Source organism: Marinimicrobium alkaliphilum, from assembly GCF_003259155.1.
In the GTDB taxonomy this organism is placed as follows: Bacteria; Pseudomonadota; Gammaproteobacteria; order Pseudomonadales; family Cellvibrionaceae; genus Marinimicrobium_A; species Marinimicrobium_A alkaliphilum.
In genome coordinates this window covers 1-57,671 of sequence record NZ_QGMQ01000001.1, presented here as the reverse complement: position 1 = coordinate 57,671, position 57,671 = coordinate 1, and the positions used below count along the sequence as shown (strand labels likewise).

Sequence of the window (57,671 nt, the reverse complement as noted above, 5' to 3'; positions counted from 1 at the left end):
GCAATATCCCATTGCCCGCCGTAATCCGCCGCGATCACCAGTGTGACCTCCCCGTCCTGGGTCAATGTTTCGGCTCGCTCAATCGCTGTACGAATGGCCGAACTGAAACGGCTCCGGTTGCCAATAACTTTGAGGCGAATGTTCTTCTTGTGCAGTTCCTTGACCTCCTGCTTGAGGTACAGCAGGAACAGCGACATCAGCGCCTCGACTTCCGGGCGCGGGCGCTTCCAGTTTTCACTACTGAAGGCAAACAGCGTCAGCACCTCGACACCGAGCTCCTGACACGCCGACAACACGTCGCGAATCCGCTCGACACCGACTTTGTGCCCGGCCACCCCGGACAAGCCCTGCTGCTTCGCCCACCGGTTGTTGCCATCCATGATAATCGCGATATGGCGCAGAGGGTTGTCGGACACAAAAAGCTCCCAGGGCGGTCTTAGATTTCCATCAAATCGGCTTCTTTGGCACTCAGTGCCTTATCGATTTCGGCGATGTACTTGTCGGTAATTTTTTGCACATCGTCCTGGAACCGACGCTCGTCATCTTCACTGACTTCTTTGTCTTTCAGCAGCGCCTTGACATCATTGAGCACGTCACGGCGAACGCTGCGCACAGATACTCGCGCGCCTTCAGCCTCGGCCTTGGCCTGCTTGATATAGTTCTTACGGGTTTCCTCGGTCAAAGCCGGCAGCGGAATACGGATAACACCGCCATTGGTCGACGGGTTGAGCCCCAAATCCGACTTCATGATGGCCTTTTCGACTTCGGGAACCAGGGTCTTCTCCCAGGGCGTCACCGTCAGGGTGCGCGAATCTTCGACACCGACATTACCGACCTGACTCAACGGGGTATCAACCCCGTAGTAAGGCACGGTCAAGCCGTCCAGCAGGCTCGGGTGGGCGCGACCGGTACGAATCTTGTTGAAGTTATTGCCCAGAGCCTCCAGGGACTTTTTCATCCGGGCTTCGGCATCGTTTTTCAAGTCATTCAGCATGGGATTTTCCTTCTTCAATCACGGTGCCTTCATTGCTGCCCACAACAATGTTGAGCAGCGCACCGCTTTTATTCATACGGAACACCCGTACCGGCATATCGTGATCGCGGCACAGGCAGATGGCAGTCAAATCCATGACGCCGAGCTTGTCTTCCAGCACTTTGTCATAGGTCAGTCGATCGTATTTGGTGGCGCTCGGGTCTTTCATCGGGTCGGCGGTGTAAACGCCATCAACCTTGGTGGCCTTGAGCACGATATCCGCCTCGACCTCAATGCCGCGCAGACAGGCCGCCGAGTCGGTGGTAAAGAAAGGGTTGCCGGTGCCCGCCGCAAAAATCACGACTTCGCCCGCAATCAGCGCGCGAATGGCGCTGCGTCGGTCGTAATGTTCGACGATACCGCTCATGGGAATCGCAGACATGACCCGCGAGGAGATGTTAGAGCGCTCAAGCGCATCGCGCATAGCCAGCGCGTTCATGACCGTCGCAAGCATGCCCATATGGTCGCCGGTGACACGATCCAGGCCGGCCGCACTCAGAGCCGCACCGCGAAACAGGTTGCCGCCGCCGATGACCAGGCCGACCTGCACGCCGATGCCGACCAGCTGGCCGATTTCGAGCGCCATTTTATCCAGTACTCTGGGGTCGATACCAAACCCCTCAGACCCCATAAGCTCTTCTCCGCTGAGCTTCAGCAATATGCGCTTGTACTTCTTGTCTCTGGGGTTGGGCATGGGCATCTCCTGGCGCGAAAACAAGGGGTTATCGGGCCGCCCATCGGGCCACCCGATTAAATAGGGTGCAGTTTAACAGCAAAAAGAGGTAGGGGCGCACCCCTGCCTCTTTTTTGCGTCTGCGATCTGGCCCGGGCACACCGGGCCAACCGCCGGTTTTAGCCCTTGGAGGCCTGAACCTGTGCAGCCACTTCCGCCGCAAAGTCCACGGATTCCTTCTCGATCCCCTCACCCACTTCAAAGCGGATAAAGCTCTCGACGCTGGCACCCGCGTCCTTGACCAGCTGACCTACACTGATTTCGGGATTTTTCACGAACGGCTGCTCGATCAGGCTGTTCTCTTTCAGGAACTTCTTGATCCGGCCACCGATCATTTTATCAACGATTTCGGCGGGCTTGCCTTCCATATCCGGCTGGGCCTTGATGATTTCCTTCTCTTTTTCCACGACATCCTGAGGCATATCTTCAGGCTTGACCACCTGCGGGCTGACAGCGGCTACATGCATAGCCACGTCGCGCGCCAGCTCTTCGTTACCGCCTTGAAGCTGGACAACCACGGCGATGCGGTTATTGGAGTGCACATAGCCACCCACAACACCACCTTCAACCAGGTTCACACGGCGGACGCTGATGTTCTCGCCAATTTTCTGAACCAGCGCTTCGCGAGCACTTTCCAGGTCGCCGGCCATCAGGGCGGCAACGTCGGTTTGCTTGTCGGCGAAAGCCTTGTCAGCCACTTGACCAACAAAGTCCAGAAAGCCGGTGTCGCGAGCCACAAAGTCGGTTTCGCTGTTCACCTCAACGACAACCGCATAGCTGTTATCGTCGGCGGTTTTCACGGTCACAACACCGTCAGCCGCAGTACGGTCGGCTTTTTTAGCGGCCTTCAGGCCACTGGCTTTACGCAGATCTTCGATCGCTTTCTCGATGTCGCCACCGGCTTCAGTCAGTGCTTTTTTGCACTCCATCATGCCCAGGCTGGTGCGCTCGCGCAGTTCTTTTACCATAGAAGCAGAAATAGCTGCCATGAATCTGTCCTCTTAACTCGATCAGTTAAAACTCTTTAAAAAAGGGGGCCAAGCCCCCTTTTCGCAGTTCGCTTGCTCCCCGAGGGGATACCGGCGCCTTACTCGGCGGCGGCTTCGCCTTCAGCAGCAACGTACTCATCTTTGTTGGGCACGGCCTGTGCTGATTTACCGCCTTCCAGGCAGGCATCAGCAATGGCACTGACATACAACTTGATGGCGCGGATGGCGTCATCGTTACCCGGGATCACGTGATCAACACCGTCCGGATTGCTGTTGGTGTCGACAATGCCGATAACCGGAATACCCAGCTTGTTGGCTTCCTGAACGGCAATGCGCTCGTGGTCAACATCGATAACAAACAGCGCGTCGGGCAAGCCGCCCATGTCCTTGATACCGCCGATGGAGCGCTCAAGCTTCTCCATCTCACGGGTGCGCATCAGCGCTTCTTTCTTGGTCAGCTTGTCGAACGTACCGTCCTGACTCTGAGCTTCCAGATCGCGGTAACGGCGAATGGAGACGCGGATGGTTTTGTAGTTGGTCAGCATACCGCCCAACCAGCGATGGCTGACAAACGGCTGGCCGGCACGCTCGGCCTGCTCTTTGATGGTTTTCTGAGCGGCGCGCTTGGTGCCAACAAACAGAATCTTTTTCTTCTGGGCGCCCATCTGTGTAACCAGCTCCAACACTTCGTTGAAGGCCGGAACAGTCTGCTCCAGGTTGATAATGTGAATCTTGTTACGGGCACCAAAGATGTATTGATCCATCTTCGGGTTCCAGTAACGGGTTTGGTGACCGAAGTGGACACCGGCTTGCAGCATTTCGCGCATGCTTACATTAGGCATGAGTAGTTTCCTTTAGTACGGGTTAGGCCTCCATACACCCCGACAACCAACCCCGCAGGGCACCCAGGTTGCACGTGACGGTGCATGTGTGACGTTTTTTGGTTCATTAAACCAGGCAAAAAACCTGGGATTTCCCCACTCGGACGCCGCCTGCGGGAGGCTGACACAAAATTGGGAGGCGCGCTTTATACCACAGATTAGGCCTGATTGGAAGAAAATCTAGGATGACGCCGGCCAAACATCGCCGAAATGGGAGGCGGCAGCCTTGATGGCATTTTCAAGGTGTTCACGCATCGCCGCCCGGGCCGCCTCAGGGTCCCGCTGGACCAGCGCCTGAACAATGGCCTTATGTTCCTCCAGGGCGGGACGAACCCCCTCGTCCCGAATTCGACTCATAAAAGCCGTGCTCAGCTCAGAGCGGCTTCTCAGCTCCCACAACCAGTCCACCATTTCATGCACCGCACTGTTTTGGCTTGCCTCGGCAATGATGCCGTGAAATGACCAATCGGCCGCCTCGGTAACACTGCCCTTCTTATCCTCTGCCTCCATCGCCTGATAAGCGGCGCTCAACCGGAGCAGCTGCTCCTCAGTGATCCGCACGGCGGCGAGCGCACAGGCCTCAGGCTCAACCAATAAGCGCGCCTCCAGCACCTGGAAGGGCCCCACCCCCCGATCACGCAGTTGGAGCCGCGCCGGTTTAGCACTGAGCACGTAAATCCCCGACCCGGTCCGAATCTCTATCAAGCCGGACAACTCCAGGGCAATCATTGCCTCGCGAATGGTCGGTCGACTGACTCCCAGGCGCTCGGCCAGCTCCCGCTCGGAAGGAAAGCGCTCACCCGGCTTCAGGTGGCCGTCCGAAATCAAGCGTGACAACTGCCCCGCCACCTTGACATAGAGGCGGTCTGTTTTGATGGCTTTCAACTCCACTGACTCACTCCGCAGGTTAAAGGTTCGAGGGCTTAGGCCCGCCAAAACACCAAATGCTATCAGAAAACCCCCTTTGGTAAGGCCACTTTTTAGCGTCCTCGCTCCCCTCCCCCTGTAGAACCCCGCCAGTATCGTTTAGAATGGTGCTTTTACCTTCAACCGACGGGTCGTCATGTCAGTCATTATCAAAACACCGGAACAAATCGAGAAAATGCGCGTCGCGGGCCGCATGGCGGCCGAAGTGCTGGAAATGATCGGCGAACACGTCCAGCCGGGCGTCACCACCGCTGAGCTGGATCGGCTGTGCCACGAGCATATCGTCAATGTTCAGAACGCCATCCCGGCCTGCCTGGGCTACCGGGGCTTCCCCAAATCGATCTGTACCTCGATCAACCAGGTGGTCTGTCACGGCATTCCGTCGGAAAAGAAGACCCTGAAAAACGGCGATATCATCAATATCGACGTTACCGTCATTTACGACGGCTACCACGGCGACACCAGCAAAATGTACTTTGTCGGCCAGGCCGCGCCCCACGCGGAACGTCTGGTACGCATCACTCAGGAGTGCATGTACAAGGGCATTGAGCTGGTCAAGCCGGGCTGCCGCCTGGGCGATATCGGCCATGTCATCCAGCAGCATGCCGAGGCCAATCACTACTCCGTCGTACGGGAGTACTGCGGCCACGGCATTGGCGCAGGATTCCACGAAGATCCGCAGATTCTGCATTACGGTCGCCCCGGCACCGGTATGGAGCTCAAGGAAGGGATGGTCTTTACCATCGAGCCCATGATCAATGCCGGAAAGCCGCACACCAAGCTCAAGGGTGACGGCTGGACCGTAGAAACCAAAGACGGACGTCTGTCCGCCCAGTGGGAACACACCATGGCGGTGACCGCTGACGGCGTAGAAGTCCTCACAGCCCGCTCCGAGGAAGCTTTTTAAGTGCTCTCACCCCAGATGGCGCCCTATTTTGAAAGACCGCTCTTTTTCTTCGATCAATCGCGTTTCCGACGGGATCTGACAGAAAAGCCCAGCATTACCGTTTTCAAAGATGCCATCGCGGCGGCCAGCGGCCAATTCAATGAACGCTTCAAGGAAGGCGAGGACATCCGCAACCTGGTGTACGAGCGGGCCCTGTTTGTGGACTGCATGCTGCACTATGCCTGGCACCAGTTCGACTGGCCCATGGGCATCAGCCTGGAAGCCGTGGGCGGTTACGGCCGCTGCGAGCTCCTGCCCCACTCGGATATCGACCTGCTGATTCTGGCAGACAGCAACGACACCCTGGACGGCGCCAAGTCCTATATTGAACGGTTGCTGACCCTGTTGTGGGATATCGGCCTGGAGATTGGCCAGGGCGTGCGCACCATCGAGGAGTGCGTCACCATCGCCCGGGAAGACATCACCGTGGCCACCAACCTCATGGAATCGCGCACGCTGGTGGGTGATAAATCCCTGCACCCGCGCCTGATGGCGGCCACCGCCCCGGATCAGCTCTGGCCTGCGGACGAGTTCTTCCGGGCCAAATGGGATGAGCAGATCCACCGCCACCAGAAATACAACGACACCGAATACAACCTCGAACCCAACATCAAGAACGCCCCCGGCGGCCTGCGCGACATTCAGATGATCGGCTGGGTCGCCAAGCGCTACTTTCAGGTGCGCACCCTGCGACAGCTCCAGGGCAAAGGCTTTTTTACCGAAGAAGAATTTTCGCTGCTACTCAACGGCGAGGAGTTTCTCTGGCGGGTACGTTATGGCCTGCATATGCTCGCCGGACGCGCGGAAGAGCGGCTGTTGTTCGACCACCAGCGCGAGCTGGCCAAAATGTTTGGCTACAGCGACAACAGCGAAAACCTGGCGGTCGAACAGTTTATGCACCGCTACTATCGTCTGGTACTGGCCCTGCGCGAACTGAACGATGTGCTTCTGCAGTTCCTGCACGAAGTTGTCTTGCAAAAAGGCCAACGGCAACAGGTGGTGCCGCTCAATGAGCGTTTCCAGTTGCGTGACAACTATATTGAAGCCGCCCACATTTACGTCTTTGAGGAATCGCCGTCAGCCCTGTTGGAAATTTTTGTCCTCATGGCTCAGCACCCGGAAATCGAAGGCGTGCGCGCTTCCACTATCCGCATGCTGCGGGAAAACCGCCATCTGATCGACGATGCCTTCCGCAGCAACCCGGAAAATACCCAGCTGTTCCTCAAACTGTTCAGCCACCCGGCGGCGCTGGTGCCACAACTCAAACGGATGTCCCGCTACGGGATTCTCGGGCTTTATCTGCCCGAGTTCGGCCAGGTCACGGGCCAGATGCAACACGACCTCTTCCATATCTATACGGTAGATGCCCACACGCTCAAGGTCGTGCAGAACATATGCGATTTTTTGTTGCCGGAGGCGAAAGAAGAGTTCCCGGTGGCGGCGCACATCATGACCCGCCTACCCAAAATGGAGCTGCTGTTCATTGCCGGCCTCTATCACGATATCGGCAAAGGCCGTGGCGGCGACCACTCGGTACTGGGTGCCGTCGATGCCGAGCTGTTCTGTCAGCGCCACGGCATCTCGCCACGCGAAACCCGCCTGGTGGTCTGGCTGGTGGAAAAGCACCTGCTGATGTCTTCCGTGTCGCAAAAACAGGATCTGTCGGACCCGGAAGTGATTCACAATTTCGCCCTCAACGTGGGCGATCAGCTGCACCTGGACTACTTGTACAACCTGACCGTAGCCGATATCAACGGCACCAATCTGGAGCTGTGGAACACCTGGCGTGCCAGTCTGATGCGTCAGTTGTACATGGAAACCAAGCGCGCCCTGCGCCGCGGTCTGGAAAACAATGTCGACAAACAGGAACTGATCGAGGAGACCCAGGTGGCCGCCCTGCGCCGCCTGGAGCGCAAAAAAATTGCCCCCGAGCAGGCCTGGCGGCTCTGGAGCGACATGGGTGAAGAATACTTTTTGCGCGAGACACCGTCGGATATTGCCTGGCATACCAGTGCCATGCTGCACCACAGCGATAGCGACAAGCCACTGGTCCTGATCAAAAACACCACCAGTCGCGAACTGGCCGGTGCCACCCAGGTCTTCGTTCGCAGCAAGGGCCGCCGCAACGCCTTCGCCGCCGTGGCGACGGGCCTCGACCAGCTCAACCTGAGCATTCAGGATGCGCGGATTTACAACTCCAAGTCCGGCTACACCGTCGATACTTTTTTTGTCTTGAATCAGGACGGCGAACCACTGGGTGACGATCAAACGCAACTCAAACGCATTCAAAGTGCGCTACTCGACGAACTCAGTCTCGTGGATGACTACTCTGAAGTGATCAGCCGCCGAACGCCCCGTCGACTCAAGTATTTTGCGGTGCCCACCCGCACGTCTATCAGTAACGACATGGTCAGCGGTCACACGGTACTGGAAGTCATCAGTCCGGATCGCCCCGGTCTGCTCGCCTGTATCGGGCGCATCTTCATGCAATCTGATATACAACTACAGAACGCCAAGATTGCGACGCTCGGCGAGCGGGTTGAAGACGTTTTCTTCATTACCGACAGCCAGGGCGAACCCTTGAGCGACCCGGCACTGTGCGCCGCACTGCAAAAAGAAATTCGCGAACAACTGGACAAACGTGCCGGCACTCAGCCCGGCGACAACGGCAATGTTTCCGTAGAAGTGATCTGAGCCCCAATGAACAACGATTTGGCACAACTGCACCCTTACCCGTTTGAAAAATTGGCCCGGCTCAAGGCCGGCGCCACACCGCCGGCAACGCTGGAGCACATTGCACTGTCCATCGGTGAGCCCAAACACCAACCGCCAACCTTTGTGCTCGAGGCCCTGAGCGATAGCCTCGATCGCCTGGCTAACTACCCGACCACCAAAGGTCTGCCCGAGCTGCGCGGCGCCATCAGCCATTGGGCGCAAACGCGCTTTGATCTGGGCGAAGGCGGACTGGATGCCGAGACTCAGGTATTGCCGGTCAACGGCACCCGCGAAGCACTCTTTGCCTTCGCCCAGGCCGTCGTCGACCGGCGAGCGAACAATCCGCTGGTGGTATCGCCCAACCCTTTTTATCAAATATACGAAGGCGCCGCGTTTCTTGCCGGTGCACAGCCACATTTTCTCGCCTGCACTGCCGACAACAACTTTATCCCGGACTTTAGCGCTGTGCCTGCCAGCGTGTGGGGCGACTGCCAACTGCTCTACCTCTGCACCCCGGGCAATCCCACGGGCTCAGTGCTCAGCGTCGAGCAGCTGCAAACACTGATCGCCCTGGCGGACGAGCATGACTTTATCATCGCCTCGGACGAGTGTTACTCCGAACTCTATTTTGATGAACAGACGCCACCACCTGGGCTATTGCAGGCATGCGCCGCCATGGGCCGCACCGACTATGCCCGCTGTGTGGTCTTTCACAGTCTGTCCAAGCGCTCCAACCTGCCCGGCCTGCGTTCCGGCTTTGTCGCGGGCGACGCCGACATCTTGCAACAATTTTTGCTCTACCGGACCTACCACGGCTGTGCCATGCCTGTGACCACCCAACTGGCCAGCATCGCCGCCTGGCAGGACGAAGTGCACGTGGCTAACAACCGCGAGCGCTACCGCGCCAAGTTTGATGCCGTCCTCGACATTCTCGACGGTGTCTTACCGGTCAGTCGCCCGGATGCGGGTTTCTACCTGTGGCCGGAAACACCGGTGGATGACGAAACCTTCGCGCGCGAACTGTTTGCCCAGCAGAACGTCACGGTCCTGCCCGGCAGCTACCTGGCACGCGACGCCGACGGTGCCAACCCGGGTCGCAACCGGGTACGCATGGCCCTGGTCGCCCCCCTGGCCGAGTGCATTGAGGCAGCCGAACGCATCAAAGCCTTCGTACAAAGCCTTCGATAGACAACGGCATGACTGAGATTAAAAACTTACCCAAGGCCGAACGGGTCGCGTTTATTCTGGAGAAGCTGCAAAGCCTCTACCCGGAGCCGCCGATCCCGCTCGATCATCGCGACCCCTATACCCTGCTGGTGGCCGTGCTGCTATCCGCCCAGTGCACCGACGAGCGGGTCAACCAGGTAACACCGAAACTCTGGGCACTGGCGGACAATCCTTACGACATGGCGCAAGTACCCGTGGAAGAGATCCAAGCCGTGATTCGGCCCTGCGGCCTGTCACCGCAAAAAGCCAAGGCGATTTCCGTGCTCTCACGCATGTTGATTGAAGAACACGACGGCAAAGTGCCGCAGAGTTTTGAGGCCTTGGAAAAGCTCCCGGGCGTGGGCCACAAGACGGCGAGTGTGGTCATGAGCCAGGCCTTTGGCGAGCCGGCCTTCGCGGTGGACACCCACATCCACCGCCTGGCCCAACGCTGGGGTCTGAGCAGCGGCAAGAATGTGACCCAGACTGAAAAAGACCTCAAGCGGCTGTTCCCGCGCGAGTCCTGGAACGACCTGCATTTGCAGATCATTTATTACGGGCGTGAATTCTGCAGCGCCCGCGGTTGTGACGGCACCGTGTGCGAGATTTGCACCACCTGCTACCCCAACCGCAAACGGGCTAAAAAAACCCGCAAAGCATGAGTGACGCGTCCCGATCCGGGTACAACGCGTTTTGTCGGATTACGCGCGTTGCGCTAATCCGACCTACTGGAAAGAACGTGCCAGTGTTTACGTAGGTCGGATTAGCCGAAGGCGTAATCCGACAAAACGGCACCGAACCAACAACAGAGCGCACAATTTGAGTAGGTCGGATGAGCGCAGCGCAATCCGACACTGAGGCATCCAACCAAAACCAAGGACACCAACATGATCACCCTCTACGGCATCAAAACCTGCGATACCGTGCGCAAAGCGCGCAAATGGCTCGATGAACAGGGCGTGACCTACACCTACCACGACTTCCGCGAAGACGGCGTCACGGCCGGACAGATCGACCAATGGATCACCGAGCTGGGCGCCAAAGCCATGGTCAACAAACGCAGCACCACCTGGAAGAACCTCGACGACGCCACCAAGGCCGAGATCGAAAACCCGGCGGTGACTGCGCGCACCCTGCTCGCCCACCCAACCCTGATCAAGCGCCCGCTGCTCGACACCGGCAGCCGCCGCGCGGTCGGCTTCAACGCCGACGACTATCGGGCTATGCTCAATCAATAACACCTCATTAACCGTTCAATTCACTTTACAGACAACAGGAAAGACTATGACTCAGCTCTACAGCCTCGGCCTGGGTGTTGGCACCCAGAACACGAACAATGACTGGTTAGACGTCTTCTATCCACAACCGCTGCTCAAGCCTGACGCCAAAACCGCCCAAGCCATCGCTGCCGCCGTGGGCTACCAGGGTGGCAACCAGGCGATTGAACTGAATAGCAAACAGGTAGAAGCACTGACCAATGCACTCGCCGACGCGGGCAACATCGCGCAAGCCGACATCGCCCGCGCCTTCGCCAAGAGCCAGCGCCCGCTGGTCGCCACCCTGCTTGAAAGCGATCAGCCCCCGGCGAGCGTGCCCGAGGCCTACCTGAAGCTGCACCTGATTTCCCATCGTCTGGTTAAACCCCACGGCACTGACCTGAGCGGCGCCTTCGGCGTGCTGCCCAACGTCGCCTGGACCAATCAGGGCGCGATCGACCTGGCGGAGCTACCCGAGCGTCAGTTACAGGCGCGTCTGGCCGGTGAGTTGCTCGAAGTGTCCTGCGTCGACAAGTTCCCCAAGATGACCAACTACGTCGTGCCCAAAGGTGTGCGCATCGCCCACACCGCGCGGGTACGCCTGGGCGCCTACCTGGGTGAAGGCACTACCATCATGCACGAAGGCTTTGTGAACTTTAACGCCGGCACCGAAGGCCCGGGCATGATCGAAGGCCGTATCTCCGCCGGTGTTTTTGTTGGCGCCGGCTCCGATCTGGGCGGCGGCAGCTCGACCATGGGCACCCTGTCCGGCGGTGGCAACATCATCATCGCGCTGGGCGAAAACTGCCTACTGGGTGCCAACGCCGGCACCGGTATTCCACTCGGGGATCGTTGCACCATCGAGTCGGGGCTTTATATTACGGCGGGCACCAAAGTAGTAGCGCTGGATGACAGCGGCAAGGAAGTTCAGACCGTGAAAGCGCGCGAGTTGGCGGGCCAGTCCGATCTGCTGTTCCGCCGCAATTCCGTCAACGGCCGGGTGGAGTGTTTGACCAACAAAACGTCGGTACAGTTGAACGAAGCGTTGCACGCGAACAATTAAGTTCGCGTTGCAATATTGATCAAGTTCGTGATGTGGTATTGATAAAATTGGGTGCCTCAGTGTCGGATTACGCCCTCCGGGCTAATCCGACCTACGGGAGGGGTCGTGCCCTGAACTGTCGGATTACGGCTGCGCCTAATCCGACCTACTGGAAACGACGTGCCATTGTCTGAGTAGGTCGGATTAGGCGCAGCCGTAATCCGACAATGAGGCACCCAAACCATACAGCGTACCGATGTTTGAGTAGGTCGGATTAGCGCAGCGTAATCCGACAAAACGGCACCCGACCCAAAACCTGGTCGCCAACACCGCTATCACGCCGCTTTAATATCAATCCGCTTGACCGATTCCGGCGCGACCTCAGTCCGAGGAATGGTGATCTCGAGGATCCCATCACGCATCTGTGCTTCAATCGCCTCGGCCTTGGCATCTTCCGGCAACGACAACACCCGCTGGAAGCTACCGTAACGACGCTCGACCCGGTAATAATGGCGATCCTTATCCTCGCTTTCCTCCCGCTTGCTGCCACTGACCACCAAGGCGTCGCCGCGCAGCTCCAGGGAAATGTCCTCCCGTTTCAAGCCGGGGGCTTCAATGGCAATACGGTAGGTCTTGTCATCGCTGGACACATCCAGGTTCGGGCGGAAATGCTGCCCACCCCAGCCGGGAAAATCATCCAGCTGGTGACTCAATGACGGAAAGCCGAAGTCGCGAAACGCTGAATCGAATAAACGGTCGATTTCCCGGTGCAACTGCCATATCGGGTGGCCACCACCCGTCGGCGCCGACGTATTAGCGACGTCTGTTTCCCCGCGTTTGACGGGCACGGGGGCTGACGACGCAGCGCCCTCGTCTTCATGCTTGAGCCAGTTCCAGGGTTTCAGTTTCTCAAGTTTCATAGCGTACCTCCTCCGAAAATTCACGTGTATCTGTGACATTCACAGGCCGGCACACCTAAAACAACAGGTGGCGGGTTGGGCGGGCGCAAGTACCCGACCCATTAGAAAATATGGGGGGTGGGGGAGGATTTTTCAAGTTCCTCGTAAGCGGTAGAAGACATTGGCGTTGGATGCATTTTTTGGGTGGAGGTATTTTCGGGGTGGGTGTCTCATTGTCGGATTACGCTTCGCTAATCCGACCTACGCGGACATTGGCACGTCGTATCGTGTAGGTCGGATTAGCCCGAAGGGCGCAATCCGACACCTGAGGCACCGCTCTGAATTGAGGGACGAAATCCCGCCCATAAACTGCTAAAATGCCGGCTTTTGGCCACACTTGGCCCGCAACTGTGGAACCCGGTTATGTCCCTAAGCCCCACCCTGGCCCTGGCCAGCGACCTGATCAGCCGCCGCTCGGTAACCCCCGAAGACGCCGGCTGCCAAACCCTGATGATTGAGCGGTTACAAGCCATCGGCTTCAAGGTCGAGCACTTGCGCTTTGGCGAGGTGGACAACTTCTGGGCGATTCGCGGCGACAGCGGTCCGATCCTCGCATTCGCGGGTCACACTGACGTCGTTCCCACCGGCCCGGAAGCCAACTGGAAAATCCCGCCTTTCCAGCCCACCATCGCTGACGACGGCATGCTTTACGGGCGCGGCGCCGCTGACATGAAAGGTTCACTCGCGTCCATGATCGTGGCGTGCGAAGAATTCGTGGCCCAACACCCCCACCACAAAGGCCGCATCGCCTTTCTGATCACCAGCGATGAGGAAGGTCCGGCAGCCAATGGCACCGTCAAAGTGGTGGAGTGGCTCGAAGCCAACAATACCAAGATCGACTGGTGCATTGTGGGTGAACCCTCCAGCACCCACCAGGTCGGCGATGTCATCAAAAACGGGCGGCGCGGCTCCCTCGGTGCCGTGCTTACCGTCAAGGGCAAACAGGGCCATGTGGCCTACCCGCACCTGGCGGTCAATCCCATCCACACCTTCGCACCGGCGCTGGCCGAACTGGCCGCCGAGCGGTGGGACGAAGGCAATGACTTTTTCCCGGCCACCAGCTTTCAGGTGTCCAACATCAACGGCGGCACCGGTGCGACCAACGTCATTCCCGGCGATGTGGAAGTGGTGTTCAACTTCCGCTTCTCCACCGAGCTGACCGAAACCGACCTGCGCCAACGCACCGAAGCCATCCTCGACAAGCACGGGGTCAACTACGACCTGCAATGGAAGCTGAGCGGCCAGCCCTTTTTGACCGCCGAAGGTGATCTCGTGGAAGCGACTGTCGCCGCCATCAAGGCCGAAACCGGACGGGATACCCAGTTGTCCACCGCGGGCGGCACTTCTGATGGCCGCTTTATCGCGCCCACCGGCGCGCAAGTGGTTGAACTGGGCCCGGTCAACGCGACCATTCATCAGGTCGATGAATGCGTAAAGGCCGAGGACCTGGAGATCCTGACCCGTATCTACACCCGTACCCTCAAGCAGTTACTGGCATAAGGCGAGACGCCCAAAGTCATGACCTGACCTGCGGCGCGATCCGGCCGCGGGTCAGGCTCAAGCTGCTATAATGTCGGCTTACCTCCTTCGACCCATATCAGTATCAGGAATCGTCTTGCGCTCTCTGCTTCACTTTATAACCCGCAGCTGGCCACTCCTGGCCTTTGGCTTCCTGAGCATCTTCTGGGGCAATCTCGGGCAGACCTTTTTTATCAGCTGGTACGGTGCCGGCATCCAGCAATCACTCGGACTCTCCGCAGGCTTTTACGGGGGGCTCTACTCGGCCGCGACGCTCGCGAGCAGTGTGATAATCCTGTCTTTTGGGGGGCTCATTGATCGCTGGCCTTTGCGCCGCTTTGCCACGGTGGTGGCCGTGGGTTTGACCCTGGCGTGCCTGCTGCTGGCGGCGTCCAACCACTACCTGATTCTGCTGGCAGGCTTTTTTATGATTCGCCTGTGCGGCCAGGGGCTGATGCCCCACACCGCCCAGACCACCATGGCCCGCTACCTGGACAGCAACCGGGGCAAGGCCCTGAGCATCTCCGCCAGCGGCGTCCCCGTGGGCGAGATTGTGCTGCCCATCCTTGCGGTCGCCCTGATTACCGGCATCGGCTGGCAAGGGAGCTGGCTGGTGTTTGCGCTCTCGGTGCCACTGCTGTACCTGCCACTGATTTACTGGTTGCTCAAACGCTCGCCAGTCGATGTCAGTACGCCGCCCATTGTCGCCGCCAAAAAGTCCGATCAACCGGTCGCGGGACGGCGTGAAATGCTCACTGACCGGCGTTTCTGGATGGCCCTGCCGACGGCGCTGTCCGCGCCTTTTATCCTGACGGGCCTGTTTATTCACCAGAGCTTTATCCTCGAACAGAAGGACTGGAGTGCGGCCTGGCTCGCGACCTGTTTCATCATGTTGGGCGCCGCCCACTGGGTCAGCTCACTCACCTCGGGCCTGCTGATCGACCGCTTCACTGCCCGCCGGCTTATGCCGTTTTTATTACTGCCGCTGATGGCTGCCATGGCCTGCGTAAGTTTGCTCGACGGCAACTGGGCAGCGGCCCTGTTGATGAGTCTGCTGGGTGTGAGCATTGGCAGCAGCAGTCCGGTGATGAGCGCCCTCTGGGCGGAGGTCTACGGCACCGGCAAGCTTGGTTCGATCCGCTCGCTGATGACCGCCATGATGATGGTCGCCAGCTCGCTCTCCCCGATACTCTTCGGCATCCTCATCGACGCGGGAGTCAGTGCGCAGCAACTGTTCGGCAGTGCCGGATTGGGCATCGCGGTGGGCTGGGTGATGGTGTTCTTTTCCTATAAGGCTGACCACAGCCTTGGCCGCAGCCGCGCATAGTGGCACACTAGCCGGATGAACGGATTTAACCGCTACCTGCTCTGGCCCCTGCTCCTGACCGGGCACCTGCTCGCCGCAAGCCTGCTCGCCTGGCACCTGCTGGCCCAGGTCAACTATGGCTATGCCCTCGCCTACCCGGCACTCGCCATTGACGAGCATATAGCCCGTTTTGGTCCCGCCAACCGTTACAAGGACCATTTTGAACAAACCGGCAAGGAGGAGCACCTGGCGCTCTTTGGCGAGATTACCCGTGCAGTCCAATCCGGCGGCGAAGGGTTGCGGGACATTCACTACCCACTGCCCGACGGCAGCACCGAGCCTCTGCTGCGCGAAGCCGAAGCCATTCACCTCGAAGACGTCGCCCATCTGATCGATGTTTTCTATATTGCGGGCCTGACCGGCGCGCTGGTGATGCTCGCACTCGGCGGTTATGCCTACTGGCAACGTCAGCGCTTCCCCACGGTACGACGGATTCTGCTGGGTTTTATCGCCGCACTGGTCAGCGTGACCGTCATTGTGCTTGCTATTGGCCCGGTGAAAGTTTTTTACTGGCTACACGACGTCATTTTCCCGCCCGAGAATGAGTGGTTTTTTTATTACGAAGACTCCCTCATGACCACGCTGATGAAAGCCCCGGATCTGTTCGGCTTTATCGCTGTATTGCTGGTATTGATGCTGGTGATCATCTGGACCGGCTCAGTGGCACTCGCCGCCAGGGGGTTTGCTCGCCGCCAACCCTCCAGCCCGCCGTCAAAAAGGCGATAGCGGCCCCCGACAAAAAGGTGCCCAAACCAACCCACTGACCAGGAACAACGCCATGACCCAAGCGCGAATCGGCATCCTCGGCGGCAGCGGCCTCTACCAGATGGACGCCCTGACCAACCCGAAAGAACACCGCGTGACCACGCCCTACGGTACGCCCTCCGATGCCATTGTCACCGGGGATATCCACGGCGTGCCGGTGGCTTTTCTGGCCCGTCATGGGCGCGGCCATCGGCTACTGCCGGGAGAAGTGCCCTATGCGGCCAATATTTTTGCGCTCAAGTCTCTGGGTGTGCGCTATCTCCTGTCTTTCTCTGCGGTCGGTTCGCTCAAGGAAGAAATCGCGCCCCTGGATATGCTGCTGCCCGACCAGTACATCGATATGACCCGCCAGCGCCGCAATACCTTTTTCGGTGGCGGCGCAGTGGCCCACGTCTCCATGGCGGAGCCGGTGTGTTCTGCACTCCACGGCCTTCTGGCAGACGCCGTGCTGGCCACCGACAGCACCCTAAAACTGCATCGCAAAGGCACCTATGTGTGTATGGAGGGGCCGCAGTTTTCCACCCTGGCGGAGTCGCACTGGTACCGCAGCATGAACGCCGATGTGATCGGCATGACCAACATGCCCGAGGCCAAACTGGCGCGCGAAGCACAGATGGCTTACGCCTCTCTGGCCATGGTGACCGACTTCGATTGCTGGCACCCCAAGGAGGCTCACGTCAATGCCAACATGGCCTTGCAGAACCTGATGCAAAACGCCGAACGCGCCCAGCGTATCGCGCTCAGCGCCATTGGTCTGATCGCCAACGCCCAGCCCGACTCCATGGCCCACACAGCGTTGCAGCAGTCGTTGGTAACGCCGCTGGATGCCATGAGTGATGCGCTGAAGGAAACCGTGGAGGTGTTGTTGCGCTAATCCCGGTAACGGTAACGGCGCAACAAGACTGCCGGGTCGGCCCCGCGCCAGTAGGCCCAACGCAGGCGCCACATCAACAAGATGGTGCGCCAGACGCCGCGCTGATCCCACTGGCGGCCCGAGGTGCTGATTTTCTTCCTGATACACAGGGGGCGGGACCGACGCTTGAGCCGCCTGGATAACTCCACGTCCTCCATTAAGGGCTGATCAGCAAAGCCGCCTTCTGCCTCGAACACGGACCGCCAGATAAAAATGCCCTGGTCACCCGTGGCAATCCCCGTCAAGCGCGAGCGCAGGTTCATAGCCCTTGCCACCATCGGCAACAGGCGCGAGCGCCCCTCAATGTGTACATCAAAACGCCCCCAGACACACCCGCCGTGCTCCAGTCGCTCGATCAGTTGCGACCAGTCCATGATCGGCAAGCGACAATCGGCGTGCATAAACAGCAACAGATCCCCCTGGGCCCGCTGCGCGCCGGCATTCATCTGACGGGCCCGACCGGATTCACTCTCGAGACACAAAAATCCTGCGGCCCGAACCAGGGCAGCACTGTCATCGGTACTGCCACCATCGACAAAAATCACTTCCGCCCCGGCAGGCAAAGCCCGACCCAAATGGCTCAACAATTCTGGCAGCTGCTCAGACTCGTTATAGACAGGCAGAATGACCGACAGGAAAATACTCACGATGTGTCCTGCGCCTTATCGAGGAATACCAGATCTGCCGGTTCATCGATATCATTGAGCACCGCACCGCGATAACAGGACCAGCCCAACGCCCGGATACGCGCCAGGGTGATGGCACCCACCTCGGCGGTGCTCCAGGGCATGTCGGAAAACAGGGACGGGTGATACTGGCGCAACCCCAGCAGCGCATAGCCCCCATCGGCGGCGGGGTAAAGTACCGCATCGTGATCCCGCAAGTGTCCGGCGGCCTGCTCAAACAGCGACGCTCGACTGTCAACACAGTCGGTACCGCTCAGCAACACCCCGTCCGACCCGCTCAGGCTCTGCTGAGTGACCCGCGCAAGACGTTCGCCCAGGTCACCCTCCCCCTGATCCGACAGGGTAAACCCATCGGGGATCTCCACGGAGCGCCAACCGGGGTCGGCATAAGCGGGCGCTACCCACAAACGGCGCTCACTGATGCGCGCATCTGCCGCAGCCGTCAGGGTCTGGTCCAACAACTGCCGGGCGACCTGAGCCGCCCCCTCGGGCCCCAGAACGGGGATCAACCGGGTTTTGGCATAGCCCGGCACCGGTGCCTTGGCCAGAATGGACAGCGTAATACGCACAAGCGCTCCCGTTGTGAATGGTCAGAGCATGATAGCCCAGTCGGGCAGCCAGGTCAGCGCCCAGGTCTCCAGCATTTTGTCGACGCCGGTCCATACCATCAGACCCAAGAGTAACAACACCGAGGCCGTCCCAACACCAAACTGGCCGCTCCAATGGTTGCCGTCGGGATTGGGCAACGCTGAACCACACCTGTTCGTCACCCTGGTAGAGAATCAAGGTAGACTGACGCCGCGCTCGGGATTCTTACACTGCCAACTTTGAATCCGTGCGCCATCGCACAGACCCGTGAATGATTCGACTTTAACCTCATGGAATGTCAAGCGTCGGATAACGATGTAAGTCAGAGGTAACCTAGCCCGTCATGCCACTAGCCGAAAAATATAAAAATACTCGACAGGTGAGTGAAACCCTCTGCTCCCCCGTGCCTGAGAATTTATGCAACACTCAGGTCATTGACTATGCCAGTCCGCCGAAATGGAACCTGGCGCACACGAGTTGGTTCTTCGAAGAAATGATCCTTAAAAAATACGTTGGCGATTACCGGGAGTTCGACCCGACATTCGGATTCCTGTTCAACAGCTACTATAACCACGTAGGGGATCGTATCGCCAGGGATTCCCGCGGAGACATCAGCGTACCGAGCATGGACACGGTGTCCGCCTACCGAAATTTTATCGATGACCAGATGCGGTCTCTGCTAGAAAGCCGCTCCGACCCGGCCGTAGAGGCACTCACCATCCTCGGCATCAACCACGAGCAGCAGCATCAGGAACTGTTTTTAACCGACCTCAAGTACGTCCTGTCCCGAAACTCGTTATACCCCTCCTACGGCGAAGGCCTGAATCTTGTCAACGACGCCAACACGACGCTCGGCCAGCTTGACATCAATGAAGGCCTCTACGAAGTCGGCCACACCGGTGACGGCTTTCATTTCGACAATGAATGCAACCGGCACAAGGTTTATCTGAATGCCTACAGCATCGACAGGGCGCTGGTCACAAACGCAGAGTACCTGGATTTCATCGAAGACGGCGGTTACGAAAAGTTCCAATACTGGCTGGATGACGGCTGGCACTGGCTGCAGGAAAGCGGCATCAGGGCCCCGCTGTACTGGCTCAGGATCAACGGTCACTGGCATTACTACACCTTCGCCGGACTGCAGCCAGTGAACCCTGAGGCCATGCTCTGCCACGTCTCCTTCTACGAAGCCAATGCATTCGCCAGCTGGAAAGGCAAACGCCTGCCCACGGAATTCGAATGGGAAGTGGCCAGCGCGCATTTGCCCTGGGGCAAGCGCTGGGAATGGACCAATTCCGCCTACCTACCCTACCCGGGATTCTCGATCGGTGAGGACGCTGTCGGGGAGTACAACGGCAAGTTCATGATCAACCAGATGGTCCTGCGCGGCGCCTCGGTCGCGACGCCGAAACACCACAGCCGCCCGACTTACCGCAATTTTTTCCATCCGCACCTGCAATGGCAATTCTCTGGAATCAGGCTGGCCGAGCGTCAACGATGAAGAGAGTACGATGATCGAGCAATTCAGACAGGATATTGAAGCGGGGTTAAGCGCCGCGCAGAAATCGCTGCCATCCCACTATTTTTACGATGTCCGGGGTGACGAACTGTTCCAGCAAATCATGGCCATGCCGGAGTATTACATTACCGAGGCCGAGGACGAGATATTCAGAAACAAGACACAGGAAATCATCGATGCCCTGGATGTAGCAGAAAGTAACTATTTCGAAATAATTGAGCTGGGGTCCGGCGACGGCAAGAAATCAAAAAGGCTACTCAGAAAACTGCTGGACAAGGGCCATGATTTTACTTACCAGCCTGTGGATATCTCGAAGAACATCCTCGATCACCTGGAAAAATCTCTAGTTACCGAAATGCCCGATCTGGATATCAATACGACACAGGCGTTGTACGTCGACGCCCTGGCCGGAATGAAAGACACCCCTCACAAAATCATTGTCATGTTTCTGGGGTCCAGTATCGGCAACCTGTCCGATGATGAAGCGACAGATTTTATTTATCAGCTCGGCGCCAATATCAAACCCGGCGACCTGTTACTGCTGGGTGTCGACTTGAAGAAATCCCGCAATATCGTATTGCCCGCCTACAACGACGCCGCCGGGATCACCGCACGTTTCAACCTCAACCTACTGGAGCGCATCAACCGCGAACTGGGCGCCAACTTCGTCCCGGATAACTTCTCACACCGGCCCGAGTACAATGAAAACGAAGGCATCGCCTACAGTTTTCTGGTTTCTACGGCCGAGCAATCTGTCTACATCAAGAGTTTAAAAAAAAGCTTCAGATTCAGTGAAGGCGAGAAAATCCACACGGAGATTTCGAGGAAGTACGACGAGGCTACCCTGAAGCGGATCATCGCCGGGACCGACTTCACCCTCGACAGACGCATAACCGATTCCAACGGCTACTTCGCCGACTACATTCTAAAGCGCCAGTGAATAAGCTCGCCAGAAAGATCGCGATGCCGACTCTGAGTGAAAAGGCAAGTGACTTCTACCAGAGGGAACTGAACAGGCTCTACGGCCTCCATCAGGGCAGGCATGGAGCTTGTCCGCTGCAACGGGTGGCTACGGATTTTGAGCGCCTCAATGCCAGTTTGCCTGACAATTATATTGTCCTGAAACGCTTACTGGACGCCCTATTTGAAGAGCTTGAGGCTACAGCGGCCGTTGTTTATCTGCTTCCGAATATCACCTTGCACGCCGCCATCGACAGGCTGGACCTGCCCAGCAAAGTGCACGCGAAAATCGTTCACCCGCTCAGGTTCGGAATCTCAGCCCTTGAAGCCAGCGGCACCACGCGTATTACCCTGGTGGGTACACGCCACACCATGCAGTCCGACCAGCTGGCCGAGTACTTCGAGGAAAAGCAGATCGAGGTCGATTTTCCCCGCACCGCTGACATCCTGGCCCTGGACGGCCTGCGGCTGGAAGTCTTTGCCAGGGGGTATTCGCAACGCCTGAAAATCGCCATGGAGAAGCTTCTGGCCAGGTACGAGAATACGGTTCTGGCGTGCACCGAACTGTCCGTGCTCAACACGGACGCGTCCTTCACTGATCTCGCCAGGTTGCAGATGGCCGCCGCCATCTCGGCTCTCGACTGAGCCCTCACCCCCGCCGCCAGCGGTGGTAGCGCTCCAGCCAACGCAACAAGCCCTCAGGCTTGTGGGCTTTTTTCCACTCCCCGGCGGCAAACTTGTTGGCCTCTGCCCAGGTGGGATAAGTGTGGATAGTGCCCAGGATTTTGTTGAGCCCCAGCCCGTGACGCATGGCCAGCACAAACTCCGCCAGCAGATCGCTGGCATGGGCGCCCACAATGGTCGCGCCGAGGATCTTGTCCTTGCCCGGTACGGTCAGCACTTTGACAAAACCGGTGGTGCTGCTTTCGGCAATGGCGCGGTCCAGGTCATCCAGGTCGTAGCGGGCCACCTCGTACTGGATGCCCTGTTCCTGGGCCTCCAGTTCGTTGATGCCCACCCGGGCCACTTCCGGGTCCACAAAGGTGGTCCAGGGAATCACTGAGTAATCCACCTTGAAGCGTTTGAACTGCCCAAAGAGCGCGTTTACCGAGGCGAACCAGGCCATGTGTGCTGCGGTGTGGGTAAACTGGTAGGGCCCGGCCACATCGCCAGCGGCGTAGATATTCGGGTAGAGAGTTTCCAGATACTCGTTGGTTTCCACCGTCTTATCGGTGCGAATACCCAGCGCTTCCAGTCCGTAGCCGGTGAGCCGCGCCTGCCGACCCACCGCCACCAATAGCTCATCAAACATCAGACGCTTTTCTTCGCCGTCCTGTTCGACCACCAGGGACTTTTCCCCCTCGTGCAGCTCACAGCGCAGGGCCTTGTGGCCGGTCAAAACATCCACACCATCGGCGCTGAGTGATTCGGTCACCAGCGTGGACACTTCCGGCTCTTCGCGCGCCATGATGCGTCCGCCCATTTCCACCTGACTGACCTGCGAACCCAGGCGGGCGAAACTCTGGGCAAGCTCGCAACCGATGGGGCCACCGCCGAGCACCACCAACCGCTTGGGCGGTTCGTCCCGCTCGGCAAACTGCTCCCATAGCGTATCGCTGGTGACATAGCCGGTTTCGTTCAGGCCCGGCAGTGGCGGCACAAAGGGACTCGCACCGGCGGCAATCACGATGCTGCGGGTGGTCAGGCGCTGGGTGCCGCCGTCATTCAGTGCCACCTCCACGGTCCAGGGGTCGATGATCCTGGCGTAACCCTGGAGCACATCGACGCCCAGGCTGGTGTAGCGTTCCACGCTGTCGTGGGGCTCCACTTTTTTGATCACCTGTTGAATGCGCGCCATCACCGAACGAAAGCTGAATTGCGGTTGGGCGGAGGCCAGACCGTACTGTTCGGCGTTCTGCATCTGGTGCGCCACCTTGGCGCTTTTGATCAGGGCCTTGCTGGGCATACAGCCGTAGTTGAGGCAGTCGCCACCCATTTTGTGGGCTTCCACCAGTGTGACTTTGGCTTTGACCGCCGCCGCAATATAAGCCGACACCAGACCGCCCGCACCGGCACCGATCACCACCAGGTTGCGGTCAAAGTGGCGGGGCTTTTTCCATTGGCGGTAGACGCGGCCGCGGCGCACCAGCCCCACAATCGCCTTGGCGATCCATGGGAAAATGCCAATAAGCACAAAGGAGCCGAGTAGTTGCAAAGAGAACACATCACCAATTCTCTCAATCTGTGCCAATTGGGTGCCGGCGTTGACGTACACAAAGGTCCCGGCGAGCATGCCCACCTGACTGACCCAGTAAAAGGTCCAGGTCTTGAGCCGGGTCATGCCCATGGCCAGATTGATCACAAAGAAGGGGAACAGCGGCACCAGGCGTAGGGTAAACAGGTAAAAGGCGCCGTCTTTGTCCACGCCGCGGTTGACCGCCTTGAGGCGATCGCCAAAGCGGCCTTGCACAAAGTCACGCAATAAAAAACGGGAGACCAGAAACGCCAGGGTCGCGCCAATGGACGATGCAAAAGAGACCAGCAAGAGCCCCTGCCACAAGCCGAACAGTGCGCCGGCAGCGATGGTCATGACCGTGGCGCCGGGCAAACTCAGGCCGGTCACCACCACATAAAAGACAAAGAACAGCGCCGGCACCAACACCGGGTGCGCCGCCAACAATTCGGCAAACTGGTTCTGCCGTGCCCGGAATTCATCCAGGGTGAGGTACTGCTGCAGATCGAAGCCGAAGTAGGCGGCGATCAGCGCGACAATCACACCGACGACCAATAATCGTTTCATGGTCTTTCCTTTAACTGAGCGCGCCGCCGCAGCTGCTGCCCTGTCCGGCGGTACAGCCGTAGCAATGGTCGGCAATATAAATTTCCCGTCCTTCCAGATTCTGGCTCAGCAGATCTTTCAGGTGTTGGGCGTCAGAGCCGATCAGCGGCAATTGCAGCATCTGATTGAAGTCGCAGTCGTGCAGGTTGCCCTGCCAATCGACGCTGACCATGGTGCGGCACATGACGTTGTCCAGGTTGGTGGGCACGTAGGCGTCTTTGAGTACCTGCATATAGTCGGCAAACTGCCCTTTGGAAATCAGCATGCTGCCGAAGCGCTGGATGGGCATATTGACCAGGGTGAACAGCTGGCCGAATTCAATATTGAAGTGTTTTTTCAGCTCGCGCTTGTAGTCCGCTTCCAGCTGTTGTTGATTGGGCGGCAGGCTGGGGCCGAGCGGGTTGTACACCAGGTTGAGGGATAAGCCGCTGTCGGGCATGCCGTAGCCCAGGGCATTGAGCCGTTGCAGGGCGGCGATGCTTTTGTCGAACACGCCTTTGCCCCGCTGCTTGTCCACGTTCTCCGGGGAGTAGCATGGCATGGAGGCAATCACCTCCACTTGCTGTTCGGCGAGAAACTCGGCCACAGTTTCGTAGCCCGGTTCTTCCAGAATGGTCAGGTTACAGCGGTCAATCACATGCACGCCCTGCTTCCGGGCTTCGCGCACCAGGTCGCGAAACCGCCAGTGCATTTCCGGGGCGCCGCCGGTCAGGTCCAGCGTCTGAATGCCCTGAGCCTTGAGTACCTCCATGACCGTCGCCACATTGTCGTCAGTCATCATTTCCTTGCGCGTGGGCCCGGCGTTCACGTGGCAGTGCACACAGGTCTGGTTGCACAGGTAGCCCAGATTCACCTGCAGGGTTTCCAGCCGGCTGCGATGGATCACCGGAAAGTCGGTCGCTTCCAGAAGCGGGAGTGTCGCGTGCATTGGGAGGCTCCTAAATTGTGGTAAGAAGTTACGGCGCCATACGTAAAGGGATCATCACCCGCGGCCGGCCTTTGTTGCAAAAGTCAAGCTTGCCATATAGCGCTCATCAATGCGCTGCTTCCAGCGCCAGGCCCAGCGTCCGCGGGCTGCCAATGGCCCCCAGGAGGCCAGCGCGCGCTGATCCCCCAAGCCTAACAGGTATAGCGACCGGGGTTTGGGACGATAGGGCCGGTAAGCGCCGCCCTGTGCCGCCGCGCGCAGATTGTGGGCCAGCACTTTGCCGCCCATCACCGCATGGACACCGGAGTGTGCCAGGGGTCGGTCCACGCGCTGGCAGATGTCCCCCACCGCAAACACATTAGCATGGGAGAGGCTGCGTTGCTGGGCGTCAACCTGAACATGGTCCTCTTCATCCAGCGCCAGGCGCGACAGACTGAGCCAACAGGGCGGGCGACGCCCGGTGGCCAAAATAATACCGTCGGCAGGCAGTGACTCACCCGTGGGCAGCAACACCCCCGACTCGGTGCCGGCGGCGGGGCCGCGCACCAGCGCGATCTTGCGCGCACGCAACTCGCGCTCCAGGGCGCGGACCGCCATCCCGCCATGACCGGGCAACAAGCCCTGCGCCGAGGTGATCAGGCTCACCGCAACACCGGAGCCCAACGAGCACAACCGATGCTGGGCCGCCAGGGCCAGTTCCACCCCGGCGGCACCGGCGCCTACCACCCGCAAGCGGAAAGCGCGCTCGCGCTCTGCCTGTGCCAACAGGGTCTGCCAACGCTCGGCAAACTCCGCCAAAGGCCGCACCGGCAGCAACAACGGCTCGGCGGCCTCAAACCAGGAGACGTCGGTCTCGCCGCCGACATTGAGTGAAAGCCAGTCGTATTCAATAGGCGGAATTCCCGGGCAGGCTACACAGTCCCGATCGGCATCCATGCCCGCCACCGGCTGCTCCAACAGCTCGACGCCTGCGGCCCGCACCAGCGGCAGCAGGTCAATCCGGCACTGGGCCAGATCGTAATGTCCGGCCATCCAGCCGGGCACCCGGCCCGAGTAGGTCACATAGCGGGAAGGATTGATCAGCACAATGTGGGCATCCGCCAGAGGCCGCTCGGCCAGTGCCTTGAGCACCTCCAGGTGGGCGTGGCCGGCCCCGGCCAGAACAATGCGTTGCGCCACAATCGCTCCTCAGCTTCGCCAATCAGACACAATGAAAACCGGCTCGGGCGCTCGGCCCGGCCGGTACTACTGAGGATAGTCGCCCGAAGGCACAATTTCTTACAGGAAAAACGTCAGGAAGAGTGGGCACCGTTACCCAGCATCGACTCCAGCCGGTTGAGGTACTGCGCAAAGGCTTCCCTGCCCTTGGCGCTGAGCGCGATTTCGGTCACCGGCTTGCGGCCTTCAAAGCGCTTCTCCACGTCGATGTAGCCGTTGTCCTCAAGCTTGCGCAAATGCGTGCTCAGGTTGCCGTCGGTGGTTTTGACCCGGTCGCGGATAAAAGTGAAATCCGCGCTATCCAGCCCCGCGAGCACCGCCATAACGGCCAGGCGGATGCGCGAGTGGATCAGGTCGTCCAGTTGGTTGTGATCAAACTCGGACACCCTACACCTCGCTCGCGGCCTGTGCTCGCTGTTGTTTGATCAGGACCAGGCCGGGCACCACGTAGAACAACAGCAACAACCCGCCCATTAACAGGCTGACGTAGTCTCCGGGCCACGCAAACATCGCAAACGCCCCCAACCACCAGGCGAGTGCCATATTGCGCAGCCAAGGCATACCCGCGAGCACACCGGTAATAAAGATACCGGTCCCCAACAGACTGGAGAAAATCCCCGGCATGTGCTCGCCGGGCAGCGTATTGAAGCCCAGGTGCGCGACGATAAAGATCATCTGGGTCACGAACAGACCCATCCAGACGGTACCGACCAGCCGGCCTGCGCGACTGTTCACCGGGCGGCGGAAATCCCGCCACATCATCAGGATATTGCCCACGGCACCCAGCCCCAGACAAGTCCCCCAGGTCAACATCGGCTGGTAGGGCAACACACCTATTACCTGTAACCAGGTGGCCACCAACCCGACGCCCACCACCAGGCCCCAGAGCACAAAATAACCCCCACTGATGCCCGCCGCCTGACGGGTATCAGCCATTATTTCCCGAATAAATGCGAGATCTTCACTCGCGTTTGCATGAGTGTCCATTGCCGCCTCCCCTCTGTGGAGTAAAGTGCCTTGAATTAACTTTGTTTTTCAAAGTAGTTTTATATTTATACCACTTTGACAATAAAGTCAAGCCTTCACTCAGCCAGTTGCGCCTCCGAAGGTTGCATCTGAAACACACATCCGCCATTGGTCACCAGGGCGTAGGCGCCCTGAAGCGGCACGAAAGGCTGTTCGGGATCGAGGATGCGCGCGCCCTCACAGGTCAGACGCTGGAGGCGGCCAAAGTGTACCCATTGATCATCACGCCAGCGCCACACCTGGCCGTCAAGCCAGTGCCGCTCGACGGAGGCCACAACCCGATGCGGATCACCGGCGTAGTCCAGATCCCCCACCACACAGGGGTGCTCTCCCGACAGGCAGCCGCGGACCACCGGAAGATCCACATCCAACGCTGCGAGAAAGCTATCACTCACCACCGTTCCGGGCAGAATATGAACCCGCTCGCGACGCTGCTCGACACCGCTAACAGCCTCTGGCTCAATACGCTGCCAGCGGGTTCTGGCCGCCAGACCGGCCTCAATGCGCGCCAGCAGATCCGGCTCTGCTACGACCCAGTCCTCCTCCTGTAACTGCTGCAAGGCCCTGACGCCGTAGCTGCCCAGATTAAAGCGCAGGTAGAGCACATCGAAGTCGTCCACCGCCGTGGCGCCACGTTCCAGGCGCGTCACCTGACTCTGGGCAGACAGTTTATGGAAGTCCAGCGACGGGGTATTGACCAACACCAATACCAGCGCCAAACCGCCCCCAAGCCAGGTGTTCCAACGGTGCAGATGCTGCGCTGGCAAACCCCGTTTCCAGACAATCAGGACCGCATAACCGACGCTGAACAGCGCGGTGAACAGCGCCACCAACAAACCCCACAGGCGACCCAAAGTCAGACCGTACTGGTCGATACGCAACCCCAGGGACCAAAGCGCCAACACCAGAGTGACGGGTAGCACAATCATCGCCACCATCAGTAAACGGCGCAGCCAGGGCGATTCCCCGAAGGGCTGCATGTCATCCGCCATGGCCGCATTGGCAAAGTACAAGAGCACCACGGCCAGCCAGAGCATAAGCGCGGCGGCGTAGCCGGTTTCCCATAAAAGCTGAATGCCGGTAAACGGCAACACGGCCAAGAACAGAATCAGAATTACCCCAATCAACGGCAGCAGCGCCCGGGTCAGCGCTTCGCACAGACGCCGCACAGTGGCGACCATGCCCTCACGAGCGCGAATCAGTCCCAGGCCCCAACCCACCACCAGCCCGCTCACCGGGTAAATAAACACCGGGTCACTGAACAGGGTTTTAAAAAAATCGACCTCAAGCACACTGAACAACATTGCCCAGAGCAATAGCAGCAACCAGAACACCAGCAAAAATAGCCCGAGGAATTTCAGTGTCAGCGCATTGCGCCAGGAATTTTCCAGTAATCCGGCATAGTCCAACCGCCCCTGCTCGCGCCAGGTGCGAAAGAAAAACCCCAGAATAAACAGCGCGATCGGCATGCCGTAGCCCAGGGCACCCAGTCCGCCAAAATAGCGATAGTCGGTATCCGCCAACGACGGCTCGCTCAGCCAGCCGTGATGCCAGCCCACCCAGAAGAGCACCGGCGCCAACACCAGTGCGGCAACGGCATTGGCCCGGTCACGCCACTCCACCGCGCCCACGTACAGAAACAGCGGCAAGCCAATAGCGACGGTATAGCCGGCAAACAACCAGGACGTGTGGGTCGAGGGCCACACTTCATGCTCAATGGCCTTGTGCAGCAACAGCAAAACCAGGGATTGAACGACGGCGAGCACCATAAAGGCCAACCGGTTTTCACGGGAAAGATCATTCATAGTCAGTTCTCAGTCATTATTCTTCATTTTCCGGCCCAGGGACAACTTCATAAAAAACCCAAAAGCGAGTCCAGCAAGAAGGCAGATAAACGCCTGAATAGCGAACAACTCAAACGAAAGCGTACCGGTTAAATACATTCCTGGCAGGGAAAAGAACACGAACATAAGGGCGCCGAACGAAAGTCCCATCTTCAGCCAACTTGTAGACTTCGCTTCGGGAAAACGGCTGTGTGACGCCTTATCGAGACGCGTCAGTTCCTTCTTTACCCACCAGCGCTCGCCAAACAGCTTGAACCAGATCCACAACGGAAAGGTCAAGGCCAAAAAAACGAGACTTGTGAGATTCCACAGGCAAGGAATTTTGCCATGGCAGTCCGGGCAGACAAGACCAAACCAGTGCCCAAACGCATTGTCTCCGGACCACAGCCGAGCATCATGAATCGCATGACAATGCGGGCATGGCACATACTGGCGCTCCATCAAGGGCGCCTTACTGGTCTTGTCGATCAACGTGATTTTGGGAATCCGCTGTCCCAAAATCACCTCGTTGAATGCCAAACCTGGGTTCAGAACCCAATGAATCAGCAAGGGTGAGGGAAACTTAAAGACTTTGTATTTCGCGGTATCGTACTCCATGTCGCCTATTCTCCTTCATGGCAGTTCTCACTAGGGGGGGGTGCGCTGGGACGGATCGCTTCGTTGAAATATCGACGTCCTGTCTCAGTTATTTAGGCATCGACTATAGAGAACTTCTCTGAAAATGCAAGAGGTTCAAAACGCGGAGTTTTATCGCTTATGGGCTTTGCGGATCTGGGCTACACTGAAGATCTATGGGCCCGAAAAGAGGACGCAAAGCGTGACCGCCAAGACCGCCATCAATGCATTTAGAGGTCGGTTGCAAACCGTGGGGGAGGAAGTTGCCAATACCGCCAGCCATGCCGCAGGCCTGATTTCAGCCATTGCCGCTACACCCTTTTTGGTGGTTCGGGCGGTGCGCTTGGGCGACCCGGCTTTTGTGGTGGGCGTCAGTATTTTCTGCGCCACCATGATTGTGTTGTATTTGGCGTCGTCGGTTTACCACATGTTGCCCCAGGGGCGAGCCAAGCGGGTGTGCAAAGATATCGACCACTCCGCCATCTACCTGCTCATTGCGGGCACCTATACCCCCTTTACCCTGGGCGCGCTGAGTGGCCCCTGGGGCTGGACGCTGTTTGGGATTATCTGGGCAGTAGCGGCTTTCGGGGTGGTGATGAAAAGCCTGAGAAGGCTGCACCATCCCGTCCTGTCGGTGGGGCTCTATCTGGTTATGGGCTGGATGATCCTGGTTGCCCTACACCCGCTCACCCGGGAGGTCGAAACGGCAGGTCTGGTTTGGCTGGCAGCCGGTGGCGCCGCCTATACCCTCGGTATCGTGTTTTATGCGCTCGACAGCCGCGTCAAGTTTGCCCATTTTGTGTGGCATTTATTCGTACTGACCGGCACCCTGTGTCACTTCGTCGCGATTTTCAGTTACGCCCACGGCGTGACTGCGCCTTAGGTATGAGCATCCTTGTCTGTAGACCTGAGCATGGCACGAATACGGTCAATGTGGACTTGAGAATCTTTAGCCCTTTGCGAGGTCGATGAAGGCGTTTTCTTACTTTCATTGTGACTCATAGTGACAAGCAGATTTTGACGCTCTTCAAACATTCTCAACGCCACCCAGAGGGTTTCTTCTATCTTTACCGTTTGTTGTGTAAGCAGCGCCGAGGCGCTAAACGCATGGCCGGTGTGACAGCGGTACCTCAGGATTTCCCCTTCCGTCACCTTCCATAGCACACCACCACAATCCGGACAGTTGAACGGCACCTGCTCGCCAAGCGCCTCGACAGATGACAGATCGCTCAGAACCCGCTGCGCGATCCTTGCCTCGATCACGATATCCTCCGGCGCTGGCGCTCTTTCCGGCAACTCTCTCTTCAGCAGGTCGGAAAGCAACATCCCCATTCCCGCCAGCGGCACACAATAGTCAGCGCCCACATTCGCGATGACCGATTGCGGCATGTCCGGGTAGGACGCATCTTCAGGATCCTGGGCAATACAGACACCCCCGCATCGCTTGATCGCCATCATGCCACTGGTACCATCGTCCAGGTAGCCGGTCAGGATAATTCCGATTACCCGGTTGCCGTAGGCCACAGCAGCGGTGCGAAACAAGGGGTCAATCGCGGGCCGGGAGCGGTTTTCCCTGGCGCCCTTGGTCACCAGAATTTTTCCTTCGGCAATCAGCATATGTTGATCTGATGGCGCCAGATAGATATGTCCCGGCTCAAACACCTGTTCGTTGCGAGCATGTACGCAGGTAAGACTGCCGCTCTCATTCAGAACCTTCACAAGCGCCTCACCGGTGGTGTTCGCACCCATGTGGTTGACAATAAAAACGGGTGCGGGAAAGTCCTTCGGAAACTGGGCCACCAACGTTTTTAAAGCCGCCATGCCACCAGCGGAAGCTCCGATAACAACAAGCATTGAATTTCCGCTTTGATTCATTGTCACCTCCATCGGCCTAGTGACCATCAGTATAGCCCCCCGAATTCCTCAGTGACAGGGATTCAGTCGTGGCGATCAATACCGGCTTTAATTTCCTCATTGAGTGCGCCAACGAACAGAACGGATAGCCCCGATAATCTACTCTTAAGTGGGATGAGGCGAAGGATCAGCCTGGACAGGATGTTACATCGCGCGCGCCGCAGGGACGCTGGCGCACATCCAATTTCATACTTGTGGGCAGGAGAAGAGACTGATGAACAGCATCATCTATATCGTCGGCTTAATCGTGATCGTTCTGGCGATCCTTTCTTTTATTGGTCTTCGTTAGACCTCACCCTAAAGATCGCAGCCTTGATCTACAGCGGTGCTTTTTCTCTTCCTGGAATTTACTGTAAGGCAGGATCGGGATGGGGCTTGATGTTGAAGGAGATGGCAACCCGATCGTCGTCCGTCTGATTCGGCCGCACCGAGTGTTCGAACCAACCGGGAAAGATGACCATCAGCCCTTCTTCCGGCGGCAGGCAGCAGATCTCGGATTGCGAAGAGCGGTAGAAAGAACGAGAGTAGGTGCGCGCCAGTATCGGATCCCGGAAGCAGATACTACCGGCCTTCTGATTGTCGTCGGGCACTTTGGCGTAGTAGACCCCGCTGAACCAAGCGTTGGGGTGATTGTGGACACTGTTGGCATGGCCGCGGTTATTGATTACCGACCACATGCCGACGATATAGCTCTCATCGATCGGGCCTCCCGGATACCACTTGCCATCAAGGATCTGTGCATTGACCGTTGAGACAATGTGCGCCCTGAGCTGCTCGAAACCCGGGGTCCTGGCGATATCGTAGGTACGGAAACCGCCAAGATTTGACAGCCCCACCTTGTCGCCCCGACCGCTACTGATTTCTTCGTCACGAATCCGGTAGACCATTTTACACAGGTGGTCATTGTCTACCTGAGTGGTTTTGAAAATGAAAACCGGAATTGGGAACAATTCCATGAGATGCATTTTATCATTCATGGGAAAACCTTTAACCGCGAGCGCCTCTGGACAACCTCAGTATGAACACTCAACAACCGTTTGTGACTGAGTCCCCAGCCCCTCGACAGACAGCTCAACCTTATCACCGGCCTGCAAATACACCGGCGGTGCCTGGCCCAGGCCCACGCCCGGCGGGGTACCGGTAGAGATGATATCCCCCGGCTGCAAACTCATAAACTGACTTAAATAGGAAACCAGATGCGCGGGACCAAAGACCATATTACGGGTACTGGAATTTTGCCAGGTCTTGTCGTTGACCTTCAGCCACAATGACAGCGCAAGCGGGTCTTTTACCTCATCGCGGGTTACCAAATAAGGACCGATAGGGCCAAAGGTATCGCACCCCTTCCCTTTATCCCACTGGCCGCCGCGCTCCAACTGGAAGCTGCGTTCGGAGACATCGTGTACCACACAGTAACCGGCGATATACTTCTCGGCGTCCTGTTCGCTGACGTATCTGGCCTCCTGCCCAATCACAATACCCAGTTCCACTTCCCAGTCGAGCTTTTCTGATCCGCGCGGTTTGATAATGGCATCGTTGGGGCCGCAAATGGCACTGGTGGCTTTCATAAACACAACCGGCTCTTTGGGCACGTCTGCGCCGGTTTCTTCGCAATGGTCCACATAGTTGAGGCCGATGCAGATAAATTTACCCACATGCCCAACACAGGGGCCGATACGCTCACTGGCGTCGATGAGGGGCAGCGTTGACATATCGCAGTCACGAATTCTTTTGAGCCCCATATCCGTCAGGATATCACCGGAAATATCATCCACCAACGATGACAGGTCGCGAATAGCCCCCGCCTCATCGACAATCCCCGGACGCTCGGCGCCAGGTTGACCCACGCGTACTAATTTCATAGTCAATCCTTAAGTTCAATGAACACTAATTACTCCAGCCACCGTCAATCACATTGATGGTGCCGGTGGTAAAGGCACTGTCGTCCGAGGCGAGATACAGGGCCAGGCGTGCAATTTCTTCCGCGCTCCCCATACGCCCCATGGGTTGACGCGCCACAAACGCCTTGTAAGCGGCGTCAAAATCGCCGGTGTCATACAGGCGCTGCTCCAACGAGGGCGTGCGAACCGTGCCCGGGCAAATCGCGTTGACGCGAACACCATCACCGATAAAGTCGGCCGCCACAGCCTTGGTCAAGCCGATGACCGCCGCCTTGGTCATTCCGTAGGCGCAGCGATTGGGCGCACCTTTGATGGAGCTGGCCACTGACGACATATTAACAATAGAACCACCACCATTGGCAACCATTGCCGGTAAAAAAGCACGGATGGTGCGGTACATCGAGTTGATATTGATATCAATGGAGCGCTGCCACTCCTCCTCGCTGCAATCAAGAATAGTGCCCGAGTGTACATAACCGGCGCAATTAAACAGAATGTCTACCGCCCCGACCTCTTCGGCCAACTGATTGACGGCCTGCCTGTCGGTCACATCCAGAACGGCCGTTTCACACGCCAGATCTTTAAGTGCCTTCGCATTGATGTCGGTGGCGATAACCCGGGCACCTTCGGCAATAAAGAGCTCGGCAGTTGCACGGCCAATACCCTGGCCAGCAGCGGTCACAAAAGCGGTTTTATGGTTGAGTCTGGACATAGATCACGCTTGCCTCACAGGTAAACAGCCGGGCCCTATCGGCTCGAACGATTTATAAGTAAGAACGAATTCCTGGTGGCCCAGGTTTTCTGACACGCTGCGCGCACCTGAGGCCACGGCCAGCACCTGAGCATAAATTTCATCGCCCACCTCGTCGAGGGTTGCCTCACCGGTGAGAATTCTCCCCGCGTTGACATCCATATCGTCACTCAAACGCTGATAGGTTTCCGGGTTGGCGCAGACTTTTATCACTGGCGAAACCGCTGAACCTACCACCGAGCCACGCCCGGTGGTAAACAGCACCACATGGCAACCGGAGGCAATCATCTCCACAATCTCGGCATTGTCAGAAATATTGGGAAAGCCAAAACGCGGCTCGCCATCGGGCACCACATCCAGCAGATACAAGCCACCGCGGGGCGGCACATCGCCGGGTTTTATCAGGCCGCTGATCGGCGACGCGCCGGATTTGGAATAAGCCCCCATGGATTTTTCTTCGAGCGTGGTCAGACCGCCATCGGCATTGCCCGGTGCAAAACTGCCAAAACCCATGATCCGGTAGTAATTTTCGGCCTTGGCCACGCACGCCTGAATCAATTCGCCCAGTTCCGGCGTTACCGCACGCTCGGCCATGATATTTTCACAGCCGATCAGCTCGCCGGTTTCTTCAAACATGCAGGCGACATTCGCGGCCACCAACCGATCAAAGCAGCGGCCCACCGCCGGGTTGGCAGTAATGCCACTGGTGCCGTCGCTGCCGCCACAGATGGTGCCCACAACCAACTCCTCCAGCGCCATCGCCACCGGTTGCTGCTTATCCAGCACCGTCTTCATGGCGCCGACTTTCTGGATACCCGCAGCGATGGTGGCCGCGGTGCCGCCGGTCTGCTGGATGACCAACAACTCCGCCGGGCGGCCACTGTCCGCAACCACGGCCAGCAGGCTGTCCCGGTCCATACTCTCGCAGCCGAGCGATACCAGCAACACCGCGCCGACGTTGGGGTGTGTACACACCGCGCGCATCATGTCGCTGGCATAGTCGTTCGGGTAGCAACCGGGGAAGCCAATCAGATGAACATCCAGATCGTCAAAATGATTCACAATGCGGCGGCTGACGTGGTGAGCACATTCCACCAGATAGGCCACTACCACGACATTGCGAATCCCCTTGCGGCCATCGCTACGCGGGTAACCTTTAAGTGCAGAGGCTGGTTCCGACACGGTTATCGCTCCTGTTCGCTGTGATGAGCGCTGCCTTTGTTGCGCACGTGGCTCGGCAGGTAATCGCTTTGCATATTGTGACTGTGCACCCATTCGCCCTTGTGCGCGGCCGCTGTGAGCGATCCGATGGGCGCGCCGTATTTGATGATTTTCTCGCCCGCGCTTATCGGCTGCCGAGCCAGCTTATGGCCCACCGCAATACCCTGCGCGATGACACAAGGTTCACCGTCAATAGTGACCTCCGCGCCGGCTGACAACGAAGCTACCGCGACCAGCACATTGTCCTCGGGGTGCAGCAAAATCAGTGAGCGCGTCGCGGCCGTTTTTTCACCGGTGTTTGACATAAGCGGCTGTTTATCATTATCAGAGTCGCACCGGTAAGGGTGCGATGGTTTCAATTAAGCCCTGCTCTTGCAGCGCCTGCCAAAATGCAGAGGGAATAGGTGTCTGCAACCACCGTCTGGCGTGCGCCAACTCGTCGGCGCTGGCGAAACCAGCAATGACCGACACCACCGCCGGGTGCGCCAACGGAAACTGTAACGCCGCCGCTGGCAGGGGCACACTAAAGCTGTCGCACACGGTTTCAATGGCGCGCACACGATCAATCACAGCCGCAGGGGCAGGTTCGTAGTCATAGTAAAAGGGACCATCGCCCTTGACGCCGCGGGCCAGAATACCTGAGTTGTAAGGGCCGCCCACCACCACAGACACGCCGGCACGCTGGCAGTGTGGCAACAACCGATGACAGGCGCCCTGCTCCAGCAAGGTATAGCGACCCGCCAACAGCAACACATCCAACTGCAGCTCATTGAGGGCGCGTTCGCACACGGCGGTTTCGTTCACACCAAGGCCAATGGCGTCGATGGCGCCCGTGCGCTTGAGTTCCAGCAGCGCGCGATAACCGCCCTCGCAAAACTGCTGCCAGTAGAATTCATGGTCACCGGCGTGGGTCAACTCACCCAGGTCGTGCGTATAGAGAATGTTAATGCGCCGCCCGAGGCGGGCCCGGCTCTCCTCATGGGAGCGCATCACCCCGTCGTAGCTGTAATCAAACACGGGGGTTAAGTCGGGGGCGTCGGCAAAACCAAAACGCAGCGCCGCCCGCTCGTGGGCACCGATGGGCTCAAGACGCCGCCCCACCTTGGAGGAGACAATCACCGGGCCATCACCCAGCGCCGCACCGAGACGCTGCTCACTGAGACCAAAGCCGTAGTGCGGGGCTGTATCAAAATAGGTAATGCCCGCTGCCACGGCGGCTTCAATCGCGGCGGTGGCCTCCCCATCGCTCAGGGCACGGTAAAGATTCCCCACGGGCGCCGCCCCAAACCCGAGTGCGGGCAGGCGCGCAAGCAGCGGATGACTCGGCGGTGTGTCTAAGGGCATAACACTGTCACAATCATTTTATAATTAAAAATATAATTAGTAGTAAAAACCAAATTCAGGAGCGCGTCAAGCCTTCAAAAAAATGCCCGCCAGAGGCGGGCAAGGATCAGCAGGATTCGACACCACTCAATGGGTACTCTGAACGCTCAGTTCGGCGGATATTTTGCGTGTTGCCGCGAGCAGGTGTTCCAATGCCTCCTCCATCGAGCAGCCGTGAAGATGGTGGCTGACAAAGGGCACCGTGAGTGTGGCCAGCGCGCCATTGGCACCGATGATGGGAACCGACAGGTCCGTCACGCCCTGAGTAAAGTCGCTGGGCTTCTGCACATACCCGCGGTGCTCAACCTCTTCTGCGCGTGCGACAAAGTCCTCGATATCAGCTTCACTCACCCCCGAGGCGCGCAGCTTATCCAGCATAAGCTGGCGCTGCCCCGCATCCCGGTGGGCAAACAGATTCAGCCCCGAGGCGGAGGCAATGATGGGTTTTCTATGGCCTATGCGGACTGAAAACCCCACATCGCCGGGGCTCTCCATCCGCGCGATCACAACAATCTGATCGCCCGAGGCCACCACCAGATGGCAGGACTGACCGATACGTTGGGTCAACGCCGACATCACCGGCAGGGCAATCTCCAGCATGGTCTTGGTGGGTCCGCGAGACATACCCAGAGTAAACAGCTTGTTGCTCAGGGTATAACCGTCGCGCTCGTCCTCAACGGGCTCGATATAGCCCCGGTACTCCAGCGCCAGTACCATGCGAAACAACTCGCTTACCGAGCGCCCGAGGCGACTGGCAATCTGGGAGGTGGTCAGTGGCTCGCGCGCCTCGGCCAGCAACTCCAGGATATCCAGTCCCTTTTCCAGAGCGGGCGCCTTGTATTTACGCGTATCCTCTTCGCCCTCGGCCTTCTTGACGGTTTCATTCATACCCAATTACTCATATTCATTCGATGTCTCAGTGGCGCCATTTTACCTGTGAAAACAAACCATGGCGAAGGTCAATGATTGACCACCCGGTACGCCCGCTCGGCTGCATGACAGAATACATCCGCGACCTGCAGTGGGCAGATCTCTTCCACCGCCTGCCAACAGTAAGACAACCAGCGGCTGTAGTCTCCCGCCAGATTCAGCACCGGCCAGTCACTCCCCCACAGCACCCGCTCCGGCCCAAAAGCCCCCAGCAGGTGACGGATATACGGCAGCATTGACTCCCAGGGTTGATCGGGAGACATTTCGGTCGCCAGCCCCGAGAGCTTGCAGTACACATTGGGGCAAGCGGCAAGCTCCGCCAGTGGCCGCTCCCAGCTTTCACCTTCGCGGCGGGCAATATCCGGCTTGGCGGCGTGATCCAGTACAATACGCAGGTCCGGCTGCCGAGCCGCCAGCGTGTGGATAAACGGCAGATGGCGGCTGTACACCAACGCATCCAGCACCAGCCCGTGCTCGGCCATGGTCGCCAATGCCTCGGGCCGAGCGGCGGTCAGTATCCAGTCGTCCGCATCCAGGCCCTGCAACATGGGCCGCAGCCCCACCAGTTTTGGGTCCCGGGCCAATCGCGCAATGTCGGCAACTGCGCTTTCAGCCGATAAATCGACCCAACCCACAACCCCCAGAATATGCCGATGCTGTCGAGCCAGATCCAGCAGAAAATGGGTGTCCTCAAGCGCCGGCTGAGACTGCACCAGGATTGAGCCGGTAACGGCAGAGCCCTCAGCCTCGGCCAAAAAATCGGCCGGCATAAAATCCCGATAGATGGCCTCAAGCTCCGGCGTGGGCCACTGGCAGGCGTGCTTGCCCAACTGCCAACAATGCTGATGGGCGTCGAGAATGGCCACGCTCATACGCTCCCCGTGCGGCGAGAGCGCAGGCTGGCGCGGGCGAAAAAGGCTATCACCACAAAGCACACCATAGGCACCAGCACCGCAATATTGATACGGCTGAGATCCGACACCAGCCCCATCATGGCGGTCACGACCGCACCGCCAATAATGGCCATAATCAAAAACGCCGAGCCGGACTTGGCCAACGGCCCCAGGCCCTTGATCCCCAGCGCAAAAATCGTCGGGAACATCAGCGACATAAAGAAGCTGGTCGACACCAGGGCCAGCATCCCGACCATGTTGGGCAGGGCCACCGCCACCAAACACAAGCCCACGTTAGCGAGGGCGTATACCAGCATCAGGCGCGCCGGCTCGACTTTGCTCATCAACGCCGTGGCAATAAAGCGCCCCACCATAAAGGCCACCAGAGACCAGAACAGGTAGTTGGCCAGATCCCTGTCGGGGGTGCCCGCCGGCAATGCACTCTGGCCATAACGGATCATATAGCTCCAGATACACACCTGGGCACCCACGTAGACAAACTGGGCGATCACGGCAAACATGTAATAGCGCCGCTTCATCAATACCTTGAAGTCCGCCAGACGAAAACTGTGCTCGGTATCCTCATGGCCACTGGCCACGGCGGGAAATTTCACCAGAAACACTGCCAGGGTCCAGAACAGCACAATCACCGCAATGGCCAGATAGGGCCCCATCACCGCCTGCACCTCGGCCGTGTAATACGCAGCCTGCTCCACCTCCGTCATCAGGGCGAACTGCTCGGGCACATGTTCCTCCCCCGAGAGAATGAACTCTCGCCCAATCAGCACACCGGAGATGGCGCCAAAGGAGTTGAAAGACTGGGCAAAATTGAGGCGCCGTTCGGCGGTCTCGGGGCTGCCCATCGCCACAATCAGCGGGTTGGCGGAGGTTTCCAGAAAGGCGAGACCGCTGGCAATCACAAACAGCGCCAGCAAAAAATACACATACTGCTCGGCCATCGCAGCGGGGTAGAACAGAAAGGCGCCCGTACCGTAGAGCAGCAGCCCCACAATCACCGCCGCCTTGTAGCCAAAGCGCTTCATGGCGAGGGCGGCCGGAATTGCCAGCAGGAAATAACCCATGTAAAACGCCGATTGCACCAGCCCCGAGGCAAAGTCGGTCAGGTCAAAGGCTCGCCGGAACTGGGGAATCAGGATATCGTTGAGATTATTGGCGACGCCCCACATAAAAAACAGGCTGACAATCAAAAACAGGGGCAGCCAGAGCGTCAGCGCTTTTGAAGACGTCGTAGTGGTCATAAAGCCTCACAGATTTTCGGGCACAGCAAGTGCCCCATTTATTATTCGTCTCTGTATACCACAGCTTGGGTTTACATGTAAAATCCAGTTTATATGTAAACCAGGTTCCGCCTCCGCCCGGAGACGCTTGTTCGCTTTTCGCTTTCTCCAAGTACAGTAGGCGCCAAGCGTTACGCCCAGGCAATCATACATCCAGATGAGCGGTATATCGCTGCGGTTTTGATCGATGAACGAGAAGGTCTGCCTACCAGGCGAGGGGTGGAAAAGCCGCCTTTATGCCTGGCTGGACTCCGGATGGCAACTACTGGTATATTCATAAAGATCGCACTGAGGCCAGGCCCCCTCTCCTAGCTGGCCAGACTACTTAGCACCATCAACGGGCGGGAAATCGGGAAGTGCGCTTTCCACGGTTTAGGATACTAAGCTTCATCCACAGTTAGAAGCTCGGCTGATAGTAATGACCACCCCGATTTTCAATCTGAATGATATCGTACTGATACTGACCATTGTCTTTAGTCTGGCACTGGCGCTATTCCAGCCCATCATCCCGGGCAACACCAAAGTGACCAAAGCGATGCTGGCGGTGTTCTTCATCAGCCTCTGCCTGAGCAATACCGGGGTCATGCTTATCTGGAATGAGTACATCGACCTGTCGCCGACGGTACTGGCCGCGATCCCCTACTTTTATGCCACGGCCTTGCTGATCAAAGGGCCGGCACTCAACCTTTACGTTCGCAGCATTACCGAGAACGGGTTCAAACTTCGACCCTCGCATGCCACCTGCCTACTACCGATCCCCGTCGTGCTCTCAGTCATTGCCGCATTTCAGATCGATACTGACGATATGCGCATGAGCACTTTCGCAATGGACCGAAACCTGCTCATTGCGGTTGACTTTGTTTGGTACGCGATCAAGATTGTGCCACTGGCTTACTTTATCGCAGCCACGGTCAGAGCCTTTCGTTATCATCAGCGCTTGAAGCAGCAGCAGTCGGACTGGGACCACGTCGCCATGAACTGGCTGTATTTTTTGACCATCGGCTTTGTAGTGACGGGCGTCTGGACCATCGCTGTAAGCATTCTAGGCTACTTGTACCGCCTTCCTCTGGGAATCACGGACAACTATTTCAGCTTCATTCTGCTGATGGCATTGTTCTACTACAGCATTTCCCACGCCCAGAAGCTGGTACCCGCTCACGAAGAAACCGACACCAAGCCAGCGGAAGAGAAGCCGTTGGACACTATTATCGCCAAGATTTATCAGGGCATAGAAAGTGAGAAGCTCTACCTCAATCATGCACTCAATATTGAGCAGTTTGCGGGACACGTCGGCCTGGGCCCGAGAGAGGTGTCTTACGCCATTAACAAATCGTTTGGCACAAACTTCTTTGAGTTCATCAATTATTATCGGGTGGAAGAAGCCAAGCGTCTGCTCGCCAGTAAAGCGCATCAACAGCTGACCATTATGGATATTTTGCTCGAGGCGGGCTTTAACAGTAAATCGTCATTTCAACGCTTCTTCAAGCGCCTGACCGGCATGTCTCCCACCGAATTCAGGACTCTGCCTGACGAGCATCAACAAGTGCTTATTGCGGGGGACAAGAACACACCCCCCTTATAAACCCCTGACTAGAGCAATCCCGCCTCGGCCAGAATCGTTTTTGCGGGGCCAAGATGGGCATCGTAGCGCTGCCACTGCCCTACCGATGACTGAGAAATGGGCCGCCTGACCTGAACAGAACTGGCGGTCGCCACCGGGTTGGTATTGTGCTCTATTCGCACGCATTCCGGCTGCCAGTCCAGTTCCAGAAATTCCATCAATGCCCGGGATTCGACTTCAGGGTTGGCGACCAACTGCTCATAGTCCACGCGGTAAAAGTTCTCGGGTATAACCCCTTCCCACAAACGCACCAGTTCTTTGAATCCAACACAGTAGCGGGCGCAGTCCTCCAAATCGAGAGAATACCCATAGGTCAAATCGTGAAAGCTGAACAGCTGTCGAAAGTTGCTGACCAAAGTATCGAGGGGGTCGCGATCCAGGCAGACGATTTTGGCTTTGGGTAGCGCCTGGGCTATAAAGCCGGCGTTCAGAACGTTCAGGGGCAACTTGTCCACCAACAACTCCCGATCCCCTTGTAGGTGGCGAGTACTATCGACATAGGCCCGGCCCAACGCGTGGACATCAAGCTGAGTGGCCGCCGCGATGAGCGACGGGTCAAGCAAGGATTCCACTCGACTGCCCAGCAGCTGTTTGATCAACAGCCCAACATTAGGCAATTCACCCGCCGTGGCCACCCGAGTATGATTGGAGATGATCCGCTCTACCAGCGTGGTGCCCGAGCGAGGCATCCCGACCACAAACACCGGGCCCCTCGCGCTATAGCCACGCGCGCGGCCCAACCCTTGCGCAAACTGGGTTTGCAGAGCCGAGAACATGGCTTGATCCTGCTCGAAGTGATACCCCAGCTGCGCCCGTTTGGACCGTTTGCCTTCTCTCAGAGCGGAAAAAGATTCATCAAACTGTCCCAGAGCCTCAAGCTCCTTGGACAACGCATGGGACAGGTGCAGCACCTCATCGACGCGGTCAGCCTGAGCGATCAAGGACTGCAAGCGAGCGACATGGTTGTCCGCCTGAGTAACGCCCCCCAAGCTGGTCAGAGCCGCGTGGGCCTTGGCGTAATCGGGCTTGAGCGCGATGGCTTTTTCGTAAGCCTCTCGGGCTTTCTCAAAGTCGCCGCAAAATTTCAGGGTGGAGCCGAGGTTGAAATAGACCGCCGGATTGTTCTGCTCCAGCGTGGTGGCTTTCTCAAAAAAGACCGACGCCTCCCGATACATACCCAACCGGTTGTAAACCACACCCAGAGTATCGTAGGTCGACGCATTGTGGGGGCTCATGGTTTCCAGGCGTTGGGCCAGCGTCAGAGCATTCGAGAAGTCACCCTTAAGCGCATAGGCCCGCGCCAGGAACACGCCGTACTCAACGTTCTCTGGCTCCAGGCGCAAGGCGCTGGTCAGCATTTTGATTTCCTGATCGTAGTTTCGAAAGTCATGGGCGATGCGCGCCAATAGAAAGTAGGCGTAGCTCTGCCCGGCATCAAGACTCAGCAACTGCGTCAAACCGTTGTACGCGGCTTCATGGTTCCCCGCCGCCATGGCCTGGGTTGACTCTTGATACAGCACGGCTATGCGCTCAGACATCGACTTTACCTGTTGTGACTTTCACTGACTCAGAAAAGGCTATCAAAATTCCCGCCGGGCAACCAGCCCAGAACTGGTTGCCACCCAACGCCAAGGGCATTGACGCTACCGAAGCCGAGAAGTCTTCACTGAACGCGAGTGGAGCGGCTCATCTGGTCGCCGACTCGGCTACGCAGCAGCACCTCGGCTCCTTGCTCGGGCGAATTCAGGCGAATGGTGCCCTCATACTCTCGCCAGCTCGAGCCCTCATCCAGGCTGTACTCGATGACCAGACCCGGCATCGAGGTATTGGCCTTCAGTGTGCCATCTTCAATCACGCCACCGGGAGGCGGGAGGTAAAAGTCGACCCCCATACCTGCCAACTTCGGCAGCTCTTTGGTGGCCAGTGTCGAGGCGAACTCAACCCAATCGGCATGGCGCGCCTCGGTGCTCGAGCCCGACTCCCAATCAGCTTTGAACCACGCGCGTTCCGCCAATGCCAGTAACCGCGGGTAGACCATCTGCTCCAGCTGCTCCGGCGTGCGGATCGTCTCGGTCCAAACCTGCCCCTGAATGCCCTGAATGTTCTCACGGGCATTCAGCTCCGGCAGCGGCCGCCCGACCATGGCCTCCAGGTTGTCAATTCTCGTTCCGTTGAACGCCTTGTTCGCATTGGCGTAGAGGTCATCGGGCAGGAAACCAAAGACCTTGGCCACGTCCGTGTAACGGGCAGCCCAGTAATAGCCCCGTTCATGCGGATTGGCTTCGTGCGGATGATCAAAATACAAATGCGTCGCCGGAGAAAGAATGACTTCATAACCGGCGTTCGCGAGCCGATGAGCCCGATCGGCGAGACCGGATTCCCAAATGGTGTCCCAGGCGTTAGCCATAATCCGCTCATTGGCAAATTCGCGCCTGTTGAAGGGGTTTCTCGGGTCATACATCAACCCGTCTTCCCAGGCGACCATCGCCAGACCGCGTGCGCGTGTAATGTCCGCTACCCGACTGACAAAGTAGGGTTTAAGGTCCGCCGTGCCCGCTACGCCATTGTCCGGCGTATCGATCAATGCCTGGCAGGCGGGCGAACCTGCCCAGGAGCCCTTACCCACCTCGTCGCCACCCATATGGAACGTGCTCAGGGTTGATCCGGCGTCGCGGTACATGGCCTGGAGTTCATAGACCACTTTTTCTACGAACGCATAGGTAGACGGCAGACAGACATCGATGGAGTTGTCGCTGTAGCTCTGTACCGTCAGATACTCCGAGGTATCATTGGGGTCGGTGAGCAGGAATTGCTCCGCCGCTGCGGTATCGCCACTGTCCTTCAAACTGCGATAGCGAGCTTCCATGGCTTTGATCGCCGCGCGCGAGTGGCCGGGCATATCAATTTCGGGCACCACTTCTACATGGTGTAGCGCCGCAAACTGCAAAATTTCGATAAAGTCAGACCGGCTGTAATAGCCGTTGCCCGAACCGCTTCTATGAGGACCGCTACCCAGTTGAGTAAGCAAGCACTCATCTTCGGTTCTTGAGAAGCAACGAAAGCCCCCCACGTCGGTTAACTCGGGAAGGCCCGGGATCTCAATGCGCCAGCCTTCGTCGTCTGTGAGGTGGAGGTGCAATTTGTTGAGTTTGTAACGACCCATCTGCTCAATCAGGCGCAGCGTCACCTCTTTGCCGTGAAAGTTGCGCGCCATGTCGTAGTGCATGCCCCGCCATGAGAACCGAGGCGCATCGGCAACCTCCATTCTACGCAGGTCATAGCTCTCGGCTTGCTCTGCCGGCAAAAGACCCAACAAGGTCTGGATGCCATAATACGCACCAGCAGCGTCCGCTCCCACGATACGGATAGACCGGGCCTCAATGCTGAATTGGTAGGATTCCGGCTGCTCCAACGCGGAATCAATCTGGATATGGATGGTTCTTCCGGAGGACTCAATATGATCCGGCTCAGCATCTAGCGCCAAGCCATGGTAGCGTTTCAGCTGAGACTGAAGATAGCCACCCTCGTTGGCAAGACCTCCGGCATGACGAATCGCCCAGTTCCCATCGAGCGTCGTTATGCCACGGCGGTAGCTCATGTTCATCGGTTTGGGCACAACCCGGGACGCTGAGCCGGCGTCCATGTTTGACGCGGCGAGCTTTTGGTTACTACTGAACCGGGTTTGGGCCGTTTGCACCGCAAACTGGTCCGAAGGGAAACGAAGCGTCTGCTCCTCGCTGCTAAAAGCGTCGACAAAAAGTGTCTGGTCTTCGGTATCGGTGTTCTCAAACACTCTGGCGGCTGCGCCCTCTTGGGCAATAAAGGCCCGGGGCATCATCTCACTGTAGCTGACCATATGTCCGCGAGCCGTAAAGGTAAGCGCAAAGGTTTCACCTTTCTCTATACCGGGAAATTCATCGGTAGGCGCCAGTTCATACAGGTCCCCCTGCAAATGCGAAATGGTTATTCCCGGAAGATCCCGGGAGAGTATTCTGCGCACAAAGTGCACATAGATACGCCAGTCAGACTCCCCTTCCGGCAACGCGGTTTGCGATTGGTTAATGATACTTAAACGGGTTTCGAATGCCTCACCCTGAGGAAGAAAGTTGCTCTCCACGCCGAACCGAAGCTCCGCGCCCTGCGCAAAATCATCCAGCTCTGACTGCGAGAGCGAGGGGCTTGAAGCCAGGCCGGAAAAGCTGGCAAGCATCAAGCCAATCGCTACCATAATCTGACAACGGATTGTGTTCATTGTAATTTCCTGTATCTGCACCCACGTCAGATCTCTACAAACGAAGGGGCGAAGTAATGTAAGCCGCAAAAAAGCGCCCGAAAAAAGCCCAACATACGTTGGGCAAGGGGATTTCTGCTCTTAACCGATGGCGGCTTATAGGCTGGCGCGAATACCAAACGTGTATAGCGCCCCAGTATCTTCATAGCCGATAAACTGGTTCTTCTGTCGACCGTAGCGATTGACGGTTTCCCCAGTAATGTTGCTGCCGTCCAGGAAAATGGTGAACCGATCACCGATATCATAACTGGTGCTGATATCCACGGCTCCGTAGGAGTTGTAGTTCACCGGCTCGTTGCTTGGGCCATTAAAGATCCGCCCCATGAAGGGAGTTCGGTGATTGTAGGAAACGCGGAACTGGAAGCCGTCATTGCCATAAAAGACACTTAAGTTCCCGGTATCGCTGATTCCCGGAAGCGCAAAGGTACTGGTAACATCACCGGACTGGAGCACAGCGTTGCTGTCGACAAAGGTGTAGTTACCCGACACACCAAAACCATTATCGAACATGTGGATAAGGTTCAGTTCAGCACCTTCAATAACAGCGGACTCACTGTTCTGAGGACGAGTCACAAAGAATTCCTGCCACTCAGGATCATCCACCTCAATATTCGGGAATATTTCGGTTTCACCTCTGGAGACAATGAAATTGCTGATGTCTTTTTTGAACAGTGACAAAGCCATAAGATTGGACTGGCCGTAGTAGTACTCGAACGACAGGTCTAAATTATTCGAGGTAAAAGGCAGCAAGTTCGGGTTGCTACCGTAAGCGGTTCGGGTGGTCCGCGTGGTAGTAACATAATGCATCGACGGCGCCAAACCAGAAAGCGTGGGACGTGTCAGGGTTTTGCTTGCCGAGGCTCGAATAATAAAGTCATTGGTAACATCCAGCTTGGCGCTGATGGAAGGCAACCAATTGTCGTAACGATTATCCAGTGCAACCAGCGAGCCCGCCTCTTCGGCGAAATGCTGTATCAAGTTAGGCATCGGAGGCTCGCCCGGTTCCTGAGCTTCGGGCGTCAGCGCAACCAGAACCTGCGAGGTACCGGAAGAAGTCACTTCGGTTTCGGTATAGCGCACACCGGCCGAAACGTTTAACGGTCTATCAAACAGGTAGGTGTCTTTACTTCCGTTGACGTAGAACGACAACACGTCTTCCTGAATGTTGTAAGAGTCGTTCGATCTGACCGCATCAAAGCTGTTATTGTTGGCTTCGAATGCCTCTCTGGAGGCAATGCCACCGGCAGTTTCTGCCTGATCCCGGTTGTCAACATTGTCGGTCATCCACTGTCGGTAAGCGACCGGATCAATCAGATAAACATCGCCATTCAAGCCGCCAAACACATCACCGGGCCGTGATACGCCGGTTATGATGCTGTCGTGATCAATGGGTGTATTTCGACCAAAGCTGTGGTACATACGGCGAATTTCGGCGGGCGTCTGCCAATACTCCGTGGTCTTTTCGGCTGAGGTAAAATTAGCACCGAAATCCAGCTGGGTGATCCAATCATTCATCGGCACCCAGGAGAAGTCCAGCTTTGCTTCCCGGTTTTCGGCCTTGTTGTAAATGCCGTCATTGGACGTTTGACGCCCGCGGAGATCATCCAGATTGGCGCTACCCATCTCGGGTATAATGCCACTCTCATCCTCGTAGTCCACCGAGGGAATTCCGCCCTTGGAGGTCACGATGTAACCCGGTTTGTTGAGCATTTCCAGAATATACATGCGATCGCGGCCACGGTTATCCAACAGCGCCGAGGATTGGGACAGATCTGCCGTCATGGTCAGCTCATGGGAAATATCCCAAACAGCGTTCAACCCGCCAACGGTCGTTTCGGTCGGTCTCTCAGTCGTGGTCAGCGCGTGACCATAGCCAGTGATATCGTAGCCTTCTTCATAGCCGTGGCTGATCACTTCATAGAAGTTATTCTCATCAATCTCGTTCACGTCAGACAGCGTCGGAGCCCAGAGGTAGGAACCGGTCCAGTGCCGCTCGGTGGAAGTATCATATCTGGAGTGAATCACATCGGCGGTAAACACCAGGTTGTCAGTAGCCTGGAACTGGCCCACAAGGTTGCCGCCGACACGCTTTCTGGTTTCGGTGGTAATACCTCGCCACAGCGCCTGAATCCGCCAGGTGTCTTCCTCCAGGCCGTCACCCGAGTAGGCGTAGCCGCCCGCCCAACCCTGGGAGGGGTCGGTAAACGTCAGGAAAGGTTCGACATTGGTATTCAGGATGTGCTCATTGTCGACCGTGCGCTTCTCGGTGGAGCGTTCCTGGTAGGTCAATGAGGCCAGTAGCCCGAACCGGCCATCATCAAAGGTATTGCTCATCAGGATTGACCCCTGAGGACTGACATCACCGCTGTTCTCTTCGTACATGCCACGGACGTTACCCACCAGGTGCAGCCCTTCATAGTCGAACGGGCGCGCGGTAATGATGTTAACGGTACCACCCAGACCACCTTCTTTCAGCCCGGCATTGCTGGTTTTGAACACATCCACCGCACTCACCAGCTCTGAGGCCAGGGTGTCGAAGCTGAATGCCCGCTCTTCATTCTCGGTAGCCGCGGAGCGGCCGTTGATCAGAACCGAGGAGAAGTCCGGCCCCAAGCCCCGAATGCTCACGAAACGGCCTTCACCCCCCGCTCGGTCGATGGCCACGCCGGGAACCCGTTGTAGGGAGTCGGCAATGTTATTGTCGGGAAACTTACCGAAGTCTTCGGCCGTGATGCTGTCAGAAATCAAGTCGGACTGCCTTTTCCGGTCCAGACTGCGGTCGAGACTGGCTCTATAACCGGTGACAACCACTTCTTCCAGCGCGACCGGGTCATCACCGTTCTGCGCCATTGCAGCTCCCGCAATCAGCGGTGAGGTGACGGCGGTACATATCGCGAGGGATAACTTTGTTTTGGTAAACATCTATTTAGTCCTGTGTGGGCTTCTTGGTAAGCAGCTTACTGTTGACCTGGCGCTTTCGATACAAAAAAGTTCTCGACCTGTGTCGGCCGCCCGACTCGGACGGACCAGCGCCCCAAAACCGCTGAACTGGTCGAACCCCAGGCAAACAGCTGCTCGTTTTCAGTTAGGGCCACGGCTTTCAGCTACTAGAGTTACACCCTCACCCGAGCGGCATCGACTCACTTTCCCGAATACCCGAAAATGAGTCGATTCAGTTTGAACCACAAAAGTGAACCTCAGCTAACCTATTGATTAAAATGGCTTTTTCTGCCCCGTATATTATCTCCAAAGCAGGCGACTTTCCTTTGTATCTCTGTTGCTACGGGCGGGAATTCGGAGATTGGGGCCTTATCAATCAGCTAAAGCGAAGACGAAAAGCGCGGCAGGAAAGCCACCATTGACAGTGAATGGCAGAGCGACTCGTCACAGGCCGATGCCAACTTCAGTCGCATCGGCGCATCCCCAGCCAGACTGGCCACGAGTGTGCGGATATGTTCCCTACGATAGGCCGGAGCTCGGACTGACGTCAGTGCGGTGTCAAACATACTGCACTTGTCGGTGATCAACGCTCCTTAGCTTAGCTTCTCTCGTGGAAAGAGCGTAGTCCTCCGCGACATCCCTACAATATATCTAATAAATCAAAGAGTTATAGGTTGTGATCAGTTTAGTGCGAAAAATGACCCGAGCCACTTTGAGCATTCGGCTAAAGTGAGTCGACCCGTTTCCGATCCGGTGCCAGCATGAATTCACGCTGACCGGGTAACCCAATGCGGGAGAGCCCGGACGGTACTGTTAATAGTGGTATGGCACATACCTTCACAACGTCCGGTAGGGCTCTGGAGACATCTAAAAATGAATCATTCTGGCAAGTTTCTACTAAGTCTAATTCTCGCCCCGAGCATGGTGCTCATGGGGTGTGGCAGTGACTCGGCAAGCGATGACAACAACATCGGTTCTTCGAGCTCGAGTGAAAGCTCCAATGAGAGTTCGAGTTCGAGCGAAAGCTCGGATGAGAGTTCAAGCTTCAGTTCGAGCGAGAGTTCGGATGAGAGTTCGAGCAGCTCCTCCTCAGAGAGTGGCGAGAGCGTGTTCATGTTGTATGACAATAGCGCCGCTACGCTCCTACTCGCGGACGGTGTCGAGAATATCCTTGTCGCTGAAGCCTCGGCTGAGATTGGCGGCAGCTTCGTGCACGAGCCACTAGATATCAATGATGGTGAAGACACAGTATGGGATATTCAGCTTCACGCCCCCAGCAATGCCTACCTAACGACCGGTGATATGAGTGAATACGACGGCGTGGAAAACGGCATCAAGTTCACCAATATGGCCGAATCTGGTGCACTCGAGTTCGAGTTGAGAGTTCTAGTGGTTGAAGAGGCCACCGAACTGCTGATCAGGATGGACAGTGGCTGGCCAAACGCGAGCATGCTCCCACTTGAGCTGCCGGAAACCGGTCAGTGGACCTCCATTTCCATTCCACTTGCTGACTTGCAGCCAAATGGCGCCAATGAAGTGAATTTCGATGAGGTTATCAACCCCTTTGTGATACAGGCCTCTGCTGGCATGGCGCATGTGCAATTGAACGATATCCGTATTACCTGCCCAGAAGAGGCGGAATGCAGTGTCGATCCGGTACCGTCTAACGAAGCGCTCACTGACAACCTCTATATATTTGAGGACGCAGTCGATCCCACGTGGGATGACGGCGTGCTGTTCTACAACTCCCCTGAAAGCGGCGAGCATAGTTTCAGCGTCGTGGCAGATTCCGACGATGCCGACAACGATGTCCTTCAAATTGAGTTTGGTCCGGACGGCAACTGGAACTCCACCATGTATATCCGCTCAAGCACCCCAAAAGATCTGAGTGCATTTGCTGACGGACATGTTGTCTTCGATATCAAAGTTGTCAATGCCGGCTCCAATACCGGCGCGTTTGTGATGAAAGCGGAAGGCGGTGGCGAGAACCCTGGCGCAGACCATGACCTGACGGTGGCGACAGACGGTGCGTGGGAAACCAAAACCATTGCGATCTCAGAATTAGGAATACTGGATATGACCGCAGTGGACGTTCCCTTTAGCCTTTGGCCGGCTGCTGGAACACAAGGTGGTGTGGTCTTCCAGCTCGACAACATCCGTTGGGAACTGGCCGAATAAACCTACATCCTGCGATTTGAAGAAATCCGAAACCGCCCTGATCGGGCGGTTTTTTTTGAGATTCTTTCACTAAACAGCCATTCCGCTACAGATATCACAGCCGCAACAGGCAACATTCAGCCCTTCGAGCGTGATTCTTCGCGGGGCCGTTGACGTGATAGCGAGGTTCACTATGAAAACGATTTTATTGTATCTAATCGTGACGACTTCACTTATTTCCTGCGGTGGATCATCCGGTGACAATGAGCAGACAGATGCAAGCTCTTCAAGCTCCTCATTCACTTCATCCAGCTCATCTTCGAGTTCATCCAGCTCCTCCGACGCGAATAGCATTATCCCCGCCGTGTCTGGACTTTACGTGTTCCCGGGGCTCCGCCGGGTTGATGGGTTGCTGGGAAACGCTGATAAAGAGCAAATCTTTCTGGATTTCATCCGGGACAATGGATTCAACTATCTGATCATGTACGATCTGAACAGACTTTCCGCAACCTCTGTCGAAGCCGATCAACTAGCCTCATTGATAGCCCGAGCAAAATCCGATTACGGCGTTCATCAAGTGGGCGCGGCACTGGGTAGTGCGGCAGAAGCTGACGTTGTTGTGGCTTACAATAACGCCCGAAGCCATGGCGAAAGAATTGATGTGTTAAATGTCGAATATGAGTTCTGGAACCAGCCCAATCGTGCCAGTGCCTTCGATCGTACACTCGATATGCTAGAAACATTTGAAACAGCGGCCCTCGAACACGATCTGGAAACAGAAATCTATATCGGCTGGGTCACCGAGCAAGAGGCCGTCCAGCTCGCACATGCGGCTGATCGCATCCTGGTGCATTTTTACCGCCAAACGGATGTCAATATCATCAACTACGGTCTTGAACGCTTGGAGTACCTGGCTGGCGCGAACAGCGATGTCCGTATAGCGCCCATTTTTTCCAACGAGGGACCAGAAAATACCAACGATTTACCCTTTATGGGCGATTGGCTGGAAACGCACCCCAATGAACAGGCGTTCCGCACCTGGGCGACGGGCTACCACGCGCTGGATGCTGAGTGGAAGGAAAGTCTTGATCTTATGGGTTCGGTCTGGTTTATCTATGACAAGTTTCTGGATGTCAACGTGGATGCACCCAACCACATCACATCGCATCCGACAGACCAGGTTGCTTGTATGGGCGACACGGTGAGCTTTAGTGTCGCCAGCTACTCCTCTGCACCTCGTTACTATTGGATGAAGGATGGAAACACCCTAAGCAACGAAGACAAGTGGTCCGGCACTGATACCGCCACGTTAACCGTGTCCGATATCGATAGCAGCGATGCCGGTGGCTACTATGCCAGGGTAATCAGCACTGACGCCGACAACCCGGCGAGTTTCGCCTCTGAAGAGGCAAGATTGGTCGTGGATAGCGATTGCGGCGGCTAGTTCAACGGCCCTGACTATCGATAAGCGAGCCACGGATGGCTAGCCAGGATTTCAGATACGCCAAAAGTACATGTCATAAAGGATGTCCCATACACCCCAAAAATAGGCAAGAAACAGCGCCACACCGAGAATGAAGAACAGAGGCGCCATAACAGTGGAGACTTTGCTCAAGGGCGCAACCTCCAAATAACAGAGCTCCGGAGCACGCGGACAGACCACCGCATTCACGGTATCCCCTGGCCGATACTTCTTCACCAGCTTGCTCTCGTAATCATACGAAGGAAACATGTCATAACCCCTAAGTGCAGGAGTCTTCCCTTCGTACTCCTTGCCTAGAAAGGTGTACTTGTAATGGATCATAGCTTCCAGAACATTCCTGTTATCGAGATCCATGTGATTCAGGAGCTTGGAGAAGGTAATCACGGCCGCGACTTTTGGCCAACGTTCAGACTTTCTCCTCAAGCCTAGATAGACAATCGTCTGAAGCAGACCCGTGATGGCCAAAAGCAAAGGTAGACCGATTTGAAGAATAATCTTAAACATGGGCTCCAACCATCATCCAAGTTCGTGCGCATGCGCAGATTTAAAAGTAAGAACGCCGAGTTCAGCACTGAAACTCCGCTCGCCGTCAACCACCAATTTCAATGTACTCAAACGTCCCGCCTCCGTCCAGAAACTCCTTCTCCAGTTCAATCCACGTCTCCTCAGATCTCAGCCTACGGTGCAACTCAGGGTCATCGCACATCTTTTCGGTCAAAAACTCACGCCAAGGATCAACATATATTATTTCAGGCATCTCCATCAATTCAAAGGTGAAGTTCTGAAAACTTCGCACACCCCACTGCACCTCGTAGTATTCCCACTGCATCCTGAGTGTCGCCAGGGTTGCCAGAACACAGACAAGTGAAACAGAGCATATGAATGTACAGATCCATCTATCGGAATAGCCACCAATATGTGCAACCACCACCTCTACCAACGCCCAGATTCCGAATAGGGAAAAGACAAGCACGAATGCGGTGAAGGGGTTAATCCTTAACTGGTCGGGCGCCAACCAAAAATCTTCCAACAACGTACAGCTTGTCGTTACAACTGTGTACATCAAAATTAGCTGATAGAGGAAGAAGATAACCACCAACAGTGACATCAACAGCCAAGCGTTACTTGCATCAGCGGGGCACGCAGAGACTTGAACCTGTCTAATGGCTTCGGCGTCTTTTGGTTCAGATTTTCGCAACATATCCTTATCCGTTATGCGCCATTCTTCGCAAGCACAAATTCGAATTCTACCTTGAAGTCATCAAAACACTGCTTGCAGACCCAATGATAGCCGTCATCACACGTATAACCTTCTGCCTCGGTTTCGTTCGACGCGCCCGTTTCTGAGAACTTGACCCAACAAAAGCTGCAATGATCATGATCCCAGTTAGCACTGTATCTCCGGTAAGACTGGAGGGTAAACTCCTTGCGCGCTAGGTATTTATCCTGACCTTGGAGTCGCCAATCCTTTTCCATATATAACTCTCACGTTGCCGGCTCGTGTGCATAACGACGCCAGCACGCGCGGCTTTGTAGTGAAGGCGAAGCCGCAACGAAAAAGCCGTCGCTGTGGATGGCCTTGTTATGATATGGGATAGATTCAAATTCCATATGGCCCATACTCCTCAAGGAGAGCATTTGATATACCATATTTCTCTCGCCACCCTTTTTCGAGTATCGAGAAACACAGTTCCACATTTTCGAATAAGTTTATGACGCAAACCATGCCGTATGAAGGAAGGCGAGAAAAACAGTAATGTATTGTGCCGTCGTTAACCGACTTCCATGGCCCTTTCATCATGGCTGTTTCCAGCTCAGACTGTAGCTCATCAGTTGCTTGAGGATGAAATAGGCTGATTTCATATTTTTCCACCAGCGGAACGCCATACTGTTGAAAGAAAAGCCCTTTAGCGATTCTGGCTACTCCCGCCACAAACTGCTTCGCTTTATCTGGAGGCAACTTGAAGATGCCAGCTTCCCGGCGCCCTTGCGCTGTATCGATCACCTCAAAGCGGGTATGTTCGTCGAACATCTTCTTTAGTTTGTGATTATTTTCTAGCGTGCGAGACACGCTCTTCTCAATCTCGCTTTTCCAGGGGGCAGTAGCCATAGGACCAACAATTACTTTTACAACTTCATCGATAAGATTCTGAGAGTTGTTACACGGCGCACAGGCCCAAACGGTATTTAGATTTCCTAGACTCGACCTAATTGATGAAGGATATAATCCTTTTTGAGGCAAATGATCCTTAGTGAGCTCTGCTTCCTCGCCACACAATTGGCAATTTCCAGTTTTCCTTTTCATCCATCACGCCTCATGATTCACCGGTGTGTTGCTCTCACAACGCCCGGCTCACCAGCGCCCAAACCGGAGAGATTTTTGTGGTAAAGTGTAGCTCAGCGAAACCCACAAAAAGCGCGTAGGTTTGGGCGTCTGCGTGGAGCCGTTTGTTAGGGCTCCCGAATTCATATACTAAGTGCGACAACCTACAAAATAAGAGAGGCAAGCTGTAGTATCAGTCTTTTTTCACTCCCGCCAAGAAGTTGAAAAAGCCTATGAGATACCAACAGCTTACCTCAGAGGAAAGGGTAGTCCTTTCCACACTGAAATTACAAGGCCTATCCATGCAAAAGATTGCTGAGAAAATGGGGCGGCACCGAAGCACTCTATATCGAGAGCTGGATCGCAACCGCTGCTTTCACATTGACGGGGCCTACCGACCCAGTAAGGCTCAGCGCCGCACAGTCGCCAGGAGGCGACGTTCAAGGCGAAACAGTCACTACTCTGACGACGACTTCAAAGTGGTTCGAAAGCTACTTAGGAAGAAGTACAGTCCCGAGCAGATTACGGGCTATCTTCGTCGCTTGAAGCAGCCTTGCTTCTCCCATGAAACAATCTACCTGTATATCTGGCGCGATAAAGCCAACGGCGGTAACCTTTGGACACATCTTCGTCAATCTCCCAAAATTCGTCGCAAACGCTACAAAGCCTACGACAGCAGGGGTCGGCTGGCTGACAAGCGTCACATTACGGAGCGGCCTAAAACAGTTGAAGCTCGTCGCTACAAGGGCCACTGGGAAATCGACACCGTCATGGGTAAAGGGTCAACCGACTGTATTGTCACCTTAGTAGAGCGTAAAACCGGATTCCTCATGATTGGGAAGCTTCAAGATCGATCTACTCGCTCCTTAAATAAAAAGACAAAGCGGTTGATCAGTCGAGATCCCTTGCTTTTCAAGACAATCACTGCCGACAACGGCACCGAGTTTCATCAGTACAAGAACATTGAGGCGCACAGCGCGGTCAAGTTCTACTTTGCGAACCCCTACCACTCATGGGAAAGGGGAAGTAACGAAAATGCCAATGGACTGATTCGCCAATATATACCTAAAGGCACCTCCATGGAGAACTTGACTCAACAGCAATGCGATCATATTGCCAATGAGTTGAACTCTCGGCCACGAAAGCGCCATCAATATCATTCACCTTCGGAGCTGTACTATGCTTAGCTACTTCTGTCGCGGTTCAAAGTTGACACTAAGGCTTTAGGCAAAATTTTTGAATACATGATCTAGCTTTGTAACAATTCGTGCTTTTGGTATGTATCCGTCTCTGTTTAGCAGGCTTGCGAAATGCTTCTCACATACGACAACATCACAATAGCAGCTAGCAACGCCTATCCCTCCCCAATCCTCTAGATCACTCTTCTTTGGCTTATATTGCTCATTTTTAAGCACCTGGCGATGCAAATGTATATCCAGCTTTCGAGTCGGCATTGACATCAAAAATTCTTTATGTTGCTCCTTACTAAACTTTTCCATTATTGAAACACTTAAAGAATGCTTTTGAAACACTCGATTCAGTGGGTCTATTATATCGACCATAGATATTGCATGTAACCAATCGTCCCATTTTGATTTATCGAGCTGATATTTCTTTTCGTTAATTTGAGAAAGATGGTTAAAAAAGTTATTTCGATGGGAATCCAGATTAACTGATCCTACGGGATCAATATCGAACATTTCCGAACCCGTTAAAATTGATTTATTCACTAATGCTTTGAATATTTTTAGTAATTCAGACTGAAATTCGACTCCAAATGCAAACTCAACCCCCTCACCGATAAGTTGTTCCGGCCTTGGTGTTATATCAATTCCTAACTTTCTAAGAGCGACCTCAATTTCTCTTTCAACAATACTCTGATACGGTGCAAATGTTTTATCTTTCGAAATTTTCCACATTAACTCACCTAGGCGCTTTCGTCGCCCTACATCTCCGATTCTCGAAAACTCAATAAAATGAGTTGACGCTAATGGAAATATACATTTCGACTTCGAAGCCGCCAAAAACTCACCTAGAATATTTTTGTCACGAACTGTTGTGTCTAAACCATTAGCAATTCTAGCTAATTCAATCCATTTATTCTGGTCAAGGTATACAATCATGTTGTGCCCTAACGTCGCAAACAGCGGCCGAGCGTAGCGAGGTCCAGCACCAGCTTGCTGGTTCGATGCTGATTTGCTTTGTTACGTATTGTCATATTTTAACGTGCCCAAGCATTTCTATTGCCCGATACTCCTCGGGGGCCTCATCGAGCTTTTCTAAATCAATGCCCGATAGGAGCATTGCTGCCTTATAGGCATCCAAAATAACCTCATGCATACGATCAAGATCTTCGAGCATAATGGCTCGACCATCGTCAGCTTCCGCTCCAAGCCGAAAATTGTGCTCTCTATAGAACGAGTGAGATAGCCTATTTCGTTCCGTTAGAGCGGCGGCGAGCAAGTCTTCCAGTTTATCGAGTGAAGCCACTTTGTTCTTTGCATTCTTAATCAATCGCCCTAGTGTGTATCTATCGATTTTTCTATACATACTATTTGCGATTTCTGAATTTGGTGCATCAATTAGGTCAGCGCTCACTGCCTCTTCATAGATAAGCAGCGTTCCAAGCTCCGTATCAAGGAGTTGGGCTGCTTCTGCAACGAAGCCAAACTTGCAGTACACGTCTTCTACTGTGGGCATAAGACTCAGCCTGATACGTAACGCCAAGCTTTGGGGCGGCTGGAGCGGAGCGTAAGCCGTCCCAGCCGCGATAGCGGCGACAACAGCGCCTTGTTAAGTGGCTTTAGCCAGATTGATAGGATACTCAACTTGCTCTCCTAAGAATGTACTAAAAACCGCCTGATTTAGATGATCGTATGCCTCGCGTGCCACACAAAATTCAGAAAGCAAATCGCTAAGATCATCTGACCAGTCTATTTGGGCCTCTGCATTCGGACACTTCCGAGCCTCTGCCCAGAATTGCTGCACACCTTTATCGGACTCTACCTGAATTTCAAAGGAAGCAAGGACGGCATCTTCTTGGCTTTTCAATACCGGCAGTATATTTCGGATTCTCAACATGAGGCGGCCACT

The 57,671-nt window shown here is 56.3% G+C and carries 55 protein-coding genes (1 of these 55 running past the window's edge); 18 read left to right on the top strand and 37 right to left on the bottom strand.

Annotation, left to right across the window (positions count from 1 at the left end; genetic code table 11):
• From uppS to DKW72_RS00245, 6 genes are all read right to left on the bottom strand, one after another.
• On the bottom strand, positions 1-416 hold the 5' portion of the coding sequence (gene uppS / locus DKW72_RS00270; RefSeq protein ID WP_111640325.1) for a polyprenyl diphosphate synthase. 316 nt of this gene lie to the left of the window's left edge; the window shows 416 of its 732 coding nt (coding positions 1-416); the start codon lies at positions 414-416; the stop codon falls past the left edge of the window.
• Positions 417-436: 20 nt separating this feature from the next.
• The gene (gene frr, locus DKW72_RS00265) at positions 437-994 is read right to left on the bottom strand and encodes a ribosome recycling factor (protein WP_111640324.1); all 558 of its coding nucleotides are present in this window, start codon (positions 992-994) and stop codon (positions 437-439) included.
• Positions 984-1,727, bottom strand: coding sequence for a UMP kinase (gene pyrH, locus DKW72_RS00260; RefSeq protein WP_111640323.1), 744 nt, complete (start codon positions 1,725-1,727; stop codon positions 984-986). The genes frr and pyrH overlap by 11 nt, the downstream gene beginning before the upstream one ends.
• 158 nt (positions 1,728-1,885) lie before the next feature.
• Entirely contained in the window at positions 1,886-2,755 is an 870-nt protein-coding gene (gene tsf / locus DKW72_RS00255) for a translation elongation factor Ts (protein ID WP_111640322.1), read from the bottom strand.
• Positions 2,756-2,853: 98 nt separating this feature from the next.
• On the bottom strand, positions 2,854-3,597 hold the full coding sequence (rpsB, locus tag DKW72_RS00250) for a 30S ribosomal protein S2 (protein ID WP_111640321.1): 744 nt from the start codon (positions 3,595-3,597) through the stop codon (positions 2,854-2,856).
• Between the two features lie 219 nt (positions 3,598-3,816).
• Positions 3,817-4,527 (bottom strand): FadR/GntR family transcriptional regulator, encoded by a 711-nt coding sequence (locus tag DKW72_RS00245; protein ID WP_111640320.1) that lies wholly within the window; start codon positions 4,525-4,527, stop codon positions 3,817-3,819.
• A 172-nt stretch (positions 4,528-4,699) separates the two neighbouring features.
• Between DKW72_RS00245 and map the strand changes: the two genes are divergently transcribed.
• The 6 genes from map to dapD all read left to right on the top strand — a co-directional run bounded on the left by map (position 4,700) and on the right by dapD (position 11,749).
• Positions 4,700-5,470, top strand: a complete 771-nt coding sequence (gene map, locus DKW72_RS00240) for a type I methionyl aminopeptidase (protein ID WP_111640319.1) — start codon at positions 4,700-4,702, stop codon at positions 5,468-5,470.
• Between the two features lie 15 nt (positions 5,471-5,485).
• Positions 5,486-8,203, top strand: coding sequence for a [protein-PII] uridylyltransferase (locus DKW72_RS00235; protein ID WP_111640889.1), 2,718 nt, complete (start codon positions 5,486-5,488; stop codon positions 8,201-8,203).
• Positions 8,204-8,209: 6 nt separating this feature from the next.
• Complete coding sequence (gene dapC / locus DKW72_RS00230) at positions 8,210-9,412, top strand: succinyldiaminopimelate transaminase (RefSeq protein ID WP_111640318.1); 1,203 nt, start codon at positions 8,210-8,212, stop codon at positions 9,410-9,412.
• Between the two features lie 8 nt (positions 9,413-9,420).
• Positions 9,421-10,092, top strand: a complete 672-nt coding sequence (gene nth, locus DKW72_RS00225; protein WP_111640317.1) for an endonuclease III — start codon at positions 9,421-9,423, stop codon at positions 10,090-10,092.
• 225 nt (positions 10,093-10,317) lie between these two features.
• Positions 10,318-10,668: an ArsC family reductase gene (locus DKW72_RS00220; protein ID WP_111640316.1), complete on the top strand. Its 351-nt coding sequence runs from the start codon at positions 10,318-10,320 to the stop codon at positions 10,666-10,668.
• 46 nt (positions 10,669-10,714) lie between these two features.
• Entirely contained in the window at positions 10,715-11,749 is a 1,035-nt protein-coding gene (gene dapD, locus DKW72_RS00215) for a 2,3,4,5-tetrahydropyridine-2,6-dicarboxylate N-succinyltransferase (protein WP_111640315.1), read from the top strand.
• A 314-nt stretch (positions 11,750-12,063) separates the two neighbouring features.
• Here the strand turns inward: dapD and DKW72_RS00210 are convergent, their stop codons facing one another.
• Positions 12,064-12,648 (bottom strand): Hsp20/alpha crystallin family protein, encoded by a 585-nt coding sequence (locus DKW72_RS00210; protein WP_111640314.1) that lies wholly within the window; start codon positions 12,646-12,648, stop codon positions 12,064-12,066.
• 402 nt (positions 12,649-13,050) lie between these two features.
• On the opposite strand from DKW72_RS00210, the gene dapE reads away from it, so the two are divergent.
• The 4 genes from dapE (at position 13,051) to mtnP (ending at position 17,210) form a co-directional block, all read left to right on the top strand.
• Positions 13,051-14,187 (top strand): succinyl-diaminopimelate desuccinylase, encoded by a 1,137-nt coding sequence (gene dapE / locus DKW72_RS00205; RefSeq protein WP_111640313.1) that lies wholly within the window; start codon positions 13,051-13,053, stop codon positions 14,185-14,187.
• Between the two features lie 115 nt (positions 14,188-14,302).
• Positions 14,303-15,532, top strand: coding sequence for an MFS transporter (locus tag DKW72_RS00200; RefSeq protein ID WP_198411169.1), 1,230 nt, complete (start codon positions 14,303-14,305; stop codon positions 15,530-15,532).
• A gap of 15 nt (positions 15,533-15,547) precedes the next feature.
• Positions 15,548-16,297 carry a lipoprotein intramolecular transacylase Lit gene (locus tag DKW72_RS00195; protein WP_111640311.1) on the top strand — a complete coding sequence of 250 codons (750 nt, stop codon included), beginning with the start codon at positions 15,548-15,550 and terminating at the stop codon, positions 16,295-16,297.
• Positions 16,298-16,349: 52 nt separating this feature from the next.
• On the top strand, positions 16,350-17,210 hold the full coding sequence (mtnP, locus tag DKW72_RS00190; protein ID WP_111640310.1) for an S-methyl-5'-thioadenosine phosphorylase: 861 nt from the start codon (positions 16,350-16,352) through the stop codon (positions 17,208-17,210).
• Here mtnP and DKW72_RS00185 read toward each other — a convergent pair.
• From DKW72_RS00185 to DKW72_RS16290, 3 genes are read right to left on the bottom strand one after another with little or no spacing between them, the layout of a single operon-like run.
• Positions 17,207-17,896 carry a TIGR04283 family arsenosugar biosynthesis glycosyltransferase gene (locus tag DKW72_RS00185; protein ID WP_232522259.1) on the bottom strand — a complete coding sequence of 230 codons (690 nt, stop codon included), beginning with the start codon at positions 17,894-17,896 and terminating at the stop codon, positions 17,207-17,209. The genes mtnP and DKW72_RS00185 overlap by 4 nt on opposite strands.
• Positions 17,893-18,504: a TIGR04282 family arsenosugar biosynthesis glycosyltransferase gene (locus DKW72_RS00180; protein ID WP_111640309.1), complete on the bottom strand. Its 612-nt coding sequence runs from the start codon at positions 18,502-18,504 to the stop codon at positions 17,893-17,895. The genes DKW72_RS00185 and DKW72_RS00180 overlap by 4 nt, the downstream gene beginning before the upstream one ends.
• Before the next feature lie 21 nt (positions 18,505-18,525).
• Positions 18,526-18,681, bottom strand: coding sequence for a hypothetical protein (locus DKW72_RS16290; protein ID WP_157960342.1), 156 nt, complete (start codon positions 18,679-18,681; stop codon positions 18,526-18,528).
• A 185-nt stretch (positions 18,682-18,866) separates the two neighbouring features.
• Between DKW72_RS16290 and egtB the strand changes: the two genes are divergently transcribed.
• The 3 genes from egtB to DKW72_RS00165 are packed head-to-tail and all read left to right on the top strand — an operon-like array spanning position 18,867 to position 21,647.
• Entirely contained in the window at positions 18,867-20,024 is a 1,158-nt protein-coding gene (egtB, locus tag DKW72_RS00175) for an ergothioneine biosynthesis protein EgtB (RefSeq protein ID WP_111640308.1), read from the top strand.
• 10 nt (positions 20,025-20,034) lie between these two features.
• Positions 20,035-20,982: an L-histidine N(alpha)-methyltransferase gene (gene egtD, locus DKW72_RS00170; protein ID WP_111640307.1), complete on the top strand. Its 948-nt coding sequence runs from the start codon at positions 20,035-20,037 to the stop codon at positions 20,980-20,982.
• Positions 20,979-21,647, top strand: coding sequence for an aspartate/glutamate racemase family protein (locus tag DKW72_RS00165; protein ID WP_111640306.1), 669 nt, complete (start codon positions 20,979-20,981; stop codon positions 21,645-21,647). The genes egtD and DKW72_RS00165 overlap by 4 nt, the downstream gene beginning before the upstream one ends.
• A gap of 4 nt (positions 21,648-21,651) precedes the next feature.
• Here DKW72_RS00165 and DKW72_RS00160 read toward each other — a convergent pair whose 3' ends face one another.
• The 7 genes from DKW72_RS00160 to DKW72_RS00130 form a co-directional block, all read right to left on the bottom strand.
• On the bottom strand, positions 21,652-23,802 hold the full coding sequence (locus DKW72_RS00160) for an FAD-dependent oxidoreductase (protein ID WP_111640305.1): 2,151 nt from the start codon (positions 23,800-23,802) through the stop codon (positions 21,652-21,654).
• Between the two features lie 10 nt (positions 23,803-23,812).
• Positions 23,813-24,769: an arsenosugar biosynthesis radical SAM (seleno)protein ArsS gene (gene arsS / locus DKW72_RS00155; protein WP_111640304.1), complete on the bottom strand. Its 957-nt coding sequence runs from the start codon at positions 24,767-24,769 to the stop codon at positions 23,813-23,815.
• Between the two features lie 54 nt (positions 24,770-24,823).
• Positions 24,824-25,948 carry an FAD-dependent oxidoreductase gene (locus DKW72_RS00150; protein ID WP_111640303.1) on the bottom strand — a complete coding sequence of 375 codons (1,125 nt, stop codon included), beginning with the start codon at positions 25,946-25,948 and terminating at the stop codon, positions 24,824-24,826.
• Between the two features lie 113 nt (positions 25,949-26,061).
• Positions 26,062-26,373 carry a winged helix-turn-helix domain-containing protein gene (locus tag DKW72_RS00145; protein ID WP_232522258.1) on the bottom strand — a complete coding sequence of 104 codons (312 nt, stop codon included), beginning with the start codon at positions 26,371-26,373 and terminating at the stop codon, positions 26,062-26,064.
• Position 26,374: 1 nt separating this feature from the next.
• Entirely contained in the window at positions 26,375-26,974 is a 600-nt protein-coding gene (locus DKW72_RS00140) for a hypothetical protein (protein ID WP_111640302.1), read from the bottom strand.
• Positions 26,975-27,069: 95 nt separating this feature from the next.
• A complete protein-coding gene (locus tag DKW72_RS00135; RefSeq protein ID WP_111640301.1) occupies positions 27,070-28,818 on the bottom strand; it encodes a DUF4153 domain-containing protein in 1,749 nt (582 codons plus the stop codon).
• Between the two features lie 9 nt (positions 28,819-28,827).
• Positions 28,828-29,454, bottom strand: coding sequence for a hypothetical protein (locus DKW72_RS00130; RefSeq protein WP_111640300.1), 627 nt, complete (start codon positions 29,452-29,454; stop codon positions 28,828-28,830).
• A gap of 220 nt (positions 29,455-29,674) precedes the next feature.
• Between DKW72_RS00130 and trhA the strand changes: the two genes are divergently transcribed.
• A complete protein-coding gene (gene trhA, locus DKW72_RS00125; protein ID WP_198411168.1) occupies positions 29,675-30,355 on the top strand; it encodes a PAQR family membrane homeostasis protein TrhA in 681 nt (226 codons plus the stop codon).
• Here trhA and DKW72_RS00120 read toward each other — a convergent pair.
• The 10 genes from DKW72_RS00120 to fucP form a co-directional block, all read right to left on the bottom strand.
• On the bottom strand, positions 30,352-31,347 hold the full coding sequence (locus DKW72_RS00120) for a chemotaxis protein CheB (RefSeq protein WP_111640298.1): 996 nt from the start codon (positions 31,345-31,347) through the stop codon (positions 30,352-30,354). The genes trhA and DKW72_RS00120 overlap by 4 nt on opposite strands.
• Positions 31,348-31,733: 386 nt before the next feature.
• Positions 31,734-32,363, bottom strand: a complete 630-nt coding sequence (locus tag DKW72_RS00115; protein WP_111640297.1) for a 2OG-Fe(II) oxygenase family protein — start codon at positions 32,361-32,363, stop codon at positions 31,734-31,736.
• Between the two features lie 36 nt (positions 32,364-32,399).
• Entirely contained in the window at positions 32,400-33,248 is an 849-nt protein-coding gene (locus DKW72_RS00110; protein WP_111640296.1) for a fumarylacetoacetate hydrolase family protein, read from the bottom strand.
• Between the two features lie 25 nt (positions 33,249-33,273).
• Positions 33,274-33,999, bottom strand: coding sequence for an SDR family oxidoreductase (locus DKW72_RS00105; protein WP_111640295.1), 726 nt, complete (start codon positions 33,997-33,999; stop codon positions 33,274-33,276).
• Between the two features lie 3 nt (positions 34,000-34,002).
• Complete coding sequence (locus tag DKW72_RS00100; RefSeq protein WP_232522257.1) at positions 34,003-35,220, bottom strand: UxaA family hydrolase; 1,218 nt, start codon at positions 35,218-35,220, stop codon at positions 34,003-34,005.
• Between the two features lie 2 nt (positions 35,221-35,222).
• Entirely contained in the window at positions 35,223-35,564 is a 342-nt protein-coding gene (locus DKW72_RS00095) for a UxaA family hydrolase (protein WP_111640293.1), read from the bottom strand.
• Between the two features lie 19 nt (positions 35,565-35,583).
• Positions 35,584-36,603 carry an aldo/keto reductase gene (locus tag DKW72_RS00090; RefSeq protein WP_111640292.1) on the bottom strand — a complete coding sequence of 340 codons (1,020 nt, stop codon included), beginning with the start codon at positions 36,601-36,603 and terminating at the stop codon, positions 35,584-35,586.
• A 126-nt stretch (positions 36,604-36,729) separates the two neighbouring features.
• Positions 36,730-37,530, bottom strand: coding sequence for an IclR family transcriptional regulator (locus DKW72_RS00085; protein WP_111640291.1), 801 nt, complete (start codon positions 37,528-37,530; stop codon positions 36,730-36,732).
• 71 nt (positions 37,531-37,601) lie between these two features.
• Positions 37,602-38,444: an amidohydrolase family protein gene (locus tag DKW72_RS00080; protein WP_111640290.1), complete on the bottom strand. Its 843-nt coding sequence runs from the start codon at positions 38,442-38,444 to the stop codon at positions 37,602-37,604.
• On the bottom strand, positions 38,441-39,724 hold the full coding sequence (fucP, locus tag DKW72_RS00075; protein ID WP_111640289.1) for an L-fucose:H+ symporter permease: 1,284 nt from the start codon (positions 39,722-39,724) through the stop codon (positions 38,441-38,443). Before fucP ends, DKW72_RS00080 begins: the two co-directional genes overlap by 4 nt.
• A gap of 457 nt (positions 39,725-40,181) precedes the next feature.
• Here fucP and DKW72_RS00070 point away from each other — a divergent pair, with 457 nt between their 5' ends.
• Positions 40,182-41,345 (top strand): helix-turn-helix domain-containing protein, encoded by a 1,164-nt coding sequence (locus DKW72_RS00070; protein ID WP_111640288.1) that lies wholly within the window; start codon positions 40,182-40,184, stop codon positions 41,343-41,345.
• Positions 41,346-41,353: 8 nt separating this feature from the next.
• Here DKW72_RS00070 and DKW72_RS00065 read toward each other — a convergent pair whose 3' ends face one another.
• From DKW72_RS00065 to DKW72_RS16285, 4 genes are all read right to left on the bottom strand, one after another.
• Positions 41,354-42,922 (bottom strand): tetratricopeptide repeat-containing sulfotransferase family protein, encoded by a 1,569-nt coding sequence (locus tag DKW72_RS00065; protein WP_111640287.1) that lies wholly within the window; start codon positions 42,920-42,922, stop codon positions 41,354-41,356.
• Positions 42,923-43,047: 125 nt separating this feature from the next.
• Entirely contained in the window at positions 43,048-45,636 is a 2,589-nt protein-coding gene (locus DKW72_RS00060) for a family 20 glycosylhydrolase (protein ID WP_232522256.1), read from the bottom strand.
• A gap of 135 nt (positions 45,637-45,771) precedes the next feature.
• Positions 45,772-48,525 carry a TonB-dependent receptor gene (locus tag DKW72_RS00055; protein ID WP_157960341.1) on the bottom strand — a complete coding sequence of 918 codons (2,754 nt, stop codon included), beginning with the start codon at positions 48,523-48,525 and terminating at the stop codon, positions 45,772-45,774.
• Positions 48,526-49,493: 968 nt separating this feature from the next.
• Entirely contained in the window at positions 49,494-49,730 is a 237-nt protein-coding gene (locus DKW72_RS16285; RefSeq protein ID WP_157960340.1) for a hypothetical protein, read from the bottom strand.
• Between DKW72_RS16285 and DKW72_RS16280 the strand changes: the two genes are divergently transcribed.
• Positions 49,729-50,793 carry a putative glycoside hydrolase gene (locus DKW72_RS16280; RefSeq protein WP_157960339.1) on the top strand — a complete coding sequence of 355 codons (1,065 nt, stop codon included), beginning with the start codon at positions 49,729-49,731 and terminating at the stop codon, positions 50,791-50,793. The genes DKW72_RS16285 and DKW72_RS16280 overlap by 2 nt on opposite strands.
• A gap of 172 nt (positions 50,794-50,965) precedes the next feature.
• Positions 50,966-52,216: an immunoglobulin domain-containing protein gene (locus tag DKW72_RS00040; RefSeq protein WP_157960338.1), complete on the top strand. Its 1,251-nt coding sequence runs from the start codon at positions 50,966-50,968 to the stop codon at positions 52,214-52,216.
• A gap of 51 nt (positions 52,217-52,267) precedes the next feature.
• Here the strand turns inward: DKW72_RS00040 and DKW72_RS00035 are convergent, their stop codons facing one another.
• The 3 genes from DKW72_RS00035 to DKW72_RS00025 form a co-directional block, all read right to left on the bottom strand.
• Positions 52,268-52,759, bottom strand: a complete 492-nt coding sequence (locus tag DKW72_RS00035; protein WP_111640283.1) for a DUF3592 domain-containing protein — start codon at positions 52,757-52,759, stop codon at positions 52,268-52,270.
• Between the two features lie 85 nt (positions 52,760-52,844).
• Positions 52,845-53,456, bottom strand: coding sequence for a hypothetical protein (locus tag DKW72_RS00030; protein ID WP_111640282.1), 612 nt, complete (start codon positions 53,454-53,456; stop codon positions 52,845-52,847).
• Between the two features lie 399 nt (positions 53,457-53,855).
• A complete protein-coding gene (locus DKW72_RS00025) occupies positions 53,856-54,560 on the bottom strand; it encodes a hypothetical protein (RefSeq protein ID WP_157960337.1) in 705 nt (234 codons plus the stop codon).
• Positions 54,561-54,811: 251 nt separating this feature from the next.
• On the opposite strand from DKW72_RS00025, the gene DKW72_RS00020 reads away from it, so the two are divergent.
• The gene (locus tag DKW72_RS00020; RefSeq protein ID WP_111640280.1) at positions 54,812-55,765 is read left to right on the top strand and encodes an IS30 family transposase; all 954 of its coding nucleotides are present in this window, start codon (positions 54,812-54,814) and stop codon (positions 55,763-55,765) included.
• 36 nt (positions 55,766-55,801) lie between these two features.
• Here DKW72_RS00020 and DKW72_RS00015 read toward each other — a convergent pair whose 3' ends face one another.
• The 3 genes from DKW72_RS00015 to DKW72_RS00005 form a co-directional block, all read right to left on the bottom strand.
• On the bottom strand, positions 55,802-56,701 hold the full coding sequence (locus tag DKW72_RS00015) for a hypothetical protein (RefSeq protein WP_157960336.1): 900 nt from the start codon (positions 56,699-56,701) through the stop codon (positions 55,802-55,804).
• Positions 56,702-56,792: 91 nt separating this feature from the next.
• On the bottom strand, positions 56,793-57,278 hold the full coding sequence (locus tag DKW72_RS00010) for a hypothetical protein (RefSeq protein ID WP_111640278.1): 486 nt from the start codon (positions 57,276-57,278) through the stop codon (positions 56,793-56,795).
• A gap of 93 nt (positions 57,279-57,371) precedes the next feature.
• Positions 57,372-57,671, bottom strand: a 300-nt coding sequence (locus DKW72_RS00005; protein WP_232522255.1) for a hypothetical protein, incomplete at its 5' end; no start/stop codon positions are given.

Excerpts from the sequence above, each read along its gene's own strand:
- frr (WP_111640324.1), bottom strand. The coding sequence starts at position 994 with ATGCTGAATGACTTGAAAAACGATGCCGAAGCCCGGATGAAAAAGTCC.
- pyrH (WP_111640323.1), bottom strand. The coding sequence starts at position 1,727 with ATGCCCAACCCCAGAGACAAGAAGTACAAGCGCATATTGCTGAAGCTC.
- tsf (WP_111640322.1), bottom strand. The coding sequence starts at position 2,755 with ATGGCAGCTATTTCTGCTTCTATGGTAAAAGAACTGCGCGAGCGCACC.
- rpsB (WP_111640321.1), bottom strand. The coding sequence starts at position 3,597 with ATGCCTAATGTAAGCATGCGCGAAATGCTGCAAGCCGGTGTCCACTTC.
- map (WP_111640319.1), top strand. The coding sequence starts at position 4,700 with ATGTCAGTCATTATCAAAACACCGGAACAAATCGAGAAAATGCGCGTC.
- DKW72_RS00235 (WP_111640889.1), top strand. The coding sequence starts at position 5,486 with ATGGCGCCCTATTTTGAAAGACCGCTCTTTTTCTTCGATCAATCGCGT.
- dapC (WP_111640318.1), top strand. The coding sequence starts at position 8,210 with ATGAACAACGATTTGGCACAACTGCACCCTTACCCGTTTGAAAAATTG.
- nth (WP_111640317.1), top strand. The coding sequence starts at position 9,421 with ATGACTGAGATTAAAAACTTACCCAAGGCCGAACGGGTCGCGTTTATT.
- DKW72_RS00220 (WP_111640316.1), top strand. The coding sequence starts at position 10,318 with ATGATCACCCTCTACGGCATCAAAACCTGCGATACCGTGCGCAAAGCG.
- dapD (WP_111640315.1), top strand. The coding sequence starts at position 10,715 with ATGACTCAGCTCTACAGCCTCGGCCTGGGTGTTGGCACCCAGAACACG.
- DKW72_RS00210 (WP_111640314.1), bottom strand. The coding sequence starts at position 12,648 with ATGAAACTTGAGAAACTGAAACCCTGGAACTGGCTCAAGCATGAAGAC.
- dapE (WP_111640313.1), top strand. The coding sequence starts at position 13,051 with ATGTCCCTAAGCCCCACCCTGGCCCTGGCCAGCGACCTGATCAGCCGC.
- DKW72_RS00195 (WP_111640311.1), top strand. The coding sequence starts at position 15,548 with ATGAACGGATTTAACCGCTACCTGCTCTGGCCCCTGCTCCTGACCGGG.
- mtnP (WP_111640310.1), top strand. The coding sequence starts at position 16,350 with ATGACCCAAGCGCGAATCGGCATCCTCGGCGGCAGCGGCCTCTACCAG.
- egtB (WP_111640308.1), top strand. The coding sequence starts at position 18,867 with ATGCCACTAGCCGAAAAATATAAAAATACTCGACAGGTGAGTGAAACC.
- egtD (WP_111640307.1), top strand. The coding sequence starts at position 20,035 with ATGATCGAGCAATTCAGACAGGATATTGAAGCGGGGTTAAGCGCCGCG.
- DKW72_RS00160 (WP_111640305.1), bottom strand. The coding sequence starts at position 23,802 with ATGAAACGATTATTGGTCGTCGGTGTGATTGTCGCGCTGATCGCCGCC.
- arsS (WP_111640304.1), bottom strand. The coding sequence starts at position 24,769 with ATGCACGCGACACTCCCGCTTCTGGAAGCGACCGACTTTCCGGTGATC.
- DKW72_RS00140 (WP_111640302.1), bottom strand. The coding sequence starts at position 26,974 with ATGGACACTCATGCAAACGCGAGTGAAGATCTCGCATTTATTCGGGAA.
- DKW72_RS00135 (WP_111640301.1), bottom strand. The coding sequence starts at position 28,818 with ATGAATGATCTTTCCCGTGAAAACCGGTTGGCCTTTATGGTGCTCGCC.
- DKW72_RS00130 (WP_111640300.1), bottom strand. The coding sequence starts at position 29,454 with ATGGAGTACGATACCGCGAAATACAAAGTCTTTAAGTTTCCCTCACCC.
- DKW72_RS00120 (WP_111640298.1), bottom strand. The coding sequence starts at position 31,347 with ATGAATCAAAGCGGAAATTCAATGCTTGTTGTTATCGGAGCTTCCGCT.
- DKW72_RS00115 (WP_111640297.1), bottom strand. The coding sequence starts at position 32,363 with ATGAATGATAAAATGCATCTCATGGAATTGTTCCCAATTCCGGTTTTC.
- DKW72_RS00110 (WP_111640296.1), bottom strand. The coding sequence starts at position 33,248 with ATGAAATTAGTACGCGTGGGTCAACCTGGCGCCGAGCGTCCGGGGATT.
- DKW72_RS00105 (WP_111640295.1), bottom strand. The coding sequence starts at position 33,999 with ATGTCCAGACTCAACCATAAAACCGCTTTTGTGACCGCTGCTGGCCAG.
- DKW72_RS00095 (WP_111640293.1), bottom strand. The coding sequence starts at position 35,564 with ATGTCAAACACCGGTGAAAAAACGGCCGCGACGCGCTCACTGATTTTG.
- DKW72_RS00090 (WP_111640292.1), bottom strand. The coding sequence starts at position 36,603 with ATGCCCTTAGACACACCGCCGAGTCATCCGCTGCTTGCGCGCCTGCCC.
- DKW72_RS00085 (WP_111640291.1), bottom strand. The coding sequence starts at position 37,530 with ATGAATGAAACCGTCAAGAAGGCCGAGGGCGAAGAGGATACGCGTAAA.
- DKW72_RS00080 (WP_111640290.1), bottom strand. The coding sequence starts at position 38,444 with ATGAGCGTGGCCATTCTCGACGCCCATCAGCATTGTTGGCAGTTGGGC.
- fucP (WP_111640289.1), bottom strand. The coding sequence starts at position 39,724 with ATGACCACTACGACGTCTTCAAAAGCGCTGACGCTCTGGCTGCCCCTG.
- DKW72_RS00070 (WP_111640288.1), top strand. The coding sequence starts at position 40,182 with ATGACCACCCCGATTTTCAATCTGAATGATATCGTACTGATACTGACC.
- DKW72_RS00065 (WP_111640287.1), bottom strand. The coding sequence starts at position 42,922 with ATGTCTGAGCGCATAGCCGTGCTGTATCAAGAGTCAACCCAGGCCATG.
- DKW72_RS00060 (WP_232522256.1), bottom strand. The coding sequence starts at position 45,636 with ATGAACACAATCCGTTGTCAGATTATGGTAGCGATTGGCTTGATGCTT.
- DKW72_RS00055 (WP_157960341.1), bottom strand. The coding sequence starts at position 48,525 with ATGGCGCAGAACGGTGATGACCCGGTCGCGCTGGAAGAAGTGGTTGTC.
- DKW72_RS16280 (WP_157960339.1), top strand. The coding sequence starts at position 49,729 with ATGTTGTATGACAATAGCGCCGCTACGCTCCTACTCGCGGACGGTGTC.
- DKW72_RS16285 (WP_157960340.1), bottom strand. The coding sequence starts at position 49,730 with ATGAACACGCTCTCGCCACTCTCTGAGGAGGAGCTGCTCGAACTCTCA.
- DKW72_RS00040 (WP_157960338.1), top strand. The coding sequence starts at position 50,966 with ATGAAAACGATTTTATTGTATCTAATCGTGACGACTTCACTTATTTCC.
- DKW72_RS00035 (WP_111640283.1), bottom strand. The coding sequence starts at position 52,759 with ATGTTTAAGATTATTCTTCAAATCGGTCTACCTTTGCTTTTGGCCATC.
- DKW72_RS00030 (WP_111640282.1), bottom strand. The coding sequence starts at position 53,456 with ATGTTGCGAAAATCTGAACCAAAAGACGCCGAAGCCATTAGACAGGTT.
- DKW72_RS00025 (WP_157960337.1), bottom strand. The coding sequence starts at position 54,560 with ATGAAAAGGAAAACTGGAAATTGCCAATTGTGTGGCGAGGAAGCAGAG.
- DKW72_RS00020 (WP_111640280.1), top strand. The coding sequence starts at position 54,812 with ATGAGATACCAACAGCTTACCTCAGAGGAAAGGGTAGTCCTTTCCACA.
- DKW72_RS00015 (WP_157960336.1), bottom strand. The coding sequence starts at position 56,701 with ATGATTGTATACCTTGACCAGAATAAATGGATTGAATTAGCTAGAATT.
- DKW72_RS00010 (WP_111640278.1), bottom strand. The coding sequence starts at position 57,278 with ATGCCCACAGTAGAAGACGTGTACTGCAAGTTTGGCTTCGTTGCAGAA.